The organism is Streptomyces sp. MUM 2J, from assembly GCF_022414535.1.
Lineage (GTDB): Bacteria > Actinomycetota > Actinomycetes > Streptomycetales > Streptomycetaceae > Streptomyces.
In genome coordinates this window covers 1-51,554 of the sequence record NZ_JADWYM010000046.1, presented here as the reverse complement: position 1 = coordinate 51,554, position 51,554 = coordinate 1, and the positions used below count along the sequence as shown (strand labels likewise).

The 51,554-nt window shown below is 71.7% G+C and carries 48 protein-coding genes and 2 tRNA genes; 32 read left to right on the top strand and 18 right to left on the bottom strand.

What is annotated here, in order from left to right; genetic code table 11:
- The coding region (locus tag I3F54_RS32205) for a serine/threonine-protein kinase (RefSeq protein WP_275676907.1) at positions 1-1,691 on the bottom strand (1,691 nt) is incomplete at its 3' end.
- 140 nt (positions 1,692-1,831) lie between these two features.
- Positions 1,832-2,380, bottom strand: coding sequence for a DNA-binding protein (locus I3F54_RS27525; RefSeq protein ID WP_240121625.1), 549 nt, complete (start codon positions 2,378-2,380; stop codon positions 1,832-1,834).
- A 182-nt stretch (positions 2,381-2,562) separates the two neighbouring features.
- Here I3F54_RS27525 and I3F54_RS27520 point away from each other — a divergent pair.
- Positions 2,563-2,635: transfer RNA gene (locus I3F54_RS27520), tRNA-Ala, on the top strand.
- A gap of 235 nt (positions 2,636-2,870) precedes the next feature.
- On the opposite strand, the gene I3F54_RS27515 is transcribed toward I3F54_RS27520, so the two are convergent.
- Together I3F54_RS27515 and I3F54_RS32615 are read right to left on the bottom strand one after the other, a co-directional pair.
- Entirely contained in the window at positions 2,871-3,056 is a 186-nt protein-coding gene (locus I3F54_RS27515) for a hypothetical protein (RefSeq protein ID WP_240121624.1), read from the bottom strand.
- 99 nt (positions 3,057-3,155) lie between these two features.
- Positions 3,156-3,551, bottom strand: coding sequence for an RNA polymerase sigma factor (locus I3F54_RS32615; protein ID WP_374205971.1), 396 nt, complete (start codon positions 3,549-3,551; stop codon positions 3,156-3,158).
- Positions 3,552-3,630: 79 nt separating this feature from the next.
- On the opposite strand from I3F54_RS32615, the gene I3F54_RS27510 reads away from it, so the two are divergent.
- The 19 genes from I3F54_RS27510 to I3F54_RS27415 all read left to right on the top strand — a co-directional run bounded on the left by I3F54_RS27510 (position 3,631) and on the right by I3F54_RS27415 (position 25,186).
- Positions 3,631-3,774 carry a hypothetical protein gene (locus tag I3F54_RS27510; RefSeq protein WP_240121623.1) on the top strand — a complete coding sequence of 48 codons (144 nt, stop codon included), beginning with the start codon at positions 3,631-3,633 and terminating at the stop codon, positions 3,772-3,774.
- 467 nt (positions 3,775-4,241) lie between these two features.
- Entirely contained in the window at positions 4,242-5,201 is a 960-nt protein-coding gene (locus I3F54_RS27505) for an ABC transporter ATP-binding protein (protein ID WP_240121622.1), read from the top strand.
- Positions 5,198-5,989, top strand: coding sequence for an ABC transporter permease (locus I3F54_RS27500; RefSeq protein WP_240121621.1), 792 nt, complete (start codon positions 5,198-5,200; stop codon positions 5,987-5,989). Before I3F54_RS27505 ends, I3F54_RS27500 begins: the two co-directional genes overlap by 4 nt.
- A 116-nt stretch (positions 5,990-6,105) precedes the next feature.
- Entirely contained in the window at positions 6,106-7,047 is a 942-nt protein-coding gene (locus I3F54_RS27495; RefSeq protein ID WP_240121620.1) for an ACP S-malonyltransferase, read from the top strand.
- The gene (locus I3F54_RS27490; RefSeq protein WP_240121619.1) at positions 7,034-8,572 is read left to right on the top strand and encodes a class I adenylate-forming enzyme family protein; all 1,539 of its coding nucleotides are present in this window, start codon (positions 7,034-7,036) and stop codon (positions 8,570-8,572) included. The genes I3F54_RS27495 and I3F54_RS27490 overlap by 14 nt, the downstream gene beginning before the upstream one ends.
- Positions 8,553-8,807, top strand: coding sequence for an acyl carrier protein (locus tag I3F54_RS27485; RefSeq protein WP_240121618.1), 255 nt, complete (start codon positions 8,553-8,555; stop codon positions 8,805-8,807). Before I3F54_RS27490 ends, I3F54_RS27485 begins: the two co-directional genes overlap by 20 nt.
- 5 nt (positions 8,808-8,812) lie before the next feature.
- Complete coding sequence (locus I3F54_RS27480) at positions 8,813-9,988, top strand: PLP-dependent aminotransferase family protein (protein ID WP_240121617.1); 1,176 nt, start codon at positions 8,813-8,815, stop codon at positions 9,986-9,988.
- Positions 9,985-12,303: a lantibiotic dehydratase gene (locus tag I3F54_RS27475; protein WP_240121616.1), complete on the top strand. Its 2,319-nt coding sequence runs from the start codon at positions 9,985-9,987 to the stop codon at positions 12,301-12,303. Before I3F54_RS27480 ends, I3F54_RS27475 begins: the two co-directional genes overlap by 4 nt.
- The gene (sbnA, locus tag I3F54_RS27470) at positions 12,300-13,457 is read left to right on the top strand and encodes a 2,3-diaminopropionate biosynthesis protein SbnA (protein ID WP_240121615.1); all 1,158 of its coding nucleotides are present in this window, start codon (positions 12,300-12,302) and stop codon (positions 13,455-13,457) included. The genes I3F54_RS27475 and sbnA overlap by 4 nt, the downstream gene beginning before the upstream one ends.
- On the top strand, positions 13,454-14,482 hold the full coding sequence (gene sbnB / locus I3F54_RS27465) for a 2,3-diaminopropionate biosynthesis protein SbnB (protein ID WP_240121614.1): 1,029 nt from the start codon (positions 13,454-13,456) through the stop codon (positions 14,480-14,482). The genes sbnA and sbnB overlap by 4 nt, the downstream gene beginning before the upstream one ends.
- Positions 14,479-15,231 carry a 3-oxoacyl-ACP reductase FabG gene (gene fabG / locus I3F54_RS27460; protein ID WP_240121613.1) on the top strand — a complete coding sequence of 251 codons (753 nt, stop codon included), beginning with the start codon at positions 14,479-14,481 and terminating at the stop codon, positions 15,229-15,231. Before sbnB ends, fabG begins: the two co-directional genes overlap by 4 nt.
- A 49-nt stretch (positions 15,232-15,280) precedes the next feature.
- Positions 15,281-15,571: an acyl carrier protein gene (locus tag I3F54_RS27455; protein WP_240121612.1), complete on the top strand. Its 291-nt coding sequence runs from the start codon at positions 15,281-15,283 to the stop codon at positions 15,569-15,571.
- A gap of 2 nt (positions 15,572-15,573) precedes the next feature.
- On the top strand, positions 15,574-16,104 hold the full coding sequence (gene fabZ, locus I3F54_RS27450) for a 3-hydroxyacyl-ACP dehydratase FabZ (protein WP_240121611.1): 531 nt from the start codon (positions 15,574-15,576) through the stop codon (positions 16,102-16,104).
- A 242-nt stretch (positions 16,105-16,346) separates the two neighbouring features.
- On the top strand, positions 16,347-18,365 hold the full coding sequence (locus I3F54_RS27445; RefSeq protein WP_240121610.1) for a GNAT family N-acetyltransferase: 2,019 nt from the start codon (positions 16,347-16,349) through the stop codon (positions 18,363-18,365).
- A 30-nt stretch (positions 18,366-18,395) separates the two neighbouring features.
- A complete protein-coding gene (locus I3F54_RS27440) occupies positions 18,396-19,436 on the top strand; it encodes an aminomethyl transferase family protein (RefSeq protein WP_240121609.1) in 1,041 nt (346 codons plus the stop codon).
- Positions 19,436-21,748: a beta-ketoacyl-[acyl-carrier-protein] synthase family protein gene (locus I3F54_RS27435; RefSeq protein ID WP_275676903.1), complete on the top strand. Its 2,313-nt coding sequence runs from the start codon at positions 19,436-19,438 to the stop codon at positions 21,746-21,748. The genes I3F54_RS27440 and I3F54_RS27435 overlap by 1 nt, the downstream gene beginning before the upstream one ends.
- Positions 21,749-21,921: 173 nt before the next feature.
- Positions 21,922-22,509 (top strand): hypothetical protein, encoded by a 588-nt coding sequence (locus I3F54_RS27425; RefSeq protein ID WP_240121608.1) that lies wholly within the window; start codon positions 21,922-21,924, stop codon positions 22,507-22,509.
- The gene (locus I3F54_RS27420; RefSeq protein ID WP_240121607.1) at positions 22,506-23,672 is read left to right on the top strand and encodes a hypothetical protein; all 1,167 of its coding nucleotides are present in this window, start codon (positions 22,506-22,508) and stop codon (positions 23,670-23,672) included. Before I3F54_RS27425 ends, I3F54_RS27420 begins: the two co-directional genes overlap by 4 nt.
- 53 nt (positions 23,673-23,725) lie before the next feature.
- Positions 23,726-25,186, top strand: coding sequence for a DHA2 family efflux MFS transporter permease subunit (locus I3F54_RS27415; RefSeq protein ID WP_240121606.1), 1,461 nt, complete (start codon positions 23,726-23,728; stop codon positions 25,184-25,186).
- 25 nt (positions 25,187-25,211) lie between these two features.
- Here the strand turns inward: I3F54_RS27415 and I3F54_RS27410 are convergent, their stop codons facing one another.
- A complete protein-coding gene (locus I3F54_RS27410) occupies positions 25,212-26,207 on the bottom strand; it encodes a helix-turn-helix transcriptional regulator (protein WP_240121605.1) in 996 nt (331 codons plus the stop codon).
- A gap of 475 nt (positions 26,208-26,682) precedes the next feature.
- Here I3F54_RS27410 and I3F54_RS27405 point away from each other — a divergent pair, with 475 nt between their 5' ends.
- The 3 genes from I3F54_RS27405 to I3F54_RS27395 all read left to right on the top strand — a co-directional run bounded on the left by I3F54_RS27405 (position 26,683) and on the right by I3F54_RS27395 (position 29,107).
- A complete protein-coding gene (locus I3F54_RS27405) occupies positions 26,683-26,844 on the top strand; it encodes a hypothetical protein (RefSeq protein ID WP_240121604.1) in 162 nt (53 codons plus the stop codon).
- Between the two features lie 212 nt (positions 26,845-27,056).
- Entirely contained in the window at positions 27,057-27,224 is a 168-nt protein-coding gene (locus I3F54_RS27400) for a hypothetical protein (protein ID WP_240121603.1), read from the top strand.
- Positions 27,225-27,271: 47 nt separating this feature from the next.
- Entirely contained in the window at positions 27,272-29,107 is a 1,836-nt protein-coding gene (locus I3F54_RS27395; protein WP_240121602.1) for a BTAD domain-containing putative transcriptional regulator, read from the top strand.
- Positions 29,108-29,332: 225 nt separating this feature from the next.
- On the opposite strand, the gene I3F54_RS27390 is transcribed toward I3F54_RS27395, so the two are convergent.
- The 3 genes from I3F54_RS27390 to I3F54_RS27380 all read right to left on the bottom strand — a co-directional run bounded on the left by I3F54_RS27390 (position 29,333) and on the right by I3F54_RS27380 (position 32,973).
- Positions 29,333-30,697, bottom strand: coding sequence for an alkaline phosphatase (locus tag I3F54_RS27390; RefSeq protein ID WP_240121601.1), 1,365 nt, complete (start codon positions 30,695-30,697; stop codon positions 29,333-29,335).
- A gap of 579 nt (positions 30,698-31,276) precedes the next feature.
- Positions 31,277-32,101, bottom strand: a complete 825-nt coding sequence (locus I3F54_RS27385; protein ID WP_240121600.1) for an NshR family nosiheptide/thiostrepton resistance 23S rRNA methyltransferase — start codon at positions 32,099-32,101, stop codon at positions 31,277-31,279.
- Positions 32,102-32,271: 170 nt separating this feature from the next.
- Complete coding sequence (locus I3F54_RS27380; RefSeq protein WP_240121599.1) at positions 32,272-32,973, bottom strand: DUF5324 family protein; 702 nt, start codon at positions 32,971-32,973, stop codon at positions 32,272-32,274.
- A gap of 316 nt (positions 32,974-33,289) precedes the next feature.
- Between I3F54_RS27380 and I3F54_RS27375 the strand changes: the two genes are divergently transcribed.
- Positions 33,290-33,823: a peptidylprolyl isomerase gene (locus I3F54_RS27375; protein ID WP_240121627.1), complete on the top strand. Its 534-nt coding sequence runs from the start codon at positions 33,290-33,292 to the stop codon at positions 33,821-33,823.
- Between the two features lie 92 nt (positions 33,824-33,915).
- Entirely contained in the window at positions 33,916-34,806 is an 891-nt protein-coding gene (locus I3F54_RS27370) for a rhomboid family intramembrane serine protease (protein ID WP_240121626.1), read from the top strand.
- 269 nt (positions 34,807-35,075) lie between these two features.
- Here I3F54_RS27370 and crgA read toward each other — a convergent pair whose 3' ends face one another.
- A complete protein-coding gene (gene crgA / locus I3F54_RS27365; protein WP_240121598.1) occupies positions 35,076-35,330 on the bottom strand; it encodes a cell division protein CrgA in 255 nt (84 codons plus the stop codon).
- A gap of 149 nt (positions 35,331-35,479) precedes the next feature.
- On the opposite strand from crgA, the gene I3F54_RS27360 reads away from it, so the two are divergent.
- Genes I3F54_RS27360 through I3F54_RS27335 form a run of 6 tightly spaced genes read left to right on the top strand, consistent with a single transcriptional unit; the run spans position 35,480 to position 39,747 of the window.
- Positions 35,480-36,259, top strand: coding sequence for a DUF881 domain-containing protein (locus I3F54_RS27360; protein ID WP_240121597.1), 780 nt, complete (start codon positions 35,480-35,482; stop codon positions 36,257-36,259).
- Positions 36,260-36,280: 21 nt separating this feature from the next.
- Positions 36,281-36,946 (top strand): class E sortase, encoded by a 666-nt coding sequence (locus I3F54_RS27355; protein WP_240121596.1) that lies wholly within the window; start codon positions 36,281-36,283, stop codon positions 36,944-36,946.
- Positions 36,947-36,977: 31 nt separating this feature from the next.
- A complete protein-coding gene (locus I3F54_RS27350; RefSeq protein WP_308374007.1) occupies positions 36,978-37,160 on the top strand; it encodes a hypothetical protein in 183 nt (60 codons plus the stop codon).
- Positions 37,157-37,795 carry an aminodeoxychorismate/anthranilate synthase component II gene (locus tag I3F54_RS27345; protein ID WP_240121595.1) on the top strand — a complete coding sequence of 213 codons (639 nt, stop codon included), beginning with the start codon at positions 37,157-37,159 and terminating at the stop codon, positions 37,793-37,795. The genes I3F54_RS27350 and I3F54_RS27345 overlap by 4 nt, the downstream gene beginning before the upstream one ends.
- Positions 37,792-38,988 (top strand): class E sortase, encoded by a 1,197-nt coding sequence (locus I3F54_RS27340; protein ID WP_240121594.1) that lies wholly within the window; start codon positions 37,792-37,794, stop codon positions 38,986-38,988. The genes I3F54_RS27345 and I3F54_RS27340 overlap by 4 nt, the downstream gene beginning before the upstream one ends.
- 12 nt (positions 38,989-39,000) lie before the next feature.
- Complete coding sequence (locus I3F54_RS27335) at positions 39,001-39,747, top strand: class E sortase (protein ID WP_240121593.1); 747 nt, start codon at positions 39,001-39,003, stop codon at positions 39,745-39,747.
- A gap of 208 nt (positions 39,748-39,955) precedes the next feature.
- On the opposite strand, the gene pknB is transcribed toward I3F54_RS27335, so the two are convergent.
- From pknB to I3F54_RS27305, 6 genes are all read right to left on the bottom strand, one after another.
- Complete coding sequence (gene pknB, locus I3F54_RS27330) at positions 39,956-41,974, bottom strand: Stk1 family PASTA domain-containing Ser/Thr kinase (protein WP_240121592.1); 2,019 nt, start codon at positions 41,972-41,974, stop codon at positions 39,956-39,958.
- A 169-nt stretch (positions 41,975-42,143) separates the two neighbouring features.
- Positions 42,144-43,628, bottom strand: coding sequence for a penicillin-binding protein 2 (locus tag I3F54_RS27325; protein WP_240121591.1), 1,485 nt, complete (start codon positions 43,626-43,628; stop codon positions 42,144-42,146).
- Positions 43,625-45,064: an FtsW/RodA/SpoVE family cell cycle protein gene (locus I3F54_RS27320; RefSeq protein WP_240121590.1), complete on the bottom strand. Its 1,440-nt coding sequence runs from the start codon at positions 45,062-45,064 to the stop codon at positions 43,625-43,627. Before I3F54_RS27320 ends, I3F54_RS27325 begins: the two co-directional genes overlap by 4 nt.
- 27 nt (positions 45,065-45,091) lie before the next feature.
- Positions 45,092-46,678, bottom strand: coding sequence for a Stp1/IreP family PP2C-type Ser/Thr phosphatase (locus I3F54_RS27315; protein ID WP_240121589.1), 1,587 nt, complete (start codon positions 46,676-46,678; stop codon positions 45,092-45,094).
- A 140-nt stretch (positions 46,679-46,818) separates the two neighbouring features.
- Complete coding sequence (locus tag I3F54_RS27310; protein WP_240121588.1) at positions 46,819-47,340, bottom strand: FHA domain-containing protein; 522 nt, start codon at positions 47,338-47,340, stop codon at positions 46,819-46,821.
- A gap of 10 nt (positions 47,341-47,350) precedes the next feature.
- Positions 47,351-48,190, bottom strand: coding sequence for a DUF3662 and FHA domain-containing protein (locus I3F54_RS27305; RefSeq protein WP_240121587.1), 840 nt, complete (start codon positions 48,188-48,190; stop codon positions 47,351-47,353).
- Positions 48,191-48,648: 458 nt separating this feature from the next.
- On the opposite strand from I3F54_RS27305, the gene I3F54_RS27300 reads away from it, so the two are divergent.
- A tRNA-Leu gene (locus tag I3F54_RS27300) sits at positions 48,649-48,735 on the top strand.
- Positions 48,736-48,925: 190 nt separating this feature from the next.
- Here I3F54_RS27300 and I3F54_RS27295 read toward each other — a convergent pair.
- The 3 genes from I3F54_RS27295 to I3F54_RS27285 form a co-directional block, all read right to left on the bottom strand.
- Positions 48,926-49,657, bottom strand: a complete 732-nt coding sequence (locus tag I3F54_RS27295) for a hypothetical protein (RefSeq protein ID WP_240121586.1) — start codon at positions 49,655-49,657, stop codon at positions 48,926-48,928.
- Positions 49,658-49,944: 287 nt separating this feature from the next.
- Positions 49,945-50,682 carry a hypothetical protein gene (locus tag I3F54_RS27290; protein WP_240121585.1) on the bottom strand — a complete coding sequence of 246 codons (738 nt, stop codon included), beginning with the start codon at positions 50,680-50,682 and terminating at the stop codon, positions 49,945-49,947.
- A 2-nt stretch (positions 50,683-50,684) separates the two neighbouring features.
- On the bottom strand, positions 50,685-51,488 hold the full coding sequence (locus tag I3F54_RS27285; RefSeq protein ID WP_240121584.1) for a hypothetical protein: 804 nt from the start codon (positions 51,486-51,488) through the stop codon (positions 50,685-50,687).
- Positions 51,489-51,554: the final 66 nt, after the last annotated feature.

Below are 51,554 nucleotides of genomic sequence, written 5' to 3'. Positions count from 1 at the left end.
GCCGGCGGGGCGAGGGGCGGGGGCGGATCCGCCGGGGGGCGCGGAACGGGGGACGGGGCGCCGGCGCCGGGCCAGGGCGGTGGTGTGAAGCCCGGGGCCGGAGCGGGACGGGCGGCGGGACCGGCCGGCGTGGAGCCGGGCACGGGCTCGGCGACGACGCCGGTGGGTGGGCCGGGGCGCGCATCGGGACGTGGGTGGGGGCCGTGATCCGGTCCGGGGACGGGTCCGGGGGCCTGGCCGGGAGCGTAGGCGGTCCCGGGGGCGGCGTGGCCGGAGCCGGACGGGGATCCGGGGGTGCCGTAGCCAGCTGGTGGTATGGACTCGGGGGAGACCCGGCCGGTGCCGGCCCCTGATCCGGAGAGGGGGCCGTGCCGGGAGGAGGAACCGGAGGCGGCCCCGGGGGTGGGGCCCGGGCCGGCGGGCGGGGGGCCGGATCCGGGGCCCGCTGCCGCGTGGGATCCGAATCCGGGATCGGCCGCGCCGGGCCCGGCGGCAGAAGCCGCGCCGGTACCGGACACCGGGCCGGGCCCGAAGCCCGCCCCCGCTCCCGCCCCGGTGCCCGAGCCTGAACCGGCCGACGGGCCGGTGCCGCCGCCGGTGACGTTCCCCGGGGGTGGCAGGTGCGCCGGGAGCGGCGGCGGGGACCCCTGGAAGCTGTGCCGGCTCTCCTCGCCGGCCCCTGCTCCCCCGGCCTCTACTCCTCCGGCCCCTGCGCCTGCTCCGGCCTCGGCTGTTCCTGCTGTTCCTGCTGTTCCTGGGCCTGCTGCTGCGCCTGCACCGGTCTCGGCTCCCGTCCTTCGCCGCGCCGGGCGGTCGGGGCCGCTCGGGCCGAAGCCCGGTGGCAGGGGGCCGATCTGGTCGAAGATCTCGATCAGTTCGTCGTCGGGCCCGGGTTCCGACAGGAGCTCCGCGGCTGCGGCGAGCGCCTTGCGGGCCCCCGTCGCCGTACGGAACCGCGCCTCGGGGTCGGGCTCCAGCAGCGCGGCCACGACCTGCCAGAGCGGTTCGGGGATGCCCTTGGGGGCTCCCGGGGTGCCGTGCTCCGCGAAGTGCTGGATGAGAGCCTTGGCGTCCGGCTTGGCGCCTTCCAGCAGGTACAGGGCGACCAGGCCGGCGGCGAACAGGTCGGCCGGGAAGTCCGGCTCGGCGCCCATCATCTGCTCCGGAGCGAGGTAACCCGGCGTACCCACCACGAGGTTGGTCTCCGTCAGGCGCGGCTCGCCCAGACGCATGGCGATGCCGAAGTCGGACAGCCGCAGCCGGGGACGCCGGGTGCCGGTGGCCTCCAGGAGCACGTTGGCGGGCTTGACGTCCCGGTGGACGACGCCCTCCGCGTGCACGGCCGCCAGGCCCGCCAGCAACTGGTCCAGGAGCGTGCACACGAAGGCCGGGGGCAGGGGGCCGTAGTCCCCGACGAGATGGACCAGCGAGCCGCCGGTGACGAGATCCATCGTGAACAGGACCTTGTCGTCGTCGGCGGCCCAGCTGGCGGGGGCGAGCACGTTCGGGTGGTCGATCCGCAGGGCCTGCTCGCGGACGAAGCGCAGCAGGGAGTGCGCGTCGCTCTGCTGCAGGACCTTGGCGGCCACGTACCGGCGGCGGCGGTGGTCCCAGGCGCGCCAGACGGCGCCGACGCCGCCGCGGCCGATCGGATCGGCCAGTTCGTACCGGCCGGCGAAGACCTCACCCATCGCTGTGCGCTACTCCTCCCCCTGTGACCTGCGGCACGTCCCGATATCCGGGTGGCCTCGGGTCCCTTGTCCGCCCCTGTCTCCTTCGGTGCCGCTGCCGCACCCCCGAAGTCCCCCTGGTCAAGGGGGCTTCGGAGGGGTCAGTTCTGGTGGGACTGGTAGTGCGCGACTGCGTCGGAGGTGCGGCCCGCCCCGTACACCCGGAGGAACTCTGCCAGTTCGGGGTGGGTCGGGGCGAGGGTGTCCGCGGCCTGGAGGATGTCGCCGGCGGCGGAGACCGAGCGCAGCAGCGACTGGATCTCGCGGACCACGCGCTTGACCGTGGGCGCTCCGGAACTGCTGGTCGTCTGCGTGGTGTTGCTCAGCACCGAGCCCCCCTGCGACTTCTTGATCTCCTCCATGCGCTCGGTCGCCTCGGCCGCGCTGGCACTGCCGTCCGCCACCTGCCCGGCGAGTTCCTGCAGTAGTTGCACGCGCTGCACGACGGCCGGATTTCCGATCTTTGCCCGCTGACCGCTCATCAGCTGGGACAGCATCGGTGCGGACAGTCCCAGTACCCCCGCAAGACGTGCCTGGTTGAGGCCCAGGTCGTCGATGAGCTTACGGAAGAGCGCCCCCAACGGCTCCCCGTACCAGTTCCGCTGCAGTTCCCGCGCTCTCGCGGTGGCTTCCTGCTGTGCGGCGTCCATTGCGTCTCCCCATCGCTTCCCCAAGAAACGTGCTTCGCTGCCGCGAACCACGCCGTGCATCTTACGGAGCGTGGTCGTCCGCGGGGACCCCCAATCTTGTTGGGAGATAGTGGGGGCGACCGGGTAGTCTGGTCGACGACGCCGGCCGGGATGCAGTGCTTCCGGGCGGACGTATCCCGTGAGGGGCCTTAGCTCAGTTGGTAGAGCGCCGTCTTTGCATGGCGGATGTCAGGGGTTCGACTCCCCTAGGCTCCACTGTCAAGTGCCCTCTGAACTGCGGAAACGTGGTTTGGAGGGCATTTTTCGTGCCCGTTGCCGGCCACTCCGTGCCCACCGGCCCTCTTTGTCCTCGTGGCCCGTCGCCCGGAAGCGGTGGCGCGCTCGTCCAGAGCGTGACGGACGTGTTGCTGTGCAGCAGGTCGTGCCCACGCTCGGGACCCGGCCGATCCCTGCCGCGAGTCCGCTCCGCACAAGGCTCCCTTCCTCCAGGTCACGTGGTGGCGAACCAGTGGAACTCCACACACGGCTTCTCGGTGAGGCACAGGACCGTGACGAACACCTGGTGCACGCCGGTGATCACGGGAATCCGCGTGACCACCTCGCAGACCGGGCCGTTCGACGCACCGAACCGGGCACAGGGCTCTGCCCTCGGCGAGTCGAGGCGGAGCTCCAGCACCGCAAGATCGCCGGTGGTCGCCCTGAGGCGAGCACGGGCGGAGGCGTCCCTGCTGCCGGAGAAATCGACTCCGTCGAACCTGAGGACGGTCGGCCCCGGTCACATGACGGAGTCCTCCGTCCGCCGACCCGGTTCGCCACTGCCGGCCCAGGCGGCGAAATCCGCCGAGAGCCGTTCTCTGTGAGACCTGGTGGCCCAGGATGAAGCCAGCCGGTGCGCGGCCGTGAACAAATACGGTCGCCATGCCTCGGCAGGGCCGGCGCCGTCACCCACCGCAGCGATGGTCTCGACGAATGACTCGGATGCGAGGTCTTCGGCCGCAGATTCGTCCCGGCAGTAATGGCGGGCGTGGGCAAGCACGGCAGAATAATGCCTGCGATAGAGCTCGGAAAGGGCTCTCTCCCGTCCGTGTTCCGTCCTGTCGGATCGCACCAGCCAGGTCAAGTGTGCATCACTCGCACGGGCTTGAGGACAGGAGTCGTCCCTGCCGTCCATCACGAATTCCCCTTGAGGTTCCCGATCCGCTTCATGTGCCTGGTGATCCTCAGTCCTTTTGACGGTTGAAGTCAATAACATGATCCAGCAGCTGACTGAAACGAAGGTGACGAGCACGCTTTCGGTCGTCTACGGCAAAGTTCAGGCAAAGTGCCGGGACGGATCATTTGAGGAAAAGCGGTTGCTCGGTTCAGTCGATGAGGTTGATCTCGTGGTGTCGTAGAGGCTGACAGCGGATTGTCGGCTGCCGTATCGCCCGTGGGGTGCGGTGTCCGCGAGGGGGCGGGCCGGCCGACCGGGCGACGAGCGCGGAATCCGGGTGTCGTTCACGGCACCCGGTGACGTGCGCCGTCCCGCCGGACCGGACCGGAGGCAGGGGCGACGGGGCGGTGGCCCGCCGGGCGGCCACCTGCCCGCCGTGCGCGGGTTCCGGTGCGCGCCCTCGGCGGTTTCGGCCGGGGCGCTCCTACCGGGCACACCGGGGTTTCGGCCGGAACCCCGGTCCGCGTCCTGCCGGGGCGGGCCCGGCACGACGACCGGCCGCGGCGTGCGGAGGGGAGCCGCACAGGCCGGGACCCTGTGCGGCGACTTCGATAGGGCACCGATAGCCGCTCCGGTTCGGGTGGATAGCGGGCCACGCAAGAGTGGTTTCCGCCAAGGCATCCCCCCACCGAATCGCGAGGACTGAAGATGACCGAAACTCAACCCCGTCCGGCACCGAGGGAGGTGACGTCCTCGGATGCCGCCGTGCTCAGCGCGGTCGTCAAGCGGTTCACCAACGCGAGGGGCGAGGAGTTCGCCGCGGTGAACGGCCTGGATCTGCGGATCCGGCGAGGTGAGGTCGTGGCGTTCCTCGGGCCGAACGGTGCCGGCAAGACGACCGCGATCGACATGCTCCTGGGGCTGGCGCGCCCCGACTCCGGACACGTGGAGCTGTTCGGCGGTCCGCCGCAGCAGGCGGTCCGCGCCGGCCGTGTCGCGGCGGTCCTGCAGAGCGGTGGGCTGCTGCCCGACCTGACCGTCGAGGCCACGGTCCGCATGCTCGGCTCGCTGCACACCGGCACCGACCCGGAGGCCGTGATGAGCCGGGCCGGCATCACCCGGCTGCGGCACCGCAGGGTCTCCGAGTGCTCCGGGGGCGAGCAGCAGCGGCTGCGGTTCGCCGTCGCGCTGCTGTCGAACCCGGAGTTCCTGGTCCTGGACGAGCCGACGGCCGGGATGGACGTCGCGGCCCGCCGCGAGTTCTGGGCCACCGTCCGTGAGGACGTCCAGCGCGGCATGACCGTCCTGTTCGCCACGCACTACATGGAAGAGGCCGACCAGTTCGCCGACCGTGTGGTGATGGTGGACCAGGGGCGCGTCGTGGCCGACGGGTCGGCCTCGTCGATCCGCGCCGCCTTCGCCGGCCGTACCGTCTCCGCGCAGATCAGCCCGTCCGACGCCGCGGCGGTGGCCGCCTCCCCGGGCGTGCGCTCCTGCGTGGTCCGCGGCGACCGCCACTTCTTCGACACGACCGACTCCGACGCCCTGCTGCGCGTCCTGGTCAACCGCACCTCCGCCACCGAGATCGAGGTAGTCCCCCGCAGTCTCGAGGAGGCGTTCATGGCCATCACGACCAACGGCCGCACCGACCTGGAGGGCCTGCGATGAGCACCCTGACCGCGCCCCCCACCGCACGCACCTCACCGTTCGCCGGCGTCAACCCGACCTTCATCCGCTATGAGCTGCGCCGCCGGTTCAACCGCCAGACGACGATCTTCACCCTTCTCCTCCCGGCCGTGCTGTATCTCGCCCTGTTCCGCACCGCCCCGTCCCACGGCACGCTGCCGCACGGCAACTTCGCCGCCTGGATGATGATCGGCATCGCGGTGTACGGCGCCGCCATGGCCGCCACCAGCTCGGCGGCCACCATCTCCGTGGAGAAGTCGGCGGGCTGGATGCGCACGATCGCGCTGAGCCCGCTCGCCCCGCCCGGATACCTGCTCGTCAAGGTCCTGTGCTCGGTGGTGATGGCCGCGGTGCCGGTGGCCATCGTGGGAGTCCTCGGCCGCGTCACCGGTGCCGAAGCCAGTGTCCGGGTGTGGGTGATCTCGCTGCTGGTCGCCTGGCTCGGCGCCGCGGTCTTCGCCGCGCTCGGCATCCTGCTCGGTCTCGCCCTCAAGCCCGACGTCGTGATGCACATGCCCGGTCTGACCATGACCGCGCTCGCCTTCCTCGGCAACCTGTTCATCCCGCTCAGCGGCACCATGCTGGAGATCTCGCGCTACACGCCGATGTACGGCGTGTCGACGCTCGCCCGCTACACCCTGACCGACGGCTACAGCTTCAGCGGGGAGCACTCCAGCCTCGCCGGGGCCGTCGTCAACATCGTGGCCTGGTTCCTCGGCTTCGGCTTCGCGGCGGTCCGCCGGTTCGCCAAGAGCACCGGTCGGCAGTAGCGCCGGCCCGCTCCCCGCGAGGCACCGCACGGCGTACCACTCCCCACCACTGCCCACCACTCCGCCCGCCGACCCGGCGCCGACGCGAGGGGCACACCCGAAAGGGGGTTGAACGAATGTTCGCGATCATGGCACCGGGCCAGGGCTCCCAGGCCCCCGGCATGCTGGCCGGATGGCTTCGCGACCCCGCCCATGCCGAGCGTGCACGGGCCTGGTCCGAGGCAGCGGACTGCGACCTCGTCCACCTGGGCACCAGGGCCTCGGCCGCGGAGATCGCCCGGACCGAGAACACCCAGCCGCTGCTGGTCGCCGCCGGGCTGCTGGCGCACCCGGAACTGGCCGGGACCGGACAGGCCGACGTGGCGGTCGGACACTCCGTCGGAGAGCTCACCGCCGCGGCGTACGCGGGGGTCCTCGGACCCGTCGACGCGGTGCGGCTGGCCGCGGTCCGCGGCCGTGCGATGGCCGCCGCCTGCGCCGAGGCACCCACCTCGATGGCGGCCGTCGTCGGCGGCGACGCGTCGGAGGTGCTGGCCCGGATCTCCGAACTCGGCCTGACCGCGGCCACGTTCAACGGCCCCGGCCAGATCGTGGCCGCCGGCCTCACCGAGCGGCTCGACGAACTGGCCGCCACGCCGCCCGGCTCCACGACGGTCAAGCGGCTCCCGGTCGCCGGCGCCTTCCACACCCCGTTCATGGAGTCCGCGCGGCAGACGGTGGCCGCCGCGGCCGCCGCGATCCCCTTCGCCCCGCCGCGCGGACTCCTGCTCTCCAACGCCGACGGCGAGGCGGTCGCCGACCCCGAACTGATCCGGCAGCGGCTCGTCGACCAGGTCGTGCGGCCGGTGCGCTGGGACCGGTGCCTCGCCTCCCTCGTCCGGCTCGCGCCCGGGGTGACGGTGTCCCTGCCGCCGGCCCGCACCCTCGCCAACCTCCTCAAGCGGCAGCACCCCGGGCTCGGCGTGGTCCCGGTCAACTCGGCGCGCGACATCGGGAAGGCCCTCGCCCGGATCGACGCGGCCGCCGGGAAGGGAGACCCCGCCCGTGCCGGTGCATGACCTCTTCGAACGGTGCCGCGTCGAGCGCCCGGACCACCCCGCGGTGGTCGACTCCGACGGCACCCTCACCTACGCCGAGCTGGGCACCGCCGTCGACCGCGCGGCAGCCTGGCTGCGCGGCCGGGGCGTCACCGCCGGGGAGCGCGTCGTCCACACCGGCGGCAACGACCGTGCCTTCCTCACCCTCTTCTACGCAACGCTCCGCATCGGCGCGGTCTTCGTGCCGGTCCACCCGGAACTGACGGACCAGCAGGTCGGCCACATCGTCGACGACTGCTCGGCGGCCCTCGCGATCAGCTCGCCCGGAGCGGGGGAGCGGGCCCGGGACACCGTCCCGGTGGCGCAGGCCTGGCAGGAGGTCCTGCGGACGCCCGCCGACGGCGGCACCGCCCGAGTCCCCGACGACGGCGTGGCGCTGCTGATCTACACCTCCGGCACCACGGGCCGCCCGAAGGGCGTCGTCTGCCCCCACCGCCAGATGGTCGCCGCGGTCGGGGCCGTCAACGCCCGCCTCGGCTACCGCGCCGACGACGTGGTCCTGTGCCGGCTCCCGCTCTCCTTCGACTACGGCCTCTACCAGGCCCTCCTCACCGCACTGACCGGCGGCACACTCGTCCTCACCGGGCGCGGCTCGGACATCGTCCTGCTGAAGACCATCGAGCGGTACGGCGTGACCGTCGTGCCCCTCGTCCCTTCCCTGGCCCAGATCCTGACGATGATCCAGCGCAGGAAGCGGCGGCCGACGAAGGTGCGCCTGTTCACCAACACCGGTGCCCGGCCGGGCCGGCTCGTCATGACCGCACTGCTCGACGCGTTCCCCGGATCGGTGTTCGCGTCGATGTACGGCATGACCGAGTGCAAGCGCGTCTCGATCCTCGATCCCGCCGAGTACGCGACCCACCCCGACTCGGTCGGCCGGCCCATCCCCGGCGACCACGTCCGGATCGTCGGCGCCGACGGCAGGACGCTCCCTCCCGGCGAGACCGGCGAGATCGTGGTGTGGGGGGAGACCGTGATGGCCGGCTACTGGGGCGTCCCGATCGAGGAGCAGAACCGGTACGTCCGCCGCGCGGACGGCTCGCTCGAACTGCACACCGGCGACCAGGGCCGTCTCGACGACGACGGCCGGCTGTACTTCGTCGGCCGGGACGACGACATGATCAAGCGGCGCGGGATCCGCCTCGGCCTCACCGAGATCGAGGACGCTGCCGAGCGCGTCCCCGGCGTGAGCGCCGCCGTCGCGCTGAAGCCCGGGACCGAGGACGGACAGCTCCGGCTCGCGGTCCACACCTCCCGCACCCCCGAGGAGATCCGCGCCCACCTGGCCCGGCAGCTGGACCCGGCCCGGCTGCCCGACCGGATCGTGCCGATCGACGCCGTGCCCCTGACCGCGAACGGCAAGCCGGACCGCAAGGCCGTGGAACGCCTGCTGAGCGCTTCCGGCACCGCCCAGACTCCCCAGCCTTCCCCCGGACAGGCGACGACACAGACGAGGACCAGCACCCATGAACCAGTCGAACTTTGACCAGCTCGTCGAGCAGATCTGCGCCGTCACGGTCACCGACCCGGAGGCGCCGCTCGTGGACCTCGGCGTGGACTCGCTCCAGACCGTCGCCCTGGTGATGGCCGTCGAGGAGCGGTACGGCGTCGAGATCGACCCCGAGGAACTCGCGGAACCCGCGCTCACCTCCTCGGCCGGTCTGTGGCGTTCGGTGCAGGAGAAGCTGTCCGGCTCGCTGCCCACGAAGGCCGGGAACTGACCGCCATGTGGACCGACATCCGACCCGCAGTGGAGATGCCGCAGCTGTTCGAGCGGGGCGGGGACACGATCTCCTTCTCCGGGGGCCTCCCCGACCTGGAGGTGCTCCCCCTGGAGGCGATCTCCGGCCAGCTCTCCCGGCTCGTCAGACTCGGCGGCCGGCTCGCCCTCCAGTACGCGACCCCGCATGTCGCCGGGGCCCTCGTGCCGGCGATCGCCGACCTGATGGCCCGCGAGGGCGCCGGCGCCACGGCCGAGAACCTGATCCCCACCAGCGGGTCCCAGATGGGCCTGCTGGCCGTCGCCCTCGGTCTCGCCGCGCCCGGCGAGACCGTCCTGGTCCAGACCCCCGCCTACCCGGGCGCCGCGGCCGCGTTCCGCACCGCGGGGCTCGCGCTCCACCCCGCCCCCGAGGACCGCGACGGCCTCGACCCCCTGGCGCTGCGCGAGACCGTCGAGCGGCTGCGCGCCGCCGGCCGTACCACCCGCATCCTGTACTGCAATCCCACGTTCCAGAACCCGACCGGCGCGACCCTCGGCGTCGAACGCCGCAAGGAACTCCTCACCGCGGCCCGGGAACTCGACCTGCTGCTCGTCGAGGACAACCCCTACGGCCTGCTCGGCTTCGACGGGCGCACCACGCAGACCCTCCAGGGGCTCGACCCCGAGCGGGTGGTGTACCTGGGGACCTTCTCGAAGGTGTTCGCACCCGGCCTGCGCTGCGGCTGGATCGCGGCCCCGGAACCCCTCGCGCGCACCCTGCGCCGCACCACCGAGGTCATGACCCTGTCGCCGTCCGCGCTCGCCCAGGCCACGCTCGCCGCCTTCCACACCCGCGCCGGCTGGGGAGATCTGGTCGACGGCTACCGGGCGAGCTACCGGGAGCGCGCCGCGCTCATGGCGGACGCCCTGGAGCACGAGCTCGGCACCGACGGCCCGTGGACATGGGAGCGGCCCGACGGCGGCTTCTACATCTGGCTGCGCCACCGGGAGGGCGCCGACACGAGTCGCTTCGCCGAGGCGGCCGCCGGGCACGGCGTCTCCTACGTGCCCGGCAGCCACTTCGGGATCGACGGCGAGCACGCGGACGCGCTGCGGCTGTGTTTCAGCAACGTGCCCAGGAAGCGGATCGGCGAGGGGATATCCCGGCTGGCGGCCGCGTTCCGGGAAGGGGCGGCATGAGCGGCGTGCCGGAGGCGACCCTGCCCCGTGAGGCGGTCGACTGGGCGGCGTTCGGGCCGTCGTACCCCCTCGGCGACAGCGGCTGGCGGGTGTGGGGCGTGGGACTGCTGCGCAGCGCGGGCTTCCCGGTCTCCGGGATCGGCCTGCTCGGCGGACGCCGCGCCGCGCGGCTGGCCGGCACCGGGGACCGGGAGGCGTTCGCCGCCGCCTACCGGGCCGACACCGAGGCCGAGTCCGCGCGGCTCGCCGGCCTCGCCGCCGACGACCGGGTGCGCCGGGCCGTCGCCTGGCAGAACCGCGCCGTCTACCGCCGACTCGACTCCATCGCGGCCGGCACGGGTCCCGAGTCCAAGCGCCGCCGCCGCGAGCGCACCCTGGCGATGTACTGGCTGCGGTACTGCGCCAAGGCCGAGACGATCGGTTTCTTCGGCCCGGCGGCCTGGATCACGGTCGGCCGCGGCCGGCAGGCGGTCGACATCGAGCACGGGCCGGCCCTGACCTCCCGTGGACGCACCTTCTTCGAACGCTGGGCCGTCGCCGCGCTGGCCGACTGGATGATCGCCCAGCCGGGGGCCCGCTGGTGGTTTCCCCCGATGCTGCGGCCCGACGTGCACCTGGCGGGCGACCGGCTCGTCATGCAGGGCGGCCGCACCGTGCGGCTGCGCGAGGACGACGTCCCGGTCCTGCGGCTGGCCGACGGCGACCGGAGCGGCCAGGACATCGCCGAAGCCACCGGCTGGGACCCGGCGACGGCACGGGAGCGGGTGGAGGGGATCCTCAAGCGGCTGGTCAGGCAGCGGGTGCTGACCTGGGACGCCAACATCCCCGTCGACGTGCGGGCCGAGGAGATCCTGCGACGGCGTGTGGCCCGCGTCGGCGACGTGGAGCTGTTCACCCGCTTCACCGCCGTCCTCGGTGAACTCGATCGGCTCCGTGACGGCATCGACCGCGCGGGCAGCGCCGAGGAACTCGTGGCGGCGCTGGACCGGCTGGACGACTTCTTCGTCCGCACCACGGGCCAGGCGGCCTCCCGTGAGGAGGGCAGGGCCTACGCCGGCCGCACTCTGTGCTACCAGGACTGCCTGCGGGACGTGCGGATGGACCTGGGCCGCGACCTCCTCGACCGGATCGCGCGCCCGCTGGCCCTGGTCGCGGACGCGGCGGACTGGTTCGGCAACCGGCTCGCCGAGCTGGTGGAGGCGGAGGTCGCCGCCCTCGTGCGCAAGGCGGCCGCCCGCCGGCCGGACGTGACGCTCGCCGACGTGTGGACGCAGGTGCTGGGACTGTTCTGGGGGAACAACGCCACCCCGGTGCACACCGCGACCCGTGAACTCGCCCAGAAGTGGCGCGAGGTGCTCGACGTGGATCCCGCCGCCGAGGTGCCCCCGCGGATCCGGCTGTCGACGTCCGGCGTCGAGGAGCGCGCCCGCGCGGTCTTCGCCACCGGCCCGGTCCGCTCGCCCCATCTCGCGGTGCACAGCCCCGACCTCCAGGTCGCGGCCCCGTCCGCGGACGCGGTCAACGCCGGGCGGTACACCGCCGTCCTCGGTGAACTGCACGCCTGCCTCGCCACGCTGGACCTGCCGTTCCTCGACTGGACCACCGACGCCGGCTCGCTGCGCGACAAGGTCAACGCGGCGATCGGCGCACCGCGCCTGGTGCCCCTGCTTCCGGTGGAGTGGAAGCGCAACAGCGGCCGTATGGTGCCCGCGCCGATCGGTGCCGGGGACCGGCTGATCGGGTTCACCAGGGCCCCCTACGACGACCGCACCCGCGTCGACCCGGCCGCGGCGATCTCGCTCGCGGAGTCGGACGGGACGGTCACCGCGACGACCCCCGACGGACGGACCTGGGGCATCCGCGAACTGCTCGCGGTGCCCGTGGCGATCATCGCCGCGGACGCCTTCAAGATCGGGCTCGACCGGACGCACGCCCCGCGCGTGACCCTGGACGACCTGGTGCTGTTCCGGGAGACCTGGCGGCTGCCCGTCGCCTCGGTCCCCCTGCCGGAGCGGACCGACCGGGAGCGCGACTACCTCGCCGTGCGGCGCTGGGTCACCGAACAGGGCCTGCCGGACCTGCTCTTCGTCAAGTTCCCGGAGGAGACCAAGCCGTCCCTCGTCGACCTCACCAGTCCCACGCTGGTGCTGTCCTTCGCCAATCTCGTCCGCACCGCGCGTCGCCTCGACCCCGACGCCCTCGTCACCCTCAGCGAGCCGCTGCCGGCCCCGGACGACTCCTGGGTGGCGGATGCGGAGGGCGAGCGGCACGTCAGCGAACTGCGGCTCCAGATCAGCAGAAAGGTGCCGGAATGACCGTCCTCGCCTCCGACGGCGCGGACTCCGCGGTCCGCCCCGTCCGCGCCCGGGACCCCGACATCGTCGCGACGATCGGAGGAACCCCGCTCGTCGCCCTCGACCGCCTCTTCCCGCCCGCCCGGTTCCAGGTGTACGCCAAGTGCGAGCGCTTCAACCCGGGCGGCAGCATCAAGGACCGTGCCGCCAAGTCGATGATCGAGCACGGCATCCGCACCGGCCTGCTCGTCCCCGGGGTCTCCACCGTCGTGGAATCCTCCTCGGGCAACCTGGCCATCGCCCTCGCCCAGCTCTGCAACTTCTACGGGCTCGGCCTGATCTGCGTCGTCGACCCCCGCACCACCGCGCAGAACGCCGCCATCATGCGGGCGTACGGCGCGAAGGTCGAGACCGTCGACCGGGACCCGGCCACCGGTGAGTACCTGCCGGCCCGGATCAGCCGGGTCCGGACCCTCCTGGAGACCGTCCCGGACGCCTACTGGCCCAACCAGTACGCCAACGAGTACAACGCCCGCGCGCACCACCAGACCATGCGCGAGATCAGCGAGGCCCTGACGGACGACCCCGACTACCTGTTCGTCGCGGCCGGTACCACCGGCACGCTGCGCGGCTGCGCCGAGTACATCCAGGACAACGGCCTGGCCACCCGGGTCGTCGCCGTGGACGCGGTGAACAGCGTGATCTTCGGGCCCCCCGAGCCGTGGGAGCGCGGGCGCGTGCGCATGATCCCCGGGCACGGCGCCGCGGTCGTCCCGCCGCTGCTGCGGCCGGGCCTCGCCGACCGGGTCGTCAAGGTCACCGACTTCGACTGCGTGCGCGGCTGCCGGCAGCTGCTCGCCCGGGAGTCGATCCTCGCCGGCGGGTCGTCCGGAGCCGTGATCGCCGCGCTCCAGCACGCCGCCGACTGGCTGGAGACGGGCGCCGCCTGCGTGGCCGTGCTCCCTGACGGGGGTGACCGCTACCTCGACACGATCTACTCCGACACCTGGGTCGAGACGCACCTCCAGGAGCTCCCGCCCGTGCCGGACACCGGGCACGGCGAGCGGCCGGCCGCCGACGGCGAGCAGGAGCAAGAGCAGGAGCAAGAGCAGGAGCCGGAGCAGGAGCCGGGCCACGAGCCCACCCCCACCGACCACGACAGGAGTGAGCCTTGAAGATCCTCGGACGGGACGACGTGAGGACCGCCCTGACGGGACTCGAACCCGTCGTCCTCGACGCGGTCCGCGCCGCCTACGTGCTGCACGGCCGGGGCGATTCGCACGTGCCGTTCTCCAGCTTCCTGCGCCCGCCCCGGCCCGCCGGGTCCCGCATCATCTCCCTGCCCGCCTACCTCGGCGGCCCGGAGCCGGTGATGGGCCTGAAGTGGATCTCGTCGTTCCCGGCGAACGTCGAGAAGGGCCTTCAGCGGGCCTCCTCCGTCCAGGTGCTCAACGATCTCGGCACGGGGTACCCCACGGCCCTGCTGGAGGGCAGCCAGATCTCCTCGTCCCGCACCGCGGCGAGCGCGGCCCTCGCGGCCGGCGCCCTGCACGGCACCCGCCGGGTCCGTTCGGCCGGCCTCATCGGCTGCGGCACCATCAACCAGCGCGTCCTGTCCTTCCTGAGGCTGACCCACCCGGACCTGGAGACCGTCGTGCTCCAGGACGTCGTCCCGGGCCGCGCGGAAGCCTTCGCCCGCGAACTGGAGTCCGAACACCCGGGGATCGCCTTCCGCACCGGCGATGTCCCCGAGGTGCTCGGCAGCCAGACCGTGAGCATCGCGACCACCGACTCGACGTACTGGCTCGATCTGGCGTGCCACCCCGACCGCCCCGCCGGCCAGGTGATCCTGCACCTGTCCCTGCGTGACCTCGCAACCGACTCGATCCTGAACGCCTACAACGTCACCGACGACACCGAGCACGCCGTCCGCGAGCAGACCTCCCTGCACCGGGCGGAGCAGAAGGTGGGCAACCGGGACTTCGTGCACGCCGAGATCGCCTCCGTGCTCGCCGGCCCCGAGCCGCCCGCGACCGACCGCACGATCGTCTTCTCGCCCTTCGGCCTCGGCGTCCTCGACCTCGCCGTCGCACAGGCCGTGCTGAGGGCGGCCGCCGAGGCGGGTCTGGGCACCCAGGTCGACGGGTTCGACCCCGGCAGCCACCGGGTCACCGCCGCCATGGCCGGAGGGACGGCATGAGCGCGCTCTTCCCGGAGGGCACCAAGGCCCTCGTCACCGGCGCCTCCCGGGGCATCGGCGCGGCCATCGCGCTCGCCCTCGCCGAGCACGGCTGCGACGTCGCCCTCAACTACCGGTCCAACGCGGGGAAGGCGGAGGAGGTCGCCGAGCGGATCCGCGGGCTCGGCCGTGAGGCGCTCCTGGTCGGGGCGGACGTCGCCGACGAGGCCCAGGTCGCCGCCATGTACCGGGAACTGAGGACGGCCTGGGGCGGCATCGGCGTCGCCGTCCTCAACTCCGGCATCACCGCCGACGGCCATCTGGCCGCGATGAGCCGGGCCAAGTGGCAGGAGGTCATCGCCACCAACCTCACCGGTGCCTTCCTCACCGCCCGCGAGGCCACCAAGCAGATGTACACGAGCGGCGGTGCGATCGTCTTCATCGCCTCCACCAGCGGCATCGCCGGCCGCGCCGGCCAGGCCAACTACGCCGCCAGCAAGGGCGGGGTGATCTCCATGGCCAAGTCCCTGTCCCAGGAAGCGGCCCCGCGCGGCATCCGCGTCAACGTGGTCGCCCCCGGCTTCATCGACACCGACATGGTCAAGAAGGTCCCGCCGGCCGCCATGAAGGAGGCCCTCCAGGCCATCCCCCTGGGCCGCATGGGCACCGCGGCCGAGGTGGCCCAGGTCGCCGCCTTCCTGGCCAGTCCCGCCGCCTCCTACGTCACCGGCAAGGTGCTCACCGTCGACGGCGGAATGATCCACAGCTAGCGCCTTCGGCGCCGCGTCCGACCCACCACCACCCACGAGAGGACCCCGCATGCCCGCCGCCACCTTCGAGGACATCCGCAGCCAGGCCGAGGCGCGCCTGGAGAAGAACACGAAGATCAAGACGATGATCATCGAGCGTCTCGGCCTGGACGTCGAGCCGGCCGTCGTCTCCGACAACCAGCCGCTGTTCGGCCGCGGTCTGGAGATGGACTCGCTGGACACGCTGGAGATCGTCGTCATGGTCAACAACGAGTTCGACGTCCTGATCAGCGACGACGACTTCGAGGCCTTCGGGTCCATCAACGCCCTGGTCGACTTCGTCGAAGCGCGCGAGGCCTGAGCATGACGGTCACCTCCGAGGCCTCCACCGGGTCGAAGCAGGCCTTCAGCTACTCCTCCGACGACATCAAGCGGATGCTGCCGCACCGCTGGCCGATGCTGATGATCGACCGGGCCTTCGACGTCGTCCCCGGCGTCTCTGGCCGCGGCGTGAAGAGCGTGTCGGTGAACGAGCCCTTCTTCGCCGGGCACTACCCCGACCACTCGATCATGCCCGGCGTGATGATCGTCGAGGCGATGGCCCAGCTCGTCGCGGTCGTCTACGTCGCCGAGATCATCGAGGCGGCCGCCGGGGGAGCCACCGAGGGCGAGGCCCCGGCCGACCCGTCCGAGAGCGTCGGCTACCTGGGCTCCATCAGCTCGATGAAGTTCTCCCGGCTCGTCGTCCCCGGCGACCAGCTTCGCCTGGAGGCGAAACTCGGCCAGCGCCTGCGCGGCCTCCGGCAGGTCTCGGTGCGCGCCAGCGTCGGCAGCGAACTCGCGGCCGCGGGCTCCCTGATCGTCACCACCGGGCGCAAGGACGCCCGGGGCTGAGCGCCCCGCTGGAGGCGCCGCGGTACGGCGTCCGCCGGCGCCCGGCCGCTGAGCGCCGCGGCAGGCGACGTCCGCGCGTCGCGACGGCGCGAACGCCGTCCGCCGCGGCACCGGGCGGGCCGGCCGGAGCCCGCCGCGGCACCGGGCGCGCCCCGTGGACGAACCGCGCGACCGGCCGCGGCACGCCCGCGGCGCCGGCGCTCCACCGAGAGACATCCCGTCGAAAGAGCAGGAGGTGTGGAATGTCCGTCACGATCCGCCCGTACCAGCAGGGCGACGCGCACGACATCGCGGAGCTGTACAACCGCCACCGTGACAACCCCAACCCGGTGGCCGGCGGAATCACCGGCGGCGAACTGGAGCGCGAGCTGGCCGAACGGGACACGGCGACGTTCCTGGTGGCCGTCGACGGCGGGCGCGTGGTGGGCACCTTCGGCCTGTTCCGCAACACCGGCCGACGCTGCGCCCGCGCCGGTGAGCTGATCGCCGACATGTTCTTCGTCGCACCGGCCCACCGGAACGGGGTCGTCACCGGGCGGCTGTTCACGGAGGCCGTCGAATGGATGGTGCGGACCGGCTGCCTCGTGCTGCGGCTCACCGTCAACCCGGCCAACTCCGTGGCGTTCAAGCTGTACCGGCGCGTCGGCTGTGTCTCGGTCGGGCAGACCGTGCCCGGCGAGGACGGCAACGTCGAACTCCACAACTACATCCCGCTGATCCTGCGCAGCGTCTTCGAGGACCTCGGGGCCGAGGTCAGGTCGGCCCTCGGGCAGCTGAGCAGTTTCGGCACCGTCACCGAGTCCCGGGACGGCGAACTGCGCTCCGACGTACGGCTGGTGGACGGTGTCCGCACGGTCGACTACGTCCTCGGCCTGGGCGAGTTCCGTCTCACCGCCAGTGTCGACGTCGACCGGGGAACCGTACGGGAGGCGACGATCACGGGAGCCGACGGCGCCGGCCGGGCCCTGCGGCTCGCCGGACCCCCGTACTCCGTCCGCGCACCGAAGGGCCTCGCGCCGCACCGGTTCGGCGGGGACGGCCTGACCGTCGAGGTGGACGGCGACGACGGGACCGTGCGCGTGCTGGCCCCCGGCCACCACGGGCCGGTGTTCGTCTCCACCTGGCCCGGTTGCCGGGCCGAACGCTCGGCGGGCTGGCGCGAGGGAGAGCCGTGCGACCTGGAGGTCGTTCCCGTCGAGCACGGGCTCCGGGTCACCGAACGGCTCGGTGGCGACCAGGTCGTGGGCACGGTCACCTTCCACGAGGGCGTCCTGCGCCAGGACTTCACCTTCACCGGCCGCCCCGGCAGGGTCTTCCAGACCGTCGGACTGCGCCAGGGCACCTTCCACAGCGGCACCGGCGTGGCCCGTCCGATCGGGCTCGGCCTGGGCGTCCGCGACGCCTCCGAAGTGGTCGCCGCCTCGCACGTCGTACCGGTCGGGGACGAACTCCTCTGGCAGGGAACCCCGTTCGCGGTCCGGCTGCCGGTCCGGGAGCCGGTGCGGCTCATCCACAGCACGCTCCTGGAGCGCGTCCTGGAGCCCGGCGAGGACGGCGTGGCCCGGCTGCGCACCGAGTTCCTCCCGCGGCCCGCGCCCGCGCCCGAGGCCCGGCCCCGTGCCACCGCCCGGCCGTCCGCCACCACACGCGACCTGCGGCTGACCCCGTCGGCCGGCGGCGTCACCTCGTGGCGCGAGGGCACGACCAAGGTCCTGCGCAGCCCGTACCCGCGCACCCGGGCGTTCGGCAACAACCCCCGCTGGTCGGCGGGCATGTGGGTGACGGCCGAGCACGACCGCGCCGGCCGCGCCAGCGGCCTCGGCTGGGGCGTGCGGACGTCCGCGCCCTGGGAGGAGAAGCACCCTCTGGCCCTGTTCTCGCCGCGCGAGCGGATCGGCTGGGAACTCACCGGCGCCGAGGACCCGGCCGAGCCGGTGCGCATCGACGTGCAGGCCCCCGGCCACGAGGAGGAGGTCGTCCTCTGGATCACCCCGAACACCCCGCGGACGACCGCCGTGGTACTGGACTCGGCGCACACCGGATGGGAGCTCGACTCCACCGGGTTCCGCCAGATCTGGGCGTCGGCCGCCTCGGTGCGGCTGTCCGACGGCAGCTGGCTCGACTGCCGGCCCGCCCACCCCGGCCCCGATGCCGAGATCGTGCTCCGCACGACCCCCTCGGGCCTCCTCGTCGGCTGTGTGTCCCCGGCACGGCGGGAGAGTTCCTGGCACCTGGCCGTCCACCCCGAACCCGTCCTCTGAACAACCCCGTCGAAAAGGAAACCGCACACCATGACCACGTCCGTTGCCGCGTCCCGCACCCAGTCCGACGACTACGCCACCGTCCGCACCACCGTCGGCTCCTACCGGATCACCGCCCCCTTCGTGCGGATCTCCGGGGACGAGCGGCTCAGCCTGCTGGACCGGTTCCTGGCCAAGTCGGCCGAGTTCGTGGAGCCGGACACCGTCCGCGAGGTGCTGGCGCTGAACGAGGACGGCTCCCCGTTCGCGATCCTGCTGCACTTCGAGATCGGTGACGACTCGTGGCTGCTGCCGCGCACCGCGGTCACCGCCGGGGAGCTCGGTGCCTACCTGGCGCAGCTGGACCTCCCCGCGGGCGTCGAGATCGACGTCGAGCCCGAGGGCTGGGGTGCCACGGCGTTCGAGGGCCCGACGGCCTGGTCGGTGGCCGCGAAGTTCGTCGACTTCGACATCTCCGGCCTGACCCTGCACGGCGTCACCGAGTCGGCGCTCTCCGACGACCAGGCTGCCCTGGCCCATCTGGCCCGTGTGGGCACCACCGGCGAGTACGGCTACCTGCTGCTGACCAACGCCCCCGAGACCGCCCACGAGGCCGTGCTCGCCGCGGTCGCCGAGCAGGGGGGCGCCCCGGTCGGCCCCGAGGGCCTGATCCGGGTCCAGGCCGAGGCCGGCATGGGCGTCTTCGCGTCCGGCTTCGCCGGGCTGTCGGTGGCCGAGGCCGACCTGTCCTGGATGGTCGACTGGAACCGCCTCGGCGAGTTCCGCGGCTCCGACGGCCTGGCCGGGCCGACCGGCGAGACGGCGCGGCTGACCGCGCTGGCCGCCCCGGCCGACAGCCGCTTCGCGGCCGGCACCGAGGTCACCGCGGCCGGGCGGCCGGTGGGAAGGATCCTGTGGCAGGCGCCCTCCGCCAACCCGGAGGAGGAGCTGGTGCTCGCCCTGCTGGACGCTCCGTTCTGGGTGCCCGGTCTCGAACTGGCCGCCCGCGACGAGCAGTCGGCCGGGCGCCCGCTGCGTACGGCCACCCTGCCGCGGGTCATCGCCCGCTCCCTCACCACCCGGATCGCCTGATGGGCGCGCCGAGCATCGCCCTCACGGGCCTGGGACTGATCACCGGAGCCGGTGAGGACGTCGAGAAGGGCTGGGCGTCCATCACGGCGGGGACCTCCGGCATCCGCACCAACACCCTGTTCGACACCTCCGAGCTGCTGACGGACTGGGCGGGCATGGTCACCAGCCCGCAGCCGGACGTCCTCGACCGCTGCTACAGCCTCGCGGCGACCGCCATCCGCGAGGCGTTGCGGAGCAGCGGGCTCGACCTGGACGCCGTCGACCGGAACCGGGTCGCGGTCGTGGTCGGCTCCAGTCTCGGAGCCATGCCCACGCTGGAGGGCGTTCACGCGGGCCTGGTCCACGAGGGCAGGCTGGACGCGGAGCAGGCCGCCGCCTCCCAGCTGCCCTGCGTCGGCGACTACATCGCCGCCGAGTTCGACCTGCGTGGTCCGCGCGTCGTGCTGTCGAACGCCTGTGCCGCCAGCGCGGTCGCCCTCGGCTACGCGGCCGAGCTGCTGTGGAAGGAGGACGTCGACTACGTCATCTGCGGCGGCGTCGACCCGCTCGCCACGCTGTCGGCGTACGGCTTCAGCGCACTGGGCGCCCTGGACCCCGAGCCCTGCTCGCCGATGTCGGCCTCCACGGGGCTGACGCTCGGCGAGGGCGCCGGGTTCATGGTCCTGGAGCCGGCCGACCGGGCCGCCTCCCGGGGCGCCCGGGCCCTCGCCGAGCTGGGCGGTTACGGCCTCTCCTGCGACGGCTACCACCAGACCGCCCCCGACCCCAGTGGCAAGGGTGCCTGTGCGGCGATGGCGCAGGCCCTGGAGACCGCGGGCCTCGGCCCGGCGGACGTCGACTACCTCAACCTGCACGGCACGGGCACCCCCGCGAACGACGCCTCCGAACCCAAGGCGGTCAAGCTCCTGTTCGGCGCCGACGTCCCGCCGGCCAGCTCGACGAAGTCGATCGTGGGCCACACGCTCGGCGCGGCCGGGGCGGTGGAGGCGGTCGTCAGCACCCTCGCCGTCGACCGGGGCACGCTGCCCCCGACGATCAACACACGGGGCGTCCCGTCGCCGTTCGGCCTGGACATCGTCCCGGAGACGGGACGCAGGGCCGACCCCGGCGTCGTGCTGTCCAACTCCTTCGCGTTCGGCGGCAACAACGCCTCGGTGGTGATCCACGAGCCCGGCCGGGCCGGCGGCGCACCGCGTCGCACGGAAGCGGTCCACGACGTGGTGGTGACGGGCATGGCCGGCCTCGCGGGAGCCGCGGGCAGCACGCAGGCCCTGGTGGAGGCGCTCGCCGGGGAGCGGGCCTGCTTCACCGGGCTGGAGCACGTCGAGGGCGTGGGCGAGGTCCCGGTCGGCCGGGTGGACATCCGGTCGGCCGCCCGGGGCATCAACCCGAGCCGCGTCCGCCGGATGGACCCGCTCAGCCTGCTGGCCGCCGCGGCGGTGGCCGACCTGTACGGCCGCCACGGCAAGCCCTCCCGGGCGGAGGCCGAGGGCACCGGCGTCGTGTTCGCGACGGGCTACGGCCCCGTGACCTCGGTCCTGCGGTTCCACAAGGGAGTGCTGCAGCAGGGCATCACGGGCGCCAACCCGGCCCTGTTCGCCAACACGGTCGTGAACGCGGCGGCCGGCCATGTCGCGATGCTCCACCGCTACCGCGGCTACACGGCGACGATCGCCAACGGCGGCACGAGTTCGGTCCTGGCACTGCAGCTCGCGTCCCGCGTGATCGCCAGGGGCGCGGCGGAGCGCATCATGGTCGTCATCGCCGACGAGTTCCCGGAACAGGCGCTCGCGACCCGGGCGGGCCTCCCCGGCTACGCCCGCACGCCCCACGTGGTCCCCGGTGCCCGTACGGGCATGGTGCTGTCCGAGGGCGCGGCGGCGATCCTGCTGGAGAGCGAGCGGTCGGCGGCCTCCCGTGGCGCCCCGGTCCTGGCCCGGGTGAAGGGCTACGGCGCCTCGGGCGAGTCGGTGGGCATCGGCCGCCTCGGCCGGGACGGTGAGGCCTGGGCACGCTCACTGCGTGCCGCCATGGCGGAGGCCGGCACCCGTCCGGCCGACATCGGCACGGTCGTCTCGGCGGCCTCCGGCCACACCCTGGTCGACGTGGCCGAACGGCAGGCCATGAAGCACGCGGGTCTGTCCGGCCGCCCGGTCCTGACCCCGAAGGCGCTGCTCGGCGAGACCTACGGCAGCGCGGGCGCCCTCGGCCTGGTGGCGGCCCTGAACGGGGACGCCAGGGGCCATGTCCTGCTGTCCAGCTTCGCGCACGGCGGCAGCTACGCGGCGGCCGTGTTCGACGCGGGGTCGTGATGGGCGGGCCGATGGTGCCGGTGACGGGGCCGGCGCACGAGCCGGACCGGCGGCCGCCCGCCGGTGGCGGCGGGCTGCGCACGGCCCGGTGGGGGGCCGTGGACGAGGCCGGCCGGGCCGAAGGGGCGTTGGGGGCCACGGCCCCCGGGACCCCGGACGCCCACCGACCCGCTGTGATCGACTGCCTCGTCACCCGGCACCACGGCCTCCCGCGTGACCGCATGGGCCACCGCCTGAACACCTCCGGCCGCTCGCTCGTCCTCGACGCCGTCACCACCGTCTACGGCGTCGGGCTCACCGCGGCCGACCTCACCAGGGACGCCCACAAACGCTGGAGCGTCCCGGCTCTCGGAGCGGCCGCGTCCGTGGCGCACTGCGACGACTTCAGTGCCGTGGCCCTGTCCACCGGACCGCACGTGGGGATCGACCTGCAGGACGAGCGGCACCGCCCGGCCGCCATGCGGTGGCTGGGCGAGGTGCTGGGTCGTGGGGAACCGGCCGCCATCCGGGACTTCGCCGAGTGCGAGGCGCTCATCAAGGCCTCACACGTGACGAAGGAGACCTTCGCCGGAGTCCGGCTGCCGGCCTGGCGGCCGGGCTGGCGCCCCACCAACCTCCCGTCCTACCACGTGTGTTCGGCCACCCTCGTTCCCGATCGCCCCGACCTCCACCTCGCCCTCGCCGCCGGCGAACCCGCCCCCGTCCGCTGGTGGCGGCAGTCTCCCCGTCGCCAGGCCGCCCTCCCCCTGGAGCCCGCATGACAGCATCAGCGACAGACCGGGTTCCCCGGCCCTACCAGCGCCGTATCTCGCAGATCGAACGCGGTTACCTCAACGCTGCCGCCACCGGCACCCCCCAGCTGATCCAGATGGTCGTCGAGGGCGAGGGCCGCATCGACGCCGAGGCGCTGGAGCACGCGGTGCGGGGCGCCACCCTGGCCGCCCCCGGTCTGGCGGTCCGCCGCCGCGCGACGGCCTGGCGCGCCGACGGCCCGCTCCCGCCGGTCCGGGTGCTGCCCGACGGCGCCGGTTTCGACCACCCCTTCTTCCACGGCGACCTCGACGTCGTCACCGGCCCGGTGTGCGAGGCCGGCCTGTCGGTGGGGCCGTCGGGGACCCGTCTCGTCGTCCGCGCGAGCCACGTCGTCACCGACGGCCGGGGCCTGCGGCAGTGGATCGCCGACGTGTTCCGGATCCTGCGCGGCGAGGAGCCCGTGGGTGCCGGAGCGGTCGTCGACGACACCCATTTCCGCAAGGCCGCCGGCACCGTGCCGCCGGCCGAGCCGCCCGCGCGTCTGCCGGGCCTGCCCGCGATCCTCGGCCACGGCCCCGCCGAGAGCACGCCGCTGTGGACCCGCCGCCGCGTGCCGGCCGCGCCGTCCGCGGTCACCGCGCGCGTGGCGGCCGCCCTCTCCCGGCACCTCGCCACCGACACGGGGCGCCTGATCGTCCCGGTCGACCTGCGCCGCCACGACCGCACGATCCGCTCCACCGCGAACCTGACCTCCCAGCTGGTGCTGGACCTCCGGCGCGACGACAGCTGGAAGCGGCTGCACGGCCAGATCCTCCGCGCCCTGCTCGGCAAGCGTGAAGTGGCGTCGCTCGACCGGGACTTCCTGCGCAGCAACCCCTTCGCCAACAGTCTGCGCGAGGCGCAGGACCTGGACGGAACCCGCTTCCCGTGCACGTCGATCGTCTCCGACCACGGCCCTGTGGACGTCGGGGAGCTGAGCACCGCCGGCTTCTGTCCCACTGCCTTCTTCACGCTGCCGATGCTCGTGCCCTACGCCGAGATGTTCCTGAGCACCTGCCAGTTCGGCGAGGAGATCGAGGTCACCCTCTCCTGCCGGAGGCGGCCGGGCGCCCTCGAAGCGAGCAACGCCGTCCTCGACGACGTCGAGAACGCCCTCGTCCGCACGGGCTGACCCGCCCCCATCCTGTTGATCCGCCGCCCCATCGATCTTTGAGGACACCACCCATGTCACTGACCGCACGGACCGGCGAGGGCACCCCGGGCCCTCCCGAGGGCACCGCACAGAAGAGCGCAGCCCCGTCCGGCCCCACCAAGCTCACCATGGCCGCCGCGATCACCGGCGGTTTCATCGCCCTGCTCGACACCACGATCGTCAACGTGTCCCTGAAGGACACGACCGCCCGCTTCGGCGCCATCAACCAGGTCCAGTGGGTGGTGACCGTCTACCTGATCGCCCTGGCGGCCGCCATGCCGGCCACCGGCTGGCTCGCCACCCGCTTCGGTGTGAGGCGGGTCTTCGCCTGCGCGACCACGTTGTTCCTGCTGGGCTCGGCGGCCTGCACGTTCAGCCAGAGCCTGACCGAACTCGTGGCCGCCCGCGGGGTGTCGGGGTTGGCCGCCGGTGTCCTCACGCCCGTCTCCACGATCCTCCTCACCACCGGCGTGCCGCGGGAGCACCTGGGGCGCGTCCAGGCGCTGAACGGAAGCGTCATGCTGATCAGCCCGCTGCTCGGCCCCACGATCGGCGGCCTTCTCGTCGAGGCCGGCGGATGGTCGGCGGTGTATGCGGTCAACGTCCCGCTGTGCGCGGCCCTGCTGTTCGTCACCCTGCGCTGGGTGCGCAGGGACACGCCGGCCGGCAATCAGGTGAAGCCCCTGGACGTCGTGGGCCTCGTGTCGTCCGCCGCCTGCACGGTCTGCACCGTGCTCGCCATCCACGAGTTCTCCGCCCACGCGTTCAAGGGCCGTGCGGACTTCCTCGTGCCGCTGGCCCTCGCGGTGGCGAGCGGTGCCGTGTTCGTCGTGCGCGAGCTGCGGGCCCGTTTCCCGCTGCTGGACGTGCGGCTGTTCGCGATCCGCGTCTACCGCACGTCCGCGATCAACATCTTCTGCCTCGGCTTCGTTCTGTACTCGCCGATGATGCTGATCCCGCTGTACTTCGAGAGCGCCCGCGGCGAGTCGGCCGTCACGACCGGCCTGCTGATGTCGACGGGCGGCGTCGGCGTGGTCTGCGCGGCCTGGCTGTGCCGTGTCCTGATGAAGCGGATCGGCGGGGGCGGCACCGTCGTGCTCGGCATCTCGCTGACGATCGTGGCGACCGTCCCGCTGACCACGCTGTCCGCCGACACGTCGTACGTCCTGCTGTGCGCCAGCCTCGTGGTGCGCGGCCTCGGCACGGGCCTGACGATCGTGCCGGCGATGACGCGGGCCTTCGAATCGATCAAGCCGCAGTCCATCGCGGACGCCTCCTCGCAGCTCAACCTGATCCAGCGGATCGGCGGCGCCGTCGCCATCGCCGTGGTGACGGTGGTCCTGGAGCAGGCGGCCCACCGGCGTCACGGCCTGGTACCGGGTGCTTTCGCCCATTCCTTCGGCTGGTTGCTCTGGGTCTACGCCGTCACCCTGATCCCCGCTGCGGCACTCCTCCTGGCGGACCGGCGGGAAGCGCGCCAGAACGCCGAATGACGACGAACCGCCGGGCTCCACGCCGTCAGCGCGAGGCGGGGAGCCATCCGTTCTGGACGGCGCGGACGCCCGCCTCGAAGCGGCTGCGGGCGTCCAGGCGTTCCATCAGGGTGGCCGAGATGCGGCGGGCCGTGCGCGCGGAGACGCCGAGCCGCTTGGCGATGACCTCGTCGGTGCAGCCCTGGGAGAGCATCCTCAGCGCCGCCTGCTCCTGCGGCGGCATGCCCTTCGCGTCGCGCTTCGGAGCGGTCCCGAGCGGTGTGGCGCCGTGCCACACGCTCTCGAACAGGGCGCACAGCGCCGCCGCCGTCCCCGCACCGTGCAGCACCACGCAGCCGGCCCGGGCGTCGCTGGTGTCGGTCGGCAGCACCGCCCGCGAGCAGTCGAAGACGATCATGCGGATCGGCAGGTCGGCGACCGTGCGCACCTGCCCGCCGAGCGAGTTGAGCCAGGTGACGTGCTCCAGCGTCGGCTGGTCGTTGCGCACGCTGTCCAGGTAGATCGTCCGCATCCGGACACCGCGGGCCAGCAGTGCCGCGTTGGGCGTCCGGCTCGCCGCGAGGTCCTCGGCCGAGTGCGCACCGCCCGGCGCGAACGTCGCCACCTCGTGCCGCGTCGACTCCGCCAGCTCGGCCAGCCGTTCCCGGATCACCTCCGGGCCGATCAGCCGCTCCGACTCGGCGTCCATGGGGCGCGGGCGCAGCGAGGAGCATTCGGCGATCAGCCGGGCGGCGGCGGCCCGGGACGCCTCCACGCGCAACTGCTGTGCGGCCAGCTCCGCCTGCTGGCGGGCCAGCAGGACCTCCATGGCCGCCTCCGGGCCGATCGCCCGGAAGCCGATGCCCTCCACGGCGGAGGGCTGTATCAGCGCGAGCTCGCTCAGCCTGTCCAGGCCGCACCGGACCTGATCCACCGTCAGTCCAAGCAGAGCCGCGAGGGCCTTCACGCCGTCCCGGGGGCCGGTCAGCATCCCCCGGTACACGGCTTCGGCCACGGTATCCAGCCCCAGGGCGTCCAGCATGATGCGATCCCCTCGCCGACATCATCACGCACCGCGCACGTTGCGTTCGAAACTTTGGTCCCCTTGAGCCTATTACCGACCTTGAACACCTGAGGGCGGCTGCATAACAGTTAGGCAAGATTTTGGACATCAGTTCGGAATTCAATATTCCATTGCCTTCGGCAGTGACCGGCCCGGGGGTGTGCCCTGGCTGATTCGCAGCGCACGGAAGTCGCCCGTGAAGGGCGTTTTGTAGGGTGGAGGAGAGTGCTCGCCAAGGGCTTCCCCGCTGCTGAAAACCCACGCTGCCGAAACCGACGCCGAAGACGAACGCATGTATCTCATTCACGTGCGCCTGAGGGCGCCCGTCGGTATGCCGGAACCGCCCGGTCTCGCTGCGATCATTTACTCGTATCCGCGGACGGCGGGAAATGCCGGCGGCGAGGAGGGGTGCGGACTGGAGCACGTTTCCGTCCACCCCCGTCCGGGAGGCGGGGTGACGCTCGGGCTCTTCCTGCTCGCGCCCTCCCTGGCCGCCGCCGAGAAGTCCGCCGTCCGGCTGGTGGAAGGCGCCCTTGCGGACCGTCCCGATGTGCGCGAGCACGCCGTGGACGGAGTCGAGGCGGTGCTCGTGCCCGGCCCCTGGTGGGGCGACTGACCTCGTGTCACCGCAGGTCGGGATGGACAGGTTAGGCCATAGCATGTTCCGTCCAGCTGTTTTCCGTGTAAGCCGGACCCGGGGGCGGCCATAGTGGGGGCGCCAGCCGGGACGAAGGCCGGTGGGAGGGCTTCCATGAGGCAACTCCCCCACCCGTGCATCGGGTTTGTGCATCTCCAGCCTCGGTGCACCTCGACGAGAGGAAATCTGCGTTGGTCGCCCGTTTCTGCACAAGAGTCATCGCCTGCCTCGTCGCGGTGGCCGGAGTGACCACCGTCGTGACGGTCGTGGACGCCCAGCGGAACGACACACGTACCGTCCACGCGGACATCCGTACGACCGCCTCCGAAGCCTCTCTCGACGTCACCTGGGGCCGCTGAGGAGGACCGAGGGGCGAACGAGCGTCCCGTACGAGGGGGGCGAAGAAATGGAATTCCTGGTCCTGGGGCCGCTGGAGACGCGCGAGCAGGGGGAGCCCGTCCGCGTCCGGGGCATGCGACAGCAGCGGCTGCTCGCCCTGCTGCTCCTCAACGCAGGCCGGGTCGTTCCCGTGTGCCTGCTGGTGGACGAGTTGTGGGAGGACCCGCCGCCCTCCGCCAGGCCGCAGGTGCACAACGCGATTCGCGACCTGCGCCGCATTCTCGCGACGGCCGGCGCCGAGACCAGCCTGGTCACGGTCGATGTCGGCTACTGCCTGGTCGTTCCCGAGGACGCCGTCGACGCCCACCGCTTCACCACCCGCGTCCGCGCGGCCCGGACGGCCGAGCGGGAGGGCCGGTACACCGAGGCGATACGGCTGCTCCAGTCCGCCGTGGACCTCTGGCGCGGTGACGCCTTCGCCGGGATCGAGTGCCCGGCGGTCACGAGTGCCGCGGTCAAGCTCAACGAGCAGCGGCTGACCGCCATCGAGGACCTCATGACGCTGCGGCTCAAGGCCGGTGAGGCCGGCTCGCTCGTCGGTGAACTGCAGTCGCTGATCGCCGAGTACCCGCTGCGGGACTCGTTGCGCGGCAGTCTGATGATCGCCCTGTGCCGCAGCGGCCGGCAGGCGGAGGCGCTCGCGGTCTACGACGAGGGCCGGCGCTTCCTCGTGGACGAACTCGGCCTGGAGCCGAGTCCCCGACTGCGCGGTCTACACGCGGAGATACTCGCCAACTCGCCGAACGTGCACGGTCCCGGGGAGGGCACCGACCCGCACGTGTCCCCCCGGCGAGCCGTGCCCACCGCCGGCCCGGCCGACCACCCCCGCAACTTCCTGCCGCACGACCTCACCGATTTCACGGCCCGCTCCGCCGAGCTGGACACCCTGCTCGCCGCCGCCCGGCCGGGGCAGGCGGGCTCCCCCGTGATGCTCGCGATCGACGGCATGGGCGGCGTCGGCAAGACGACCCTGGCCGTCCACCTCGCCCACCTGGTCACGCGGCAGTACCCGGACGGCCAGTACTTCGTCAACCTGCGCGGCGTCAGCGCCACCCACCCGCCCGTGCCGACCGAACAGGCCCTGGCCGCCCTCCTGCTGGCGAGCGGGCTCGCCCCCGAGGAGATCCCGCGCAGCGTCGACGAGCGCAGTGCCCTGTGGCGCTCACGGCTCGCCGGCCGGCGCTGCCTGGTCGTCCTCGACGACGCCGCCGACACCGCCGCCGTGACGCCCCTGCTGCCCGGCGCCGGCGGCACGCTGGTCCTGGTCACGAGCCGCCGCAAGCTCACCGCGCTCGACGGTGCCCTGCCGCTGTGCCTGGACGTGCCGCCGCACGAGGACGCCGTCGCGCTGTTCGCCCGGATCGTCGGAGAAGCGCGCGCGGCGCGCGAACCCGCCCGGGTCGCGCAGGCCGTCGAGCTGTGCGGCCGCCTGCCGCTCGCCGTCCGGATCGCCGCGACCAGGCTGCGCGACCGCCCCGCCTGGACCGTCGCCGACCTCGCCGACCGGCTCGCGAGCGGATCGCAGCGCATGCGGTGCCTGCGTACCGGTGACCGTGACCTCATGGCTGTGCTGGCGGCCTCGTACGACCATCTGGACTCGGCCCAACGGCACTTCAGCCGTCTCATCTGCGGCCACCCCGCCTCGTCCCACGACATCGCCCAGGCGGCCGCGGTCACCGGCCTGCCGAAGGGCGACGTGGAGCGCCATTTCGACGCCCTGATCGAGCACAACCTCGTCCGCGAGGACTTCCCGGACCGGTTCTCGTTCCACGCGCTGCTGCGGGACTGCACGCGGGAACTGGCCGCCGGGGAGGCGGAGACCGCGCTGCCGGCCGCCGTGTGAGGGCCGCGGCCACGGCCGCGCGGGTGCGCCGGCCGGGCCGGGGACGTTCCGCCCGCGAACGCCCACGGCGGCTGCCGTCGGCGAGCCGCGGCGGCGGACCGTCGTGCACGCGCCCGGATCCGCACGGGGCGAGGGGGGCCGGCACCTGTGGCGTGACCCGGTCCGGACACGGCGGAGGGGGAGGCCGCCCGGTGCGGTCTCCCCCTCGTGCGGTGCGATGCCGGGTCAGCGCAGGCGCATGGCCTCGCGCATGGTGGTGAACAGGTCGGTCTGGTTGGTGACGCCCAGCACGCGGTAGGCGAGCGGGCCCTGGGCGGCGATGCGGACCTGGGTGCCGGTGTGCTCCTGGGACTGGCCCGGGGTGTTGGTCGAGTAGTTGACCTTCAGCTGCTGGCCCTCGTCGGTGACCAGGGTGGAGGACAGACCGGGCGGGTTCGCGCCCAGCGGCACGATCTGGCTGGTGTGGCCGTGATCGGCGCTGGTGACGACGAGGGTGTCGGGGTGCTTCGCGGCGTAGGCGCGGGCGACCCTGACCGCCTGGTCGAAGGCGACGGTCTCGCCGATCTGACCGCACGGGTCGGCGGCGTGGTCCCGCTTGTCGATGGAGGCGCCCTCGACCTGGAGGAAGAAGCCCCTGCCGGAGTGCCTGTGCCGCTGCTTGGCCTCCAGCAGCTGGATCGCCTTGGCGGTGGAGGCGGCCAGGCTCGGCACGGTGGAGGGCCGGTCGGGGTTGGAGGTGACGCACCGCTGCGGGTCGGTGCCGCCGACGGCTGCCGCCTTGCCGGTCCACTCGGTGGGCATGTTGCCGTCGGAGAACAGGCCGAGGACGGGCTTGCCGGGCCTGGCGGCCTTCATCGACGAGGCGTCGGTGACGACCTGGTAGCCGAGCTTCTGCGCCTGCTCGGTGACGGTCATGCCCTTGTACCGGCCGTCGGTGACCGTCTGGTCGAACCGCCGCTTGCCGCCGCCGAAGAGGACGTCGACCCGGTGGCCGACGGTCTGCTCGGCGATCGAGCCGGGCCCGCCGGCCGCGCGGGTGTCGGTGGGGCACTTCGCCATGTCGGCCGGGCCCTGGCAGGAGCGGTTGGTGACGTGGGAGGCGAGTACGGCGGGGGTGGCGTCGGTGAGTTCGGCGGTGGTGACGCTGCCGGTGGCGTAGCCGTTGCGCTGCGCCAGCTCCAGGATCGTACGGACGGGGCGGTCGGTGCCCGGGGTCTTGGAGATGCGGCCGTTGACCGTCTTCACGCCGGTGGCCCAGCCGGTGCCGCTGGCGGCGGAGTCGGTGACGTACTCCGGGGTGCCGTCCTCGTGGACCGCGTAGGTGGTGTACGCGCCGGTGAGCGGGAAGCGGTCCATGTTCAGGCGTCCGTCGGCACCGACGGTGTAGTCGCGGGCGAGGGTGATCTCCGAGTCGCCCATGCCGTCACCGATCAGCAGGATGACGTTCTTCGCCTTGCCGCCCTTGATGGCGTGCTGGGCCTGCTGCCTGGTGTCGGAGGCGCCGGCGGTGGTCGTGACGGCCGCGGCGGCTGCGGTGGCGGCGATCAGAGCGGTGGCGACGGTGAGGCTGCGGCGGGAGGGTCTACGCATGGAAGCGACTCCTTGAGGCGTCGGTCGAGACGTCCTGCGAGCGGGTGCAGGTGTCAACGAGCGCCAGATCAACAGTTGTTGATGAACCGGCGGTGACGTTCCGACTCCACCATCGCATCCAGGACATGACATGACGGGCCGGCTCGCGGGGCCCCCTCCGCGATTGGGCTGAGCGGCGGCACCCGGTGACGGCGACGTCACACGCTCGGTCGGCCCCGGCCCGGTCCGGACGTCTGCACGGCGGCGGGTGCGGCGACCGGTCCGGAGGTGGGTCCCGGGTCCGGTCCGGTGTCCGTGTGGGGTGCCCCCGGCCCGCGGTGGAGCGCGGAGCAGGGCTGGTTCGCCGCCCCGCTGCCCACCGTCGCGCCGGCCGCCCTCGCCGGGTACGGCGCGTACGAGGGTGCCGCGCGGGGCGGTCTCCTCGGCGAAGGGCTCGGCAGCGGCGCCGGAGGGCGGCCCTCCGAAAGCGGCCTCCGCCGGGCCGCTCCGCGTTTCACCGGTCGGCGACGATCCTCGCCAGTCGCCAGTCGCCAGTCGCCAGTCGCCAGTCGCCAGTCGCCGGCCGTCAGTCGCCGGCCGTCAGGCCTGCTCCGCGCCCCGCCGGGCGGCGAAGTTCCTCGCCGACCGCTCGTGCAGCGCGATCCCGACCGAGACCGACACGTTGAGGGACTCCGTGGAGCTGATCATCGGAATGGACACCGAGGCCGCGGCGGTCTCCTGGAACGAACCGGACGGCCCGCCCTTCTCACTGCCGAAGACCAGCGCCAGCCGGTCTGCCCTGTCGCCCAGGTCCTTCACCCCGAGGTCGCCGTCCGCGTCGAGCACCAGCAGCGGAATGCCGTTCTCCTTGAGGAAACCGACAGCCTCCGCACGGTCCGCCAGGACGACGGGGAGGGAGAACACGTAGCCCCGGCTCGCGCGCAGCAGCCGCCGGTCGGCGATGGTCGTCAGGTCGCTGTCGACCAGCACGATGCCCGCGACCCCCAGTGCCAGCGACGTCCGCACGATGGCACCGATGTTCCCGACGATCTTCACTCCGTCGAGTACGACGACGTCCCCGCCGCGCCCCGCGATGTCGCCCAGCCCGGCCGGCCTCGGGACCCGGGCGATGCCGAAGGTCTTCGCCTTCCGCTCGGCCTTGAACAGCCGGTTGACGATCGACACGTCGACGAGCCGGACGGGGATCTCCCGCTGCCGGCACAATTCCAGCAGCTCCGGATCGAACGGCGCGGTGCTGCTGCCGTACACCTCCAGGAACTGCACCCCGGCCCTGATGCACTCCATCAGCGGCTCGGCGTCCTCGATCAGCGTGGTCCTGACGCTGGAGCGCGAATGCTTCGTGACGTCGATGATCCTCTGCACCGCGGGGTCGGAGGCATCCGTGATCGTGTCCAGCTCAGTCATGCCGTGATTGTAGTGTCGCGCCCGTTCCGCCCCGAACGGCGCGGCGGGGCGGAGGGCAGCCACGCCCTCCGCCCCGCTCGCCGCACACGAGCCGTACCGGCCGGATCCGCCGGCCGTGCGCCGAGCCCTGCGGCACGTTCCGCGCAGCGGCCGGCTACGCCAGCCGCGCCTCAGTCCTGCTCGTCGCGCTTCGCCGCTTCCTCATCGGCCTCCTTGGCCAGCACCTCCGGGTCCAGCACCGCGTTGCCGCTGCCGTCGACCGATGTCAGCCGGCCGCCCTCGGGCACCTCCGTGGCGACGGGCGGCTCCACCAGCCAGTCCGGGTTCGCCTGCTTGTCCCACCACTTCCAGGCGGCGAAGGCGCCGCAGGCGGTGGCCCCCAGCACCAGCAGCGTCTTCGCGACACGGCCGGCCCGTGCCCGCCGGTCGTGCCTGCGGGCCATCCTCTGGATCTCCGCCGCGGTCACCTGGGTGCGCAGCGCGGCCAGCGCCGCGGCGCTGCGCGCCGCGGCCTCGTCCTTCATGGGCCCGGCCGCCGCCAGCGCCTGCTCGATCTTCGGCAGGGAATAGTCGGCGGCCTGCCGGGCGGCCCGGGCGGTGTACGCGGCGGCCTCGTGCGCGGCCGCGTCCATCTTCGGCGGCACATGCGTCATGGCCTGTTCCAGCCGTGGCGCGACCAGGGCGTCGTACTGGACGCGGGCCTGTTCGGCGGCCTGCGACACCTTGGGCGCGAGCCGTACGCGAGCCTCGTGCGCGTAGTGCGCGGCCCTCTCCTTGGCCGTGTCGGCGTAGGGCGCCACCACTTCCGCGGCGTGCAGCACGCTGTCCTTCGCCGAACCGGTCGCGGCGCGCACGCTGTCGATGCGGGTCACGGTTCCTCCTCCTCGGTGGCGTACGGTCATTCGACTTCTCCACCCTTTTGCGGATCATGCCTGCACCGGATCGGTGTGGCATGCGGGGAGCGGCATACGGGTGCAGACGCGCTCCGGGGAGCGCCGTGCGGCCCGGTACGGCCGCCCCGCTTCCGGTGCAATAGGGGATGAATGCGGGGCAACAGGAGCTTGTCGACGACAATGCCACGGATCGGCGGCGCGCGCCCCCGTCACGGGCCGGCCGGCGCCTGCTTTTCGCCTTTTCGCCGACCGTGCGAGGATCGTGACGCCACAGGAGGACGACGGAAGGCACACAGTGGCCGAGCAGCTCTACGCCACCCTGAAGACCAGTCACGGCGACATCGAGATCCGGCTCTTCCCGGACCACGCTCCCGCCACGGTCAAGAACTTCGTCGAGCTCGCCCGGGGCGAGCGGGAGTGGACGCATCCCGCCACCGGCGAGAGGTCCACGGCCAGGCTGTACGACGGCACGGTCTTCCATCGCGTGATCAGTGGTTTCATGATCCAGGGCGGCGACCCGCTGGGCAACGGCACGGGTGACCCGGGCTACCAGTTCGCCGACGAGTTCCACCCCGACCTGCAGTTCTCCAAGCCGTACCTGCTGGCCATGGCCAACGCCGGGCCGGGCACCAACGGCTCGCAGTTCTTCATCACCGTGTCGCCCACGACCTGGCTGAACCGCAAGCACACCATCTTCGGCGAGGTCAGCGGCCCCGCCGGCCGGAAGGTCGTCGACGCCATCGCGGCCAGCCCGACCAACCCGCGCACCGAGCGGCCGCTCGACGACGTCGTCATCGAGACGGTGGTCGTGGAGATCCGCCAGGGCTGAGGGGGGAACCATTTGCCCCGCTCGTCCGTAAGGATGAGCGGGGCGCACCTGTGGTGCAGCCGCCCGAGACGACCGACGACCTGGGGGATCCCATGGAGCAGGCTCCCGGCGACAGCCGGCAGGATGCGCAGAGCCTGCCCGGCTGCTACCGCCATCCCGACCGCGAGACGGGTATCCGCTGCACCCGCTGCGAGCGCCCGATCTGCCCCGAGTGCATGGTCGAGGCGTCCGTGGGCTTCCAGTGCCCGGACTGCGTCCGCGGTACCTCGGGCGGGGGCCCGTCCCGCTCGGCCTTCCGGCCGCGCACGCTGGCGGGCGGCACGGTCACCGAGGACCCCCGGCTGGTCACGAAGATCATCCTCGGCGTGTGTCTGGCCGCCTTCCTGGCCCAGATGGCGGTCGGGGACCGCTTCACGGAGCGGTTCGAGCTCCTCGGCCGGGCCTACGTCCCGCTCCTCGGCTCCCTGGAGGGGATCGCGGAGGGCCAGTGGTACCGGCTGCTGACCGCGATGTTCCTGCACGGCAGCTACATCCACATCCTGTTCAACATGCTCAGCCTGTGGTGGCTGGGTGGTCCGCTGGAGGCGGCGCTGGGCCGCGCCCGCTTCGTGGCGCTGTACTTCGTCTCGGGACTGGCGGGCAGCGCGCTCACCTACCTGCTCGCCGCGCCCAACCAGCCCTCCCTCGGCGCCTCGGGCGCCATCTTCGGCCTCTTCGGCGCGACGGCGGTCCTGCTGCGCCGGCTCGACTACGACATGCGGCCGGTCATCGCCCTGCTGGTCATCAACCTGATCTTCACCTTCAGCTGGGCCAACATCGCCTGGCAGGCCCACATCGGCGGTCTGGTCGCGGGTGTGATCGTCGGGTACGCGATGGTGCACGCCCCGCGTGAGCGGCGGTCACTGGTGCAGTACGGGACCTGTGCGGTGGTGCTGGCGGCGGTGGTCCTGATCACCCTGCTGAGGACGGCCCAGCTCACCTGAGCGAATCGTTGTCCACAGGGTGTGGCGAATCTTGTGCATACGGTGCGGGAACAACTGTGCCCCCTGTCACTGACCCGTGTTTCCGCAGGTCAGGCAGAGGGCGAACAGTCTTGCGAGGCGCAGTGTGGCAGTCGTACCGGCGTCAACACCCAGTGGGTTATCCACAGATCGTCGTTTCTTTTCCCCAGGTGGGGTGTGGATATTTCTCCAGGCTGTGGATAACTCAGCGGATAGCCCTGGGCAGAGCTGCGTTCACTGCCCGGTCGCCGCTACTTCCACTGCGTGGAGACGCCGAATCCGGCCGCGATGAAGCCGAAGCCCACCACGATGTTCCAGTTGTCCAGGCTGTCGATCGGCAGCGAACCGTCGGTGACGTAGAACACGACGATCCAAGCCAACCCGATGAGGAACATGGCCAGCATGACGGGTGCGACCCAGCTTCGGTTGCTCAGCTTGACGGCCGCCGCCTGCCTGGCCGGCGGCGGCGTGTAGTCGGCCTTCTTGCGGATACGTGACTTCGGCACGAGGGTCTCTCCTGTCGATGCGCTGCGTGGCCGCGCAGGGAACTGGGTCGGGCGTAGGTGCAGTGTCCGAGGAGCGAGGGGACACTGAGTGCTCCCCCGGGCGTCCGTTAGCGTAGTGCTTCCGTGGCGCCGAAGGAGATAAGGGTACGTTGAGCAATTCTGCCGACTCCCCCGGGACGGGATCCAGTGCTGCCCGCCGGGGAGGCTTCCGCCCGGTGCGGGTGCTCACCGTGGCCGTCTTCGCTCTCGCGGGACTCATCTTCATCACCAGCTTCCAGACGGCCAAGGGCACCAACATCCGCACGGACGCGTCCCTGCTGAAGCTCTCCGACCTCATCCAGGAGCGCAGCCGCAAGAACAAGGAGCTGGACGACGCCAACGCGGTGCTGCGGGGTGACGTGGACGCCCTCGCCGGCCGTGACAACGGCAGCACCAAGGCCGACGACGACCGGCTCGCGGCGCTGGAGAAGGACGCCGGCACCCAGAAGCTCAGCGGCGAGGCGATCACGGTCACCCTCAACGACGCCCCGCCCGACGCCACCGCCAAGCTCCCCGGCTACCCCGAGCCGCAGCCCGACTACCTGGTCATCCACCAGCAGGATCTCCAGGCCGTGGTGAACGCGCTCTGGGAGGGCGGCGCCCGGGGCATCAAGGTCATGGACCAGCGGCTGATCTCCACCAGCGCGGTGCGCTGCGTCGGCAACACCCTGATCCTCCAGGGCCGTGTCTACTCACCGCCCTACAAGATCCAGGCCGTCGGCGACCCGGAGAAGCTCCAGCAGGCCCTCGCCGGCTCCCCGGCGATCCAGAACTACATGGTGTACGTGAACGTGTACGGCCTGGGCTGGAAGGTCACCGAGGACGGCACGGTGACTCTGCCGGGCTACTCGGGCACCCTGGACCTGCACTACGCGCAGCCAGTGGAGTGATCACCGGGGGGTCCTGTGTCGGTGCGGGTGATCGTCAGGACGCTGAGCGAGCTCAGCCTCACCGCCGGCACCGTGATGGTGTTGTTCGTCACCTACGTGCTGTTCTGGACGGGCGTACGGGCCGACGACGTCATGGACGACCAGATCGACACGTTACGGCGGCACTGGGCCCTGCGGGGCGCTCAGCCGGCACCCTCGCCCCGGGCCACGGCGTACCCGGCCGGTGAAGCCTTCGCGATCATGTACATCCCCCGTCTCGGTTCCACGTGGAACAAGCCGGTGCTCCAGGGCACCGACACCGGCACTCTGGCCAAGGGCCTCGGCCACTACCCGGGCACCGCGCGGCTCGGGCAGCCGGGCAACTTCTCCGTCGCCGGTCACCGCCGCACCCACGGCGACCCCTTCAAGGACTTCCCCCGGTTGCGCCCCGGCGACTCCGTCGTCCTGACCGACGGGGCGCGTTGGTACACGTATCGGATCGACAAAGGACCGTACAAGACCGTCCCGGAGGACGTCGCGGTGATCGATCCTGTGCCCCGGGCATCGGGGTACACCCGCCCCGGCCGCTATCTCACGCTGACCACGTGCGATCCGGAGTGGGGCCACAGCCACCGCCTCATCGTCTGGGCGCACCTCGACTCCACCAAGCCCGTGGACACAGGCCAACCGGAGGCGCTGCGCCGTTAGTCTGGGGGCGGTACGGCGCGAATCCGATGCCGTGGGCGACGGAAGGGACGGCATGTACGGCTGGATCTGGCGGCATCTGCCGGGGAACGCTTGGGTGAAGGCGCTGCTGTCGCTCCTGCTGGCCCTGGCCGTGGTCTACGTCCTGTTCCAGTACGTCTTCCCCTGGGCCGAACCGCTGCTTCCCTTCAACGATGTGACGGTGGACAACCAGTGAGCGCGCGCATCCTCGTCGTCGACAACTACGACAGCTTCGTCTTCAACCTGGTCCAGTACCTCTACCAGCTCGGGGCCGAGTGCGAGGTGCTGCGCAACGACGAGGTGTCGACCGCGCACGCCGACGACGGCTTCGACGGGGTCCTGCTCTCGCCGGGACCGGGCAAGCCGGAGGAGGCGGGCGTCTGCGTCGACATGGTCCGCCACTGCGCGGACAGCGGGGTCCCCGTCTTCGGCGTCTGCCTGGGCATGCAGTCGATGCAGGTCGCCTACGGCGGCGTGGTGGACCGCGCGCCGGAGCTGCTGCACGGCAAGACGTCGCTGGTGGAGCACGGGGGCAAGGGCGTCTTCGCGGGCCTGCCGTCTCCCTTCACGGCGACCCGCTACCACTCGCTGGCAGCCGAGCCGCTGACCGTGCCGGCCGAGCTGGAGGTCACCGCGCGCACGCACGACGGCATCATCATGGGCCTGCGTCACCGTGAACTCCCGGTCGAGGGCGTGCAGTTCCATCCGGAATCGGTGCTGACCGAGCACGGCCACCTGATGCTGGCCAACTGGCTGGTGGAATGCGGCGACCAGGGTGCCGTGGCGAGGTCGGCGGGGCTCGCCCCGGTGGTGGGCAGGGCCACGGCGTGACCGCGCTGCGCCCCGAGCGCGAGTCGGGCACCTCGTACGGGCACCGGGCGTACGGGGAGCCCGGCACGTTCGAGGACTGGTCCGGCGAGACCGGGGCGTACGGCGGTGGATCCCCCGCGGACCAGGGGCACGCGGCGCCGTACGAGCAGCCGGCCGAGGAGGAGGCGCGGGCGGACCGAGCCGCCGCGTACGGGGAGCCGTACGAAACGCACCGCGAGGAGCCGTACGGCGGGGGGTACCGACCTCCCGGCGACGACGAGACGGTGGCCCTGCGGATACCGGCGGGCGCCCTGCAGGCCGCCTCCTCCGTCTCCGGGGCCTCGGCGGCCCCTTCGGGTTCTCCCGCCTCCGAAACCACACCAGGCGGCCGCGCGGCCCGCAGAAAGGCCGCCAAGCGCCGTCGTGGGCGTCGCGGCGGCCCGCCGAGCGCCGGCACTCCCGCGGCGGGCACAGCCGGTGGGGACGGGCCGCAGGCGCCCCTGTCCCGCGTCGAGGCCCGCCGGCAGGCGCGGGCACGGAAGCCGGGCGCCACCGTCGTCGCCAGCCGGGCGATCGGCGAGCTGTTCATCACCACGGGCGTGCTGATGCTGCTGTTCGTCTCCTACCAGCTGTGGTGGACGAACGTCCGGGCGCACGCACAGGCGGGCAAGGAGGCCAGCAGCCTCCAGCAGGACTGGGCGGACGGCAAGCGGAACCCGGGGGCGTTCGCGCCGGGGCAGGGCTTCGCCCTCCTGCACATTCCCCGGCTGGACGTGGTGGTGCCCATCGCCGAGGGCGTCAGCAACAAGAAGGTCCTCGACAAGGGCATGGTCGGCCACTACGGCGAGAGCCCCCTGAAGACCGCGATGCCCGACGCGAAGACCGGCAACTTCGGCCTGGCGGGCCACCGCAACACGCACGGCGAGCCGTTCCGGTACATCAACCGGCTCCAGCCCGGCGACGCGATCGTCGTCGAGACCCAGGACACCTACTACGTCTACAAGATGGCGTCGACCCTGCCGGTGACCTCGCCGGGCAACGTCTCCGTCCTCGATCCGGTCCCCAAGGGCTCCGGTTTCAAGGCTCCCGGCCGCTACATCACCCTCACGACATGCACGCCGGAGTTCACCAGCAAGTACCGGCTGATCGTCTGGGGCAAGATGGTCGAGGAACGGCCGCGCAGCAAGGGCAAGCCGGATGCGCTCGTCAGTTAAGGGCAGATAACAGTGGCAGCGACCGCAGAGGACACCGACACGTCATCTCCTCCGTCCCCGGGGCGCCGGCGCGGCGGTGGCCGGATCGCGGTGGCCGTCAGCGTCCTCGGTGAACTCCTCATCACGGCAGGCCTGGTGCTCGGCCTGTTCGTCGTCTACTCCCTGTGGTGGACGAACGTCATCGCCGACCGGGCCGCCGGCCGGCAGGCCGACAAGGTCCGCCACCAGTGGGCGCAGGAGGGTGCCGACGACACCCCCGCCGCCTTCGACGCCAAGAACGGCATCGGCTTCCTGCACGTCCCCGCGATGCACAACGGCGAGGTCCTGGTCGAGAAGGGAACCTCCGCGGAGGTACTCAACGACGGCGTCGCCGGCTACTACACCGAGCCGGTCAAGGCCACGCTGCCGATGACCGGCAAGGAGGGCAACTTCTCCCTCGCCGCCCACCGCGACGGCCACGGCGCGAAGTTCCACAACATCGACAAGCTGGGCAAGGGCGACCCGATCGTCTTCGAGACGAAGGACAACTGGTACGTCTACAAGGTCTACGCCGTCCTTCCGGAGACCTCGAAGTTCGACGTCGACGTCCTCGCCCGGATCCCCCGGGAGTCCGGGCGGAAGAAGGCGGGTCACTACATCACCCTGACGACCTGCACGCCGGTGTACACGAGCCGGTACCGGTACGTGGTCTGGGGCGAGCTGGTGCGGGTGGACCCGGTCGACAGCGACCGCACCCCGCCGCAGGAACTGCGCGGCTGACGGAGGCGCCCTCCGGGCGTTCGCGCCCCCGGTGCCCGGTGCCCGGTGCCCGGTGCCCGGTGCCCGGTGCCCGGCGGGGCGGCCCCCCGGGGCCCTGCGGGCGGCGCCCGCACCGCCGCCCACCGTCCCCCACCCCACGAGCGGGCCCCGGCCACCCTTGCGGCCTTGCGGGGGGCCGGGGCCCGCTCGTACGGAGGTGAGGGCGGGGTCAGTTCCCCAGGCCGCTCGTACCACCGAAGAAGTTGACGCCGCCGTTGTCGCCGCCGCCGTTGTTGTTGCCGCCGTTGTTGCCGCCGAAGTCCAGCGTGGTCAGCGTGATCGTCTGCGTGGTGGGATCGACCTGGGTGCCCCCCGACGGATCCTGCTTGACCACGATCGCGTTGTCCTTCTGGCTGCCCGCGACGTTGATGTTGTCGAAGCCGTTGTCCCGCAGGATCTGCACGGCCTCCTTCAGCGTCCGGTTGCGGACCGTGGGAACGCGCTTCTGCTGTTGCTGGAACTTGCCGACCTTGATCTGGACCTGGGAGCCCTTCTTCACCTCGGAGCCGGGGGCCGGGTCGGTGCCGATGACCGTGCCGTCCTGGTTCTGGTCGTTCACCGGGGTGTCGACGCAGTTGCCCACGAGGTCGCTGGCCGACATCCGGGCCTTGGCGGCGTCACAGGACAGGCCGTTGGTGACGTCCGGGACCGTGGTCGTCGCCGGCTTCGTGGCGACCTCCAGGGTGATGGTCGAGCCCTTCTCCTTCTCGGACCCGGGATCGGGGTTCTGGCTGAGGACGGTGCCCTCCTGCTGGGAGGACTCGGTGCGCTTCTGCTCGACCTTGAAGCCCTTGTCCTCCAGCTGCCGGGTGGCGTCGTCGATGTTCTTGTCGATGACGTTCGGCACGGCCACCTTCGGCGCCCCGGTGGACACCACGATGCTGACCGTCTCGCCCTTCTTGACCTCGGTCCTGGCCTCGGGGTCCTGCGAGCAGACACTGCCCTTGGGCTGGTCGTCGCAGGTGTCCTGGCTGACCGACAGCTTCAGGTCGGAGTTGTCCGCCTGCTTCTGCGCGTCCGCCCTGGTCAGGCCCACGAACTGGGGCACGGGCACCTTGTCGTTGCCGACGCCGCCGCTGAAGGCGAACTTGCCGATCAGGATCGCGCCCACCAGTACCAGTACCGCGGCGACCACCAGCAGTACCGTCGAGGTGCTGGACTTCTTCTGCTGCCGGCGCCGGTCGGGGCGGTCGTCGTAGCCGTAGCCGCCGTCGTCCGGGTTCATGGGCGGCAGCATCGTCGTCGCCCCTGCGGCGGCTCCCGCGTCGGCGCGCAGGGCCGCCGTCTGCTGGTTGTCCGGGTAGCCGCCGTACGCGACGGAGCCCATGGCCGCGGTGGCGCCGACGGGCTGGCCGTCGAGGCAGGCCTCGATGTCGGCGCGCATCTCGTCCGCCGACTGGTAGCGGTAGTTGGGGTCCTTGACCAGGGCCTTGAGGACGATCGCGTCCATCTCGGGCGTGATCTCGGGGTCGAAGACCGAGGGAGCCTGCGGCTCCTCGCGGACGTGCTGGTAGGCGACGGCCACGGGGGAGTCGCCGACGAAGGGCGGGCGGACCGTCAGCAGCTCGTAGAGCAGGCAACCGGTCGAGTACAGGTCGGAACGCGCGTCGACCTGCTCGCCCTTGGCCTGCTCCGGCGAGAGGTACTGCGCGGTGCCGATGACCGCGGCGGTCTGCGTCATCGTCATGCCGGCGTCACCCATGGCGCGGGCGATGCCGAAGTCCATCACCTTCACCTGGCCGGTCCGCGTCAGCATGACGTTGGCCGGCTTGATGTCGCGGTGGACGATGCCGTTGCGGTGGGCGTACTCCAGGCCCTGGAGGATGCCGATGGTCATCTCCATGGCGCGCTCGGGCAGCAGCTTGCGGCCGGAGTGGAGCAGCTCGCGCAGCGTGGAGCCGTCGACGTACTCCATCACGATGTACGGGATCGAGACCCCGTCGATGTAGTCCTCGCCCGTGTCGTAGACCGCGACGATCGCGGGATGGTTGAGCGAGGCGGCCGACTGGGCCTCCCGGCGGAACCGGGCCTGGAAGGACGGGTCGCGCGCGAGGTCCGCGCGGAGCGTCTTCACCGCCACGGTGCGGCCGAGGCGGGTGTCGTGCGCGAGGTAGACCTCCGCCATGCCACCACGGCCGAGCACCTGGCCCAGCTCGTACCGGCCGCCGAGGCGACGCGGCTCTTCCATAGCTTCCTACCAGCCCTCTCCGTCGGTCCCGGCCGTCACCTGTGCGCGGCCGGAGGCTGCCGTCCGGGCATACCGTACCCGGCTCCGTTTGTGTGACCTGGCCAAGCCCGTCACCCGATACAGGACCGGTATCGCAACGTGCATCGATGTGGAGGTGACGTGATGGGAGTCACTTCTTCGCGTTGATGACCGCCTGCATCACCTTCTTCGCGATCGGGGCCGCGAGACCGCCGCCGGAGATGTCGCCTCGGTTGGCGTCCTCGTCCTCGATCACGACCGCCACGGCGACCGGCGAGCTGTTGTCGCCGACCTTGGCGTAGGAGATGAACCAGGCGTAGGGATTCTCACTGTTCTCGACACCGTGCTGGGCGGTACCGGTCTTGCCGCCCACCGTGACGCCGTCGATCCGTGCGTTGGTGCCCGTGCCGCTCGTGACGACGGTCTCCATCATCGACTGGAGGATCTGGGCGTTCTTCGGCGACAGGGGCTGGCTCAGCTCCTCCGGCTGGGTCTTGGAGACCTGGTCGAGGTTGGAGGACTGCAGCTGGTCGATCATGTACGGCTTCATCAGCTTGCCGTCGTTGGCGATCGCGGAGGCGACCATGGCCATCTGGAGCGGGGTGGCGGCGGTGTTGAACTGGCCGATGGAGGACAGCGCGGTCTGCGAGGCGTTGAGGTCCTTGGAGAAGACCGACGCGCTGGAACGGACGGGCGTGAACTGCTCGGCGTTGAAGCCGAACTTCTCCGCCTCCTCCCGCATCTTGTCCTGGCCGAGGTCGGCGCCGATCTTGCCGAAGACGGTGTTGCAGGACACCCGCAGCGCCTCCCGCATGGTGGCGTTCTTGCAGGGGATGTTGCCCTCGTTGTTCAGCGGGGTCGAGGTGCCCGGCATGATCCACGGCAGCGGGGAGTCGGTCTTGGAGTCCGCGTCCCCGTAGAGGCCGTTCTCCAGGGCCGCCGAGGCGGTGACCACCTTGAAGGTGGAGCCGGGCGGGTAGGTCTCGCGCAGCGCCCGGTTCAGCATCGGGTCGTCGGGGTCGTACTTCTTCTGGAGCTTCTTCCAGGCCTCGGCGTCGTCGTTGGAGTTCCCGGCGAAGACCGAGGGGTCGTACGACGGGTAGGAGGCGAGCGCGAGGATCTTGCCGGTGGACGGCTCCAGGGCGACCACGGCACCCTTGGCGCCCTGCTTCTTCAGCCCGTTGTAGGCGGCGCTCTGGGCGGCGGCGTCGAGGGTGGTGACGACGTTGCCGCCCTTGGTCTGCTTGCCCGTGATCATGTCGAGGGTGTTGCGGAAGAACAGCCGGTCGTCGTTGCCGGTGAGGATGCCGTCCTCAAGGCTCTCCAGCTGGTTGGCGCCGAACGCCTGGGAGGCGTACCCGGTGACCGGCGCCCACATGGGGCCGTTCACGTAGGTCCGCTTGTACTCCAGGTCGTTCAGGCCGCTCTTGCTCGTCTTCGCGGATCCGGTGACGGGCTCGCCGTCGACGACGATGTCGCCGCGCGGGGTGGAGTAGCGGGCGATGGTCACACGGCGGTTCTTGCTGTCCGACGCCAGGGAGTCCGCCTTGGCGTACTGCAGCCAGTTGTCCCGGATGAGCAGCGTCAGGACGAGGAGGCCGCAGAAGATCGCGATCCGGCGCAGGGGCTTGTTCATGACGGGCGGACCACCTGGGTCATCTCGGCGTCGGGGTTGCTGGCAGGGGTCGGAGCCGGGCGGCGCGCGGTGTCGCTGATGCGGATCAGGATGCCGACCAGGGCCCAGTTGGCGATCACGGAGGAACCGCCGTACGCCAGGAAGGGCATCGTCATGCCGGTGAGCGGGATGAGCCCCATGACACCGCCGGCGACGACGAACACCTGGAGCGCGAAGGCACCGGACAGGCCGATGGCGAGCAGCTTGCCGAAGGGGTCGCGGGCGGCCAGGGCGGTCCGCACGCCGCGCTCCACGATCAGGCCGTAGATCAGCAGGATCGCCATGATCCCGGCGAGGCCGAGTTCCTCGCCGAAGGTGGCGAGGATGAAGTCGGAGTTGGCCGCGAACCGGATGAGGTCGGAGTGGCCCTGGCCGAGGCCGCTGCCGAGGGTGCCGCCGGAGCCGAACGCCCACAGGGCCTGCATGGCCTGCTCGGAGTGGCCGATGACGCCCTGCTGGGAGAGCGTGTACTCCTTCATCGGGTCCAGCCAGGCCTGGACGCGCTGCTGGACGTGCGGCTCGAAGCTGGCGACGCCGACGGCGCCGGCCGCGGACATCAGCAGACCGAAGACGATCCAGCTGGTCCGCTCGGTGGCGACGTACAGCATGATCACGAACATGCCGAAGAACAGCAGCGACGTACCGAGGTCGGTCTCGAAGACCAGGATGAGGATGGAGATCATCCAGACGACGATGATCGGGCCGAGGTCGCGTCCGCGCGGCAGGTACAGGCCCATGAAGCGGCGGCTGGCGAGCGCGAGCGCGTCGCGCTTCACCATCAGGTAGCCGGCGAAGAAGATCGCCAGGACGATCTTGGCGAACTCGCCGGGCTGGATGGAGAAGCCGGCGACGGAGATCCAGATCTTCGCGCCGTAGATGTTCTGGCCGAGGCCGGGCACCAGTGGCAGCAGCAGCAGGAAGAGCGCGCCCACCATGGAGATGTAGGTGTAGCGCTGTAGGACGCGGTGGTCCTTGAGGAAGATCAGCACGGCGATGAACAGGGCGATGCCGAGTGCGGTGTACAGCAGCTGGCGCGGCGCGGCGGTGCCCGCCTGCTTGATGGACTGGAGCAGCTTGGACTGGTCCAGGCGCCAGATGACGACGAGGCCGAGTCCGTTGAGCAGCGTGGCCAGCGGCAGCAGCAGCGGGTCCGCGTACGGCGCGAACTTGCGGACGACGAGATGGCCGACGCCGGCCAGCAGGCCGAGCCCGAGGCCGTAGCTCAGCAGGCCGGAGGGCACCTGGTCGTTGATCGCGAGCCCGACGTTGGCGTAGGCGAAGACCGGGATGGCGACGGCGAACACCAGCAGTGCGAGTTCGGTGTTGCGCCGGCTCGGCGCGCCGATGGCGCCGATCGTGGACGTGTGGTGCGTCGGCGAGTTGGTAGTACTGCTCATCGTGTGACGGGGCCTCTCACGGCTTGCCTACTGCGTACCGCAGTACGAGACGACCTTCTGCTCCTCCTCCGTGAGGGTGGGGCCGGGGTTGGCAGTGGCGGTCGGTGACGGTGAGGTGGAAGAGGAAGGGGAGGACGGGGAGGTCGGAGTGGTGGGGTCGGCGGTGACCGAGGGACTCGGTGATGCCTTGGACGTGAGGGAGGCGGGAGTGGTTCCCGTGGTGCCTCCGGCCTGGCCCTGGCCCGTCTGGGCGTTCTCGGCGTTCTCGGCGTTCTCGGCGTTCTCGGCGGTGCGCCGCTCGGCCAGCTTCTTGCAGGCGGAGGCCTGCACGGCCAGGTCGTCGACCTTCTTGCGGGCGTCGGCGAGGTCGCCCTGGGCGATCGTGTTCTTGACCTGCTTCTGCTGGTAGGGCGGCAGGTACTTGAGTTCGATCTCGGGGTGGTCCTTCTGCACCTTCGACAGCGACACCCACGCCAGGTCCTGGCTGATGCCGCGGTAGAGCGCGACGTGGTCGTCCTTGGCGCCGACGTAGTACTGGGTCTGGGTCCAGCGGTAACCGCCGTAGAGCCCACCACCGACGACGGCGAGCGCGAGGGCGATGAAGAAGGATCTCTTGAGCCACTTGCGGCCCTTGCGGGGCTTGACGAAGTCGTCGTCGGTGTAGGTGCCGAAGGTGCCCCCGGGCGCGTAGTCGGCGGTGTCGCCGGAGCCGGGCGGGCCGAACTCGCCGCCCGGGCCGCCCCTGCCGCCCCGCGCGTGGCGGCCCAGTCCGGAGGCGCGGCCGGCCGGGGTCTGCATGATGTTGTTGTCCTGCAGCTGGTGCTGGGTCTCGGCGACGGCGCCGACCACGACCGGGGTGTCGGACAGCTGCGCGGCGAGGGTGTCCCCGGTGTCGAGGTCCAGGACGTCGGCGACGATGACGGTGATGTTGTCGGGTCCGCCGCCGCGCAGCGCGAGCTGGATCAGCTCCTGGACGGTCTCCTGGGGGCCCTGGTAGCTGGCGAGGGTGTCCTCCAGCGTCTGGTGCGAGACGACGCCGGACAGTCCGTCGGAGCAGATCAGGTAGCGGTCGCCGGCCCGGACCTCACGGATGGACAGGTCCGGTTCGACGTGGTCGCCGCTGCCGAGCGCGCGCATCAGCAGGGAGCGCTGCGGGTGGGTGGTGGCCTCTTCCTCGGTGATCCGGCCCTCGTCGACCAGACGCTGCACCCAGGTGTGGTCCTGGGTGATCTGGGTGAGGACGCCGTCCCGGAGCAGGTAGGCACGGGAGTCGCCGACGTGCACGAGGCCCAGCCGCTGGCCGGTCCACAACAGCGCCGTGAGCGTGGTGCCCATGCCCTCCAGGGAGGGGTCCTCCTCGACCATCTGGCGCAGCTGGTCGTTGGCGCGCTGTACGGCGGTGCCGAGGGTGGTGAGGATGTCGGAGCCGGGGATGTCGTCGTCGAGGGCGACGATGGTGGAGATCACCTCGGAGGACGCGACCTCGCCGGCGGCCTGGCCGCCCATGCCGTCGGCGATCGCGAGCAGCCGCGGGCCCGCGTACCCGGAGTCCTCGTTGCCCTCCCGGATCATCCCCTTGTGCGATCCGGCGGCGAAGCGCAGTGACAGACTCATGCCCACCTCGCCCGTCGGCTCCGCATGCAGCCGGTCGTGTCGAGCCACACTGCCCACCCTCCGGTCGGGAGCGCGCGGGAGTCCTGGGTGTGGGCCTCCGCGGCGTGCTCGCTCCGCTCGCGCTCATACATGATGCAGCACTACTTCCGCAGCTCGATGACGGTCTTGCCGATGCGGATCGGCGCACCCAGTGGGATCGGTGTGGGAGTCGTCAGCCGCGTTCGGTCGAGGTAGGTGCCGTTGGTGGATCCCAGGTCCTCGACGATCCACTGGCCGTCGCGGTCCGGGTAGATCCTGGCATGCCGACTGGAGGCGTAGTCGTCGTCCAGCACGATCGTGCTGTCGTGTGCCCGGCCCAGCGAGACGGTCTGGCCCTGGAGCGCGACGGTGGTACCGGTGAGGGTGCCCTCGGTCACGACGAGCTTGGAGGGGGCGTTGCGGCGCTGGCGCCCGCCGCCGGACTGCTGGCGCTGCTGCGGCGGCGCCTGCCGTGCGGCCTGCTGCGGGCGCCCTGCCTCCCGGCGCCCGGCCCGCTGGGCGCCGCGCTGCGTGACACGCGTGCCGAACAGGTCGCTGCGGATGACCTGCACGGCCACGATCACGAACAGCCACAGGACGGCCAGGAAACCCAGCCGCATGACCGTGAGGGTCAGCTCTGACATTGCCCCCGCTTCACCCTTCGGCTTGCCTATAGAGAACGGTGGTGCTGCCCACGACGATCCGCGAGCCGTCGCGGAGCGTAGCGCGGGTGGTGTGCTGTCCGTCCACCACGATGCCGTTGGTGGACCCGAGATCCTGGATCGTCGAGGGCGTTCCGGTCCGGATCTCGCAGTGCCGGCGGCTCACGCCGGGGTCGTCGATCCGCACGTCGGCTTCGGTGCTGCGGCCCAGCACCAGCGTCGGGCGGGAGATCTGATGGCGGGTGCCGTTGATCTCGATCCAGTAGCGGGTGCGTCCGCCGGCCGTGGGTCCCGCAGCGGGTCGCTGCGGGGTGGCGGGCTGGGGGTAGCCGTAGCCACCGGGGCGGGCGCCGGGCGGCGGTGCGGACGGCATGGGCGGGGCGGCGGCGGGCGGGTAGCCGTACCCGCCGGGCCGCTGGTCACCGGGGGCCGGGGCGCCCGGTGCCTGCTGACTGCTGGAGGAGGCGAGCGTACGGCTGCGCACCCGGTACAGGCCGGTGTCGAGGTCGTCCGCCTTCTCCAGGTTGACCTTGATCGGGCCCATGAAGGTGTAGCGCTGCTGCTTGGCGTAGTCCCGGACCATGCCGGCGAGCTCGTCGCCGAGCTGCCCGGAGTAGGGGCTGAGGCGCTCGAAGTCGGGCGCGCTCAGCTCCACGATGAAGTCGTTGGGGACGACCGTGCGGTCGCGGTTCCAGATGGTGGCGTTGTTGTCGCACTCGCGCTGGAGCGCTCCCGCGATCTCCACGGGCTGGACCTCGGACTTGAAGACCTTGGCGAAGGTGCCGTTGACCAGACCTTCGAGACGTTGCTCGAAACGCTTCAGGACTCCCATGGGGCACCTCCTCCGTAGTTGCTTTCGTCCTGCTGCCCGCGGTGCGGGTACTGCCGTGCCTGGTACTGCTTACTGATCGTATCCACGCGCCGCTGAATCGGCTGGTTCCCCCTACTCGGCCCGGTCGACGGGTGTCGACGTCGTCCTGCGTGTACCCCTCGCGCCCTGCTTCTGCCCAGGATCGTAGAGGTGGGTGCAGACCAGTGTCCCGCACCTGGCTGTGGACCCTGCCAGCCTTCCTGGGAGATGAGGGGGAACGGTACGAGGTTGATACGAGGCGGGGGCGGCGTTGAGACGAGACGGGGACGGTGCCGAGACGGACGTGACCCCTGGTCGGCGGCCCTGCGGGCCCCGCGAGGAAGTGATGTGAACCCACCGCGTCCGGCGTGCTAGTGTTCTGCATGTCGGAAGGCGCCGCCGCCCCTCGGGGAGGCCGGGAACCGGAAGACACACCCAATGCGCGGGTGGCGGAATAGGCAGACGCGCTGGATTCAGGTTCCAGTGCCCGCAAGGGCGTGGGGGTTCAACTCCCCCCTCGCGCACCAGGGAGCACCGACGAAAGTGCTCCGGTTGCACCGACGGAACGGGCGGCATCGTGATCACGATGCCGCCCGTTCCGCTTTGTGTGGGCAGAAACACGGGACCGCCGACGGCTGAGGCCGTCGGCGGTCCCGTGTTCGGGTGTGGATCTTTGGTTGTTCTGCCGGGGGCTACGGATGGCTTGTGAGGAAGGTCTCAGGGTTCGGTGACGTAGCCCTTGGGGGTCCAGGTGCCCAGTGGCTTGGTCTTGCGGCGACGGGAAGGTCGGCGGTGGGGACGGTCGCCGTGGAGGGCGATCGAGTCGGCCCAGGCCCTGAGCTTGCGGCGGTTGGCGTGGGCGAGCTGAAAGGCCAGCAGGAGGGTCTGGGCGGCGATGCCGCGGATGCGGCGGGTGCCGGCGTCTTCGAGGCGTTCGTAGAGGGGGTCCTTGGCGTAGCCGTTGATCCCTTCGACGCTGTTGCGGAGCCGGAAGTACACGCGCTGCCAGGCTTCGGAGCCGTACTGGAGGGGCTGCCAGAGGTTGGCTCCGGCTTCCGGAGGGACCGTGACCGTCTTCTGGCTGCAGCACAGGGGTGAGCCCGCGGGGCTCGGGGCGGGGTCTACGAGCGGCAGGTGGATGCCGCGGCCGAGGGTGTGCTTCTTGAGTGGGCACTGGGTGCGGTTGGCTTCGGCGGGGCACATGACGCGGCGGTGGCCTTCGGCGTCGGGGCGCTGCTTGGGCATGAAGAGGTAGGCGGCTCGGGCTCGGATGCGGTCGATCCAGGTCTGCTTGTCGATCCTCTCGTTGACCAGGTCCTTGGTGGCTTCCTTGAGCTCGTGGGGCATGGAGGGGCAGTACCAGTTGCCCTCGACGAGTTCGGCGCCGGCGAAGCCCGCCTGGACGCCGAGCTGGTCTTTTGCGTAGTCGTAGACGGGCTCGTAGCCCATGGCGCGGATGGGGAGCTGGAAGTTCTCCGGCTTCTGGTCGTTGTAGGCGCGGTCGCCCGCCAGGTAGCCGCGCGGGAGACTGTCGTCGATCTGCTGGAGGGCCTCGACGGCGACGTGGCCGGGTCGGTGGCTGGGCTTGTCGACGGAGAAGGCGATGACCAGGGCCGGGACGACGTCGGGGTCGGCGGAGCCGTCGGGCAGGGGGACGCCGTTGCGGCTGGGGTCGCGGGCGATGACGAGGGAGGCGTCGTAGCCGAACAGGCTCTTCTTGATGCGTTCGGCCTTCTTCAGGAGCCTGGCGCCCTTTTGTCCTGCCGGTCGGAAGCGAGGTCGTCGAGGGCGAGGGGGTCCTTGTGCTTGGTGGTGCGCACATACCAGGCGGCGTCGGGGTCGGTGGCGGTGACGGGGCCGTTCGGGGCAAGCCCCTTGGCGTAGGTGCCGATGACGGTGGCGTCTACGCAGACCGAGCCGTTCCAGCGGTCTTCCAGGAGCGGCATCGCCTCCCGCAGGGACATGGCCAGGATCAGGTTGGCCAGCTTGATCATGAGAGTGCGCTTGCGGGCGAGTTCGTCCGGGTCGGCCTTGGCCATGAGTTTCTCGGCATGGCGGCGGGCCAGGCGGTGGTTCTTGGGCAGCGGGGACGGGTCGATCGCTTCGAGGATGCTGTGCAGGCGGCGGCGGACGGTGGCGTAGGCGGCTTCGAAGCCGCGGTCGTGGTCGGGGTAGCGGCGCAGGCCGAGCCGCTCGCGCATCGGCTCGGAGAGGGAGAAGAACAGCAGGTCGGTGACGGCGGTGAAGGTCACGACGCCGCCGTTGCGGGCGGAGGCCAGGCTCATGCCGACCAGCAGGGCCTCGACAGGGAGCTTGCAGGGGCAGCCGGTGCGGCGCGCGATGAGCGGCTCGATCTCCTCGATCAGGCCGGAGTCGGCCACTTCCCGGATCTCGGCGACCTCGAGGTCGGGAACGAGGGCGCGTTGGGAGCGCAGGCGGGCGATACGGGTGTGGCGTGCGAGGCGGCTGGTCATGGTCAGAACTCCTTGAGCGCGGTGGCTGCCTGGTCGGGGGAGAGGTTGCGGACGTGGGGCAGGACCCGGTCGATGGAGCGCAGAGTGGTTAGGCCTGCGGCGGCCATCAGGGTGGGCAGGTGCATGCGGGCTTCGATGGCGTCGACGAGCCAAGTGGCACGGGCCCGGCCTATGACCAGCAGAGGCGTTGCCGGCGGCTTCTTGGTGCGGGCGAGGAAGTTGGTGACCGTGTTGGTGCCGCGGGCGTGGCTGCTCGGGCGGAAGAGATAGCGGGCCTGGCCGGGGCGGGAGGCCCAGGCAGTGGCCTCGGTGAGGACCGGGGCCCAGGCGGTGCGGCACAGCACCACACGGGCGCGCTGTCCGCGGACCGCGACGGTTACGGCGCCGTTGGGCGCCTCGCGGACGTCGTGGGTGCGCAGCGGGATGATTTCGGGTGAGGCCAGGGCGCAGCCGAAGCCGAGGGCGAGCAGCGTCAGCAGGCCGTTACGGAGTTCGTCGGTGGGCTGGGCGCGGGCGGAGGCGTACAGCTGGGCCTGTTCCGGCTGTGTGTAGGGGCGGGAGGCGTCCGAGCCGGAGTAGGCGGCGGGGTTGCCGGTGATCAGGTCGGGGCCGAGCAGGGCGCGGCGAAGTTTGTTGAGGCGGCAGCGGCGGTTGGAGCGGGAGGGCTCCTGCAGGTGCAGGCAGCCGGTGGCCAGGTACCACTCGATCGCCTCCGGGGTGAGCAGGTGCTCGGCCTTGGTGGGGCGCCCGCAGGCGTCGGCGTGAGCGGCGGCGTGAGCTAGTGTCCCGAGTCTTAGGAAAGCCATAGAAGTATGCTGGGCTCATGGCGCGCATGGGTCGGCCGACGGTCGAAGTGGTCCTGACGGATGACG

What these genes read in the sequence shown, in the direction of transcription:
- I3F54_RS27525 (WP_240121625.1), bottom strand. Translation starts at nt 2,380, where the DNA reads ATGGACGCCGCACAGCAGGAAGCCACCGCGAGAGCGCGGGAACTGCAG.
- I3F54_RS32615 (WP_374205971.1), bottom strand. Translation starts at nt 3,551, where the DNA reads ATGGACGGCAGGGACGACTCCTGTCCTCAAGCCCGTGCGAGTGATGCA.
- I3F54_RS27510 (WP_240121623.1), top strand. Translation starts at nt 3,631, where the DNA reads ATGATCCAGCAGCTGACTGAAACGAAGGTGACGAGCACGCTTTCGGTC.
- I3F54_RS27505 (WP_240121622.1), top strand. Translation starts at nt 4,242, where the DNA reads ATGACCGAAACTCAACCCCGTCCGGCACCGAGGGAGGTGACGTCCTCG.
- I3F54_RS27500 (WP_240121621.1), top strand. Translation starts at nt 5,198, where the DNA reads ATGAGCACCCTGACCGCGCCCCCCACCGCACGCACCTCACCGTTCGCC.
- I3F54_RS27495 (WP_240121620.1), top strand. Translation starts at nt 6,106, where the DNA reads ATGTTCGCGATCATGGCACCGGGCCAGGGCTCCCAGGCCCCCGGCATG.
- I3F54_RS27485 (WP_240121618.1), top strand. Translation starts at nt 8,553, where the DNA reads ATGAACCAGTCGAACTTTGACCAGCTCGTCGAGCAGATCTGCGCCGTC.
- I3F54_RS27480 (WP_240121617.1), top strand. Translation starts at nt 8,813, where the DNA reads ATGTGGACCGACATCCGACCCGCAGTGGAGATGCCGCAGCTGTTCGAG.
- I3F54_RS27475 (WP_240121616.1), top strand. Translation starts at nt 9,985, where the DNA reads ATGAGCGGCGTGCCGGAGGCGACCCTGCCCCGTGAGGCGGTCGACTGG.
- sbnA (WP_240121615.1), top strand. Translation starts at nt 12,300, where the DNA reads ATGACCGTCCTCGCCTCCGACGGCGCGGACTCCGCGGTCCGCCCCGTC.
- fabG (WP_240121613.1), top strand. Translation starts at nt 14,479, where the DNA reads ATGAGCGCGCTCTTCCCGGAGGGCACCAAGGCCCTCGTCACCGGCGCC.
- I3F54_RS27455 (WP_240121612.1), top strand. Translation starts at nt 15,281, where the DNA reads ATGCCCGCCGCCACCTTCGAGGACATCCGCAGCCAGGCCGAGGCGCGC.
- fabZ (WP_240121611.1), top strand. Translation starts at nt 15,574, where the DNA reads ATGACGGTCACCTCCGAGGCCTCCACCGGGTCGAAGCAGGCCTTCAGC.
- I3F54_RS27445 (WP_240121610.1), top strand. Translation starts at nt 16,347, where the DNA reads ATGTCCGTCACGATCCGCCCGTACCAGCAGGGCGACGCGCACGACATC.
- I3F54_RS27440 (WP_240121609.1), top strand. Translation starts at nt 18,396, where the DNA reads ATGACCACGTCCGTTGCCGCGTCCCGCACCCAGTCCGACGACTACGCC.
- I3F54_RS27435 (WP_275676903.1), top strand. Translation starts at nt 19,436, where the DNA reads ATGGGCGCGCCGAGCATCGCCCTCACGGGCCTGGGACTGATCACCGGA.
- I3F54_RS27420 (WP_240121607.1), top strand. Translation starts at nt 22,506, where the DNA reads ATGACAGCATCAGCGACAGACCGGGTTCCCCGGCCCTACCAGCGCCGT.
- I3F54_RS27415 (WP_240121606.1), top strand. Translation starts at nt 23,726, where the DNA reads ATGTCACTGACCGCACGGACCGGCGAGGGCACCCCGGGCCCTCCCGAG.
- I3F54_RS27410 (WP_240121605.1), bottom strand. Translation starts at nt 26,207, where the DNA reads ATGCTGGACGCCCTGGGGCTGGATACCGTGGCCGAAGCCGTGTACCGG.
- I3F54_RS27395 (WP_240121602.1), top strand. Translation starts at nt 27,272, where the DNA reads ATGGAATTCCTGGTCCTGGGGCCGCTGGAGACGCGCGAGCAGGGGGAG.
- I3F54_RS27390 (WP_240121601.1), bottom strand. Translation starts at nt 30,697, where the DNA reads ATGCGTAGACCCTCCCGCCGCAGCCTCACCGTCGCCACCGCTCTGATC.
- I3F54_RS27385 (WP_240121600.1), bottom strand. Translation starts at nt 32,101, where the DNA reads ATGACTGAGCTGGACACGATCACGGATGCCTCCGACCCCGCGGTGCAG.
- I3F54_RS27370 (WP_240121626.1), top strand. Translation starts at nt 33,916, where the DNA reads ATGGAGCAGGCTCCCGGCGACAGCCGGCAGGATGCGCAGAGCCTGCCC.
- pknB (WP_240121592.1), bottom strand. Translation starts at nt 41,974, where the DNA reads ATGGAAGAGCCGCGTCGCCTCGGCGGCCGGTACGAGCTGGGCCAGGTG.
- I3F54_RS27325 (WP_240121591.1), bottom strand. Translation starts at nt 43,628, where the DNA reads ATGAACAAGCCCCTGCGCCGGATCGCGATCTTCTGCGGCCTCCTCGTC.
- I3F54_RS27320 (WP_240121590.1), bottom strand. Translation starts at nt 45,064, where the DNA reads ATGAGCAGTACTACCAACTCGCCGACGCACCACACGTCCACGATCGGC.
- I3F54_RS27315 (WP_240121589.1), bottom strand. Translation starts at nt 46,678, where the DNA reads ATGAGTCTGTCACTGCGCTTCGCCGCCGGATCGCACAAGGGGATGATC.
- I3F54_RS27310 (WP_240121588.1), bottom strand. Translation starts at nt 47,340, where the DNA reads ATGTCAGAGCTGACCCTCACGGTCATGCGGCTGGGTTTCCTGGCCGTC.
- I3F54_RS27305 (WP_240121587.1), bottom strand. Translation starts at nt 48,190, where the DNA reads ATGGGAGTCCTGAAGCGTTTCGAGCAACGTCTCGAAGGTCTGGTCAAC.
- I3F54_RS27295 (WP_240121586.1), bottom strand. Translation starts at nt 49,657, where the DNA reads ATGGGCTACGAGCCCGTCTACGACTACGCAAAAGACCAGCTCGGCGTC.
- I3F54_RS27290 (WP_240121585.1), bottom strand. Translation starts at nt 50,682, where the DNA reads ATGACCAGCCGCCTCGCACGCCACACCCGTATCGCCCGCCTGCGCTCC.
- I3F54_RS27285 (WP_240121584.1), bottom strand. Translation starts at nt 51,488, where the DNA reads ATGGCTTTCCTAAGACTCGGGACACTAGCTCACGCCGCCGCTCACGCC.